Source organism: Prosthecobacter sp., from assembly GCF_020439865.1.
Classification (GTDB): domain Bacteria; phylum Verrucomicrobiota; class Verrucomicrobiia; order Verrucomicrobiales; family Verrucomicrobiaceae; genus Prosthecobacter.
This window is the reverse complement of the sequence record NZ_JAGRPF010000033.1, coordinates 1-57012: the sequence shown is the minus strand read 5'-3', so window position 1 is coordinate 57012 and position 57012 is coordinate 1. Positions and strand designations below refer to the sequence as shown.

The following is a 57012-nucleotide window of genomic DNA, read 5'->3' as shown; positions in this document are numbered from 1 at the left end:
CCGGTGTAGTTCAGTATGCCCCCGTTGAAGACAAGGCTTCCAGCGTTGTCACCGGTAATGCCAGCACCCAACCCGCTGGCGTCACCAAAGTTCGCCAGTGTGTTCACGGTCAACGTGCCCGCATTGATGGTCACCCCCCCGCTGTAAGTCTGCGCTCCTGCGAGGCGGAAGGTGCCGCTGCCATTTTTGACCAGGGCAATGTTGTCTTGGATGCTTCCGGTGAAGTAGCTGCTCGCGTTCGCATTGCCGACACGCAGTGAGGCAGCCACACCAGAGTTCTTCACAGTGCCGGCGCCATTGAGTTCATCTATCGCGGCAGTGCCGGAAGCAGCGGTCCCCAAGTTAACTCCGTTGAGGTCGAGTGTCGCTCCCTGACGCAGCCGGACATCCATGCTGTCCGCTCCAAGACGACCGGAACCGGACAACTGCACCGTCCCTTCATTGATGTGGACTTGGCCTGCGGCGGTTCCTGCGTTGGCAGCGCCGAGCACCAAGGTGCCAGCGCCGAGCTTTGTCCAGCCGCCTGTGGTGGTGTTCGTGATTGCTGTGTTGAGGATAAGGGTGTCGCCCGCAGCGTCGGTGCGGAAAACCAAATCGGCGGCACCACCCGACGTGATGCCGGTGCCCCCGCTGATTGTCACAGTGCTGCCACCGGTGACCAAAATGCCGCCCGAAACCGTCGCGGCGCCGTTCTGCAGCGTCAGAGTCTGGCTGGCGCCAAGCGTGAAGTTGCGATTGTCGACAAATTTGATGCCCGCGTTGATCGTCGCCGTGGCTTGTGCTGCGATGTCCGTGGTGTCGACCAAATAAGGCGTGGAGTTGCCGCCTGCGAGGCTGGCCCCAGCGCTTTCCGTGGTATATGTCGCCGCCGTCACCGCTGACCCGGAGGCAAAGTCCGCCCCGTTGAAAAACACATGCGCGTTAAGGATGCCATTGGTGTCAGTGGCTCCTGTGAGGGTCACCGTGCCTCCGGCATTCGTCACAAAGTTGATGCCCGTGCCCGCAGCAGGTGTGGTAAGCGAGGCAAATGTCAGGTCTGCGGTTCCCCCGGCTCCAGCGGTGACCTTGATCGTTCCTGCCCCGGCGGTGGCGGTTAGAGCTCCTAGGGTTTCCGCGCTGGCGTTGGCTCCATCCCCCAGGTACTCGAAAGTGCCGCCTGCGGCATTCGTGAAGGTATCCACATTGAAGGTCAGGGCACTGCCGTCATTGATCACATTCCGTGAAGCGCCCGAAAACGTGTCTTGCACTTTCAAGGTACCGTTGGAGACGGTGGTGGTGCCCGTGTAAGTGTTGGCAGCCGTAAGCAACCATGTGCCTGCGCCAATCTTCTGCAAATTGTGGGCGCTGGTGCTGTTGCCAAAAGCGGAAGCCAAGGTGTTGTCATCCGTGTTGGTGCCGCCCAAGAACAAGGTCTTCGCGCCATTCACCGTCGTGAGGATGTTTCCAGTGAGGGTGAGCGCCCCTGTGCCGTTAGCGTTGATGTAGGCACTGGCCGTGGTGCTGTTGATGAGGATGTTCCGGTCCAAAGTGGCTGTTCCACCCAGATAGGTCAGCGCACCCGAGGTGGTGGTGGCATTGCCGATGTTGATCTGTGAGGTGGTCGCCACCGCCCCGACATTCCCTAGCGCAAGTGTACCCGCGCTGATGTTGGTGGCTCCCGTGTATGTCGAGGCCGTGCCATTCAAAGTGAGTGTTCCGGTGCCACTCTTGGTGACGACATGGGAGTTGCCGCTGGCAATGATGTTCGGATTGATGACCATCTCGCCCGTGGCCGTAAAGGTCAGCGTTCTCGCACCTGCTGTGTTGGCCTCGCTCCAAATGCTCGTGCCATTCACGGTCATGGTGCCGTTGCCAGTGTAGTTCCAGGCTTCGTTGTTGGCTCCGTTGGCGTTGTTGGTCAGCGAAGCGATGGAGAGTCCGTAGCCATTGCGGCCTGTGAAGGTGAACGTGCGGTTGTTTTCCTGGCGCAGGTTGTTGAAGGCGACAGTCTGGTTGATGAGGGAGCTGCTGCTGCCAATGGCGCGGTCCACAAAGATCGTGCCATTGTTGCTGGAGTAGCTGATGTTGATCCCGCTGAACGAATTCGGCGTGTCCGTGCGGATTTCGTAGGTGCCGCCATTGAACGTGATCGGCGCAATGTTGTTGCTCGTGCTCCGACCGAGCTGACCACCATCGCTGATGCGGATGGTGCCGGAGTCCGCGCGTGTGGCGCCCAGGAAGGTGTTGTTGCTGTTGGTCAGGGTCAGAGTCGAGGCAATGCCAGACGTAGTCTTGACCAGGTGGATCTGGCCGCTGGTGCCGCCTGTGATCAATCCGTTGATCACCACGTTGCCATTGCCATAGATGATCTGGCCGATGTCTGCCGAGCCGAGCTGGAGGTTGCCGTTGATGATCGTCGTTCCCCCAGTGGCGACGAGACGCGTTTCCGTGATGCTTGAGGTCACGATGTTGCCGTTGATGATGTTGTTGCCGATGCTCTGGAACGAGGTGCCGAAGCCGTTGCTGCCGCGACCGGAGAGGCTCAGGTTTCTATTGAATGTGAGTCCCGTTCCGGCTGCCGTTCCGCCTTGGAGCTGCAGTGTCCCCCCCGCCCAACCCAGGCTGCTCACCCCGTAAACCCCCACGGTACTGGTGGAGGCCCCGAGCTGCCCCATGTTCGAAATGGAAAGCGTGCCGTTCTTCACGACGGTGGCGCCCGTGTAGGTGTTGCTGTTGTTGGTCAGCACAAGAACGCCTGATCCTTCTTTGCTCAAACCGGACGTGCCTGCGATAGCAGACTCAATCGTTGCCCTCGCTCCGGTACTTCCGATCGTTCCCCCCAGGCCGTTCACCTCAATGCGTCCCACGCCACCCAGGTTCAGCGTATCGCTGGTGATGACATAGTTACTCGTGTCAAAACGAAGTGTGCCGACATTGATGGCACTGCTCAAGGTGACAGTGCCTGCGGTTCCATTGAAAATAGCGGTATCAAAGAACGAGTTCGGCCAAGCCACATCGTTGATACCATCCCACCAGTTTGCCGTTGAGATATCCCATGTTCCCGTGCCACCGAGATTGGTGCCATTCGCGTTATTTCCGGCGGAGCTGGCGTCCATATCCCAATAAAACGTGGCGCCAGGGGCAGGCTGGGATACGGCTACGAAAAAACAAACCATCTTCATAAAGACCCCGATCCTATGGAGAGGGGACAAACACAAAGTGCGGTGAGGATTTTTCATGTGTGGACTGGTTGGCAGGTCGGTACCGAGCACACCTCTGACAGATGCATCCATCGCATCTCGATCAGATAATGTGCCGCGGCTAGCCTGCCAATATGCGGACCACACTAGGTAAGCCTCAAGTATAAAACGATCCTTATGTTGAAAACCAGCCGATTGGCTATCACGTGATACTCAAAGCTTTATTTTGAAATTAGTCTTTTCTTTATTCTAAGTTTCTGGGTTTGTCTTATGGTAGTTTAAACGCTGTGTTATATTAGGTTAATCACTGAATTACCCGATCAATTTTGCCAAAATAACTCCCTCGCACAAACCGAGCGGCTCATAATTTACCAAAACTCATGGGTTGCGTGTTCAATTGGGGCAAGTCGCTTCCTTGAGCCTCAACTGTTTGACTCTCAAGCCACAGCTGAATCGGCCAAATTCCCCGCCGTTGCCCGATTCAGCCTAAAATGAGCCTCACTTGAGAATTCAAATTCTCCCCTGCCACCGCTGTGGGGCTGAGATGCTGACGAAATCATGGTTGACCGGAGTTGTGGTCTTGTAAGCGTCCAGCTCACCGCTGGTAAAGAGCGCCGCAACCGCGCTATAGGTTCCCCCTTCCAGAGCTGCGGTAAGCGTGCTGACTTCAAGTAAACCTGATACGCTTCTTCGCGTCACGTAAAGAACCACACGGATCTCCGCACCCGTCGCCAGTTGGCACGAAAGCACCGCTCTACTCTTCGCTTCAGGCAAGATGCCCCCTCTCACAGCGTTTTCCCCGGCCGCATGAGACTCCCGACCTTCTTCGCCGCCGCCATTGTCATTGTTGCTGCGCAGCTAAACGCCGCCTCGATGCGTCCGAACATCCTCTTCATGATGGCGGACGATTTGAACAACTCCCTCGGCTGCTACGGCCATCCGCTCGTCAAGACGCCGAATCTCGACAAGCTCGCCGCCCGGGGTGTCCGCTTTCAAAACGCCGCCTGCCAGTATCCGCTCTGCGGTCCGAGCCGGAACTCGATGCTCACCGGCCTCTACCCGAACAGCACCGGCATCCTCTCGAACTCCCAGCTTTTCCGCCAGACGATCCCGAATCACGTCAGCCTGCCGCAGGCTTTCCGGCGCGACGGCTACTTCGCCGCCCGCATCGGCAAGCTCTACCACTACGGTGTGCCGAATTCGATCGGCACCAACGGCCATGACGATCCCGCTTCGTGGGAAATGGAACTCAATCCGGCAGGCTGCGACCGCCTTGTCGAGCATCCTGACATCTTCTCGCTCGTCCCCGGTTCTTTCGGCGGCACGCTGAGCTGGTATGCCTCCCCCCGGCCTGACGAGCAGCACACCGACGGCCTTCAGGCGCACGATGCCGAATGGGTGCTCGAACGCTGCGCAAAGGAAAAGGACCGCCCGTTCTTCCTCGCCCTCGGTTTCTTCCGTCCGCATACGCCGTATGTGTCGCCGGAGAAGTGGTTCAAAGGCTACCCCGAAGCCGAAATGCCTGTCGTTCAAGGAGTTGAGGAAGACATCAAAGACGTTCCCGCGCCGGCCCTCGCCTCGCACAAGAAGGAACACGAGAAGCTCACCGACGACCTCCGCCGCCAGGCCGTGCAGGCCTACTTTTCCAGCATCAGCTTCATGGACGCCCAGGCCGGCAAGGTGCTCGACGCCCTCGACCGCCTCGGCCTGACCGACAATACCATCGTCGTCTTCACCAGCGACCACGGCTACCACCTCGGCGAGCACGGCCTGTGGCAGAAGATGAGCATCTTCGAAGAGAGCGCCCGCGTGCCGCTCATCATCGCCGGTCCCGGCGCAGCGAAAGGCGCCGTTTCCACCGCGCCCGTCGGCCTGATCGACCTCTACCCGACGCTCGCAGAGCTTTGCAGCGTCAAAGCCCCCGCCAATCTCCAGGGCCAGAGCCTCGCGCCCATCCTCAAAGATCCCGCGACGGCGAAAGGCCGCGGCTGGGTGCTCAGCGAGGTCGTGCGTGGCGGCGGCGGGGGTGGCAAAGGAAAGGGTAAAGGAAAAAAAGCCGATGCCGCGCCCGCTCCGCGCATCTTCGGCTACTCCCTGCGCACCGAACGCTGGCGCTACACCGAGTGGGATGAGGGCAAGGCCGGCAAAGAGCTCTACGACCATCAAAACGATCCCAAGGAGATCACCAATCTCGCCGACAAACCCGAGCACGCCGACGCCCAGGCCAAACTCGCCGAACAACTCCACGCCGCCATCCAGCCCACCTTCCCGCCCGACGGCAAGATCCCCGAAATCCCCGCCGGCAACACGATGTACATGCCGCTGCTGGTGGATCCGTGAGGCAGCGTAGAGCAGAGGGCGAAATCAAATCCTACTCGTCCTCGATCCAATCGCTCCGTCAGCGAGACGGCTCACAACTCCAAAACCCGGCTGTCGCACCTTCTCCTCAAATCGATTTCATGAAACCGCTCCTCGCCCTCCTCCTCTTTTCGTCATTCGCCATTCCTCATTCGTCATTTTCGGCTCCGCCGAACATCATCCTCATCAACATCGACGACCTCGGCTACGCGGACATCGGTCCGTTCGGCTCGAAGAACGCCACGCCGCATCTCGACCGCATGGCGAAAGAGGGCATGAAGCTCACCAGCCACTACGCCGCGCCGGTGTGCAGTCCGTCGCGTTCGTCGATGATGACCGGTTGTTACCCCAAGCGCGTGCTGCCGATCCCTCACGTGCTCTTTCCTGCCTCGGCGGTCGGTTTGAACCCGGCTGAAATCACCGTGGCGGAAGTCCTCAAAGACGCCGGCTACGCCACGGGCATGATCGGCAAATGGCACCTCGGCGACCAGCCGGAGTTTCTGCCCACCGCGCAGGGTTTCGACAGCTACCTCGGCATTCCCTATTCCAACGACATGGGGCTCGCCTCCGAGGGCTCGAAGAGCAATCCCGGCCAGCCGGTGCCGCAGGGAAACGCCAAAGCCAAGGCCGGCAAAAACGCCAAGGCCGACGCCGACCCTGAAACCGGCCTCAAAGGCAACACGCAGCCGCCCCTGCCAATGCTCGACGGCGGCAACGTCGTCGAACGCGTCAAGGCCGACGGCCAGCACGCCTTCACCAAGCTCTACGCCGAGCGTGCGGTGAAGTTCATCCGCGAGCATCAGAAGCAGCCGTTCTTCCTCTACCTGCCGCACAACGCCGTCCACTTCCCGCTTTACCCGGGCAAGGAATACATGGGCAAGTCCGGCATGGGACTGCTCGGCGACTGGGTGCGCGAGGTGGACTGGGCCGTCGGTCAGGTCCTCGACACCGTGCGCGAGCTCAAGCTCGACTCGAACACGCTCGTCATCTTCACCAGCGACAACGGCGGCCCGATCAACCACGGCGCCAACAACGCCCCACTGCGTGGCAGCAAAGGCAGCACGCTCGAAGGCGGCATCCGCGTCTGCACTATCGCATGGTGGCCCGGCAAAGTGGCCGCCGGAACTCAGACCGACGCCATCACCTCGCACATGGACTGGCTGCCCACCTTCGCCACGATCGGCGGCGGCAAAACGCCCTCGGATCGCAAGATCGACGGCATCGACATCTCGCCCCTGCTCCTCGGCGACGCCGGTTCGTTCAAGGCGCGTGACACCTTCTACTACTACCGCGGCTTCAAGCTCGAAGCAGTGCGCTCCGGTCCGTGGAAACTCTCGCTGGGCAAAGGCGAGCTCTACAATCTCGACTCCGACATCGGCGAAGCCACGAACGTCGCCGCCGCGAACGCCGATCAGGTCGCCAAGCTGAAAGCGCTAGCCGAGGCGATGAAAGACGATCTCGGCCTCGACGGCCCCACCGCGCCTGGCGTCCGTCCGCTCGGCCGCGTGGAGCATCCGCTTCCGCTCATCGACGCCGATGGCAAAGTCCGTCCCGGCTTCGACGGTGTCGCCAAAATGCTGCCCTGAGTTCGAATTCCATCTCCCGCTTCTCACCATGAAAACCGCTCTCTTCCTCCTCCTCGCCACCGCCGCCATCGCCGCTGATGCGCCGGTGCTCAAAGACGACTTCTCCGCGCCCAAACTCGAAACGCGTCGCGCCTCGCGCGGCGACTGGAAATTCGCCGACAACATCGCCACCTGCACGCAGGACGACGAGCTCTACAAGAAGTTCAAGGATCACGGTCCCATCATCTTCTACGACCTCGCCTACACCGACGCCGCCATCCGCTTCGCCTTCAAACCCGATGCCAGCACGAAGAGCGTCGTCTTCACCAGCAATGGCGACGACGGCCACATCTTCCGCATCGTCTTCAGCAAAACCGGTGCTTCCATCCGCGCCTTCCCGCCCGAAGGCAAAGCCGATCACACCTCCATCGCCGCCGGCACCGAGCCCGATCTCAAACTCAAGCCCGGCGAATGGACCAACGTCAGCGTCGAACTGCGCGGCTCCAAGGCCACGCTGAAAGTCGGCGACTTCACCAAAACCTACGACCACGCCTCCTTCGCCCGCGCCAAGACCAACCTCAGCGTCGGCTTCGCCTTCGGCACCGTGAGTGTGAAGGACGTGGTGGTGGAGAAGTAAGGCAGGGACGCGCTGCGCCGCGTCCGACAAAAAGGGACACGACGCAGCGTGTCCCTAACATCAAAGCCCACCCAGCTTGCAGATGCGATCCCAGTGCTTCGCCTCCACCGGCGTGATCGAGAGGCGGTTCCCGCGGCGCAGAATGAGCAGGTCCGCCAGTTTCGGATCGGCGCGCAGCATGTCGAGTGTCACGAAGGTTTTGAAGTCGGCCTCCCACTTCACATCCACCATCAGCCAGCGCGGCTCCTCACGCTTGCTGCCCTTGTCGAAGTATTCGGAAGACGGATCAAACTGCGTCGGATCCGGATAAGCCTCCTTCACGATTTTCACCACGCCCGCGATGCCCGGCACCGCGCAGCTCGAGTGGTAAAACAACCCCAGATCGCCCACCGCCATCTGATCCCGCATCATGTTCCGCACCTGATAATTCCGCACCCCGTTCCACGGCTCCGTCTTTTTCGGACGCGCCTTCAGGTGCTCGAAGGAAAAGACATCAGGTTCGGATTTGAGGAGCCAGTGGTTCATGAGAGTGCTGCTTCAATCGTCTTCACACTGTGATCCGCCGGTTCCGCGCCGTGATCGGCCAGCGTTGGGTGAACTTGCCGGCTTCGATGACGCAGGCTTCGCCGTGCATGGAGACGGTCGGACAAACATGACGCGGAATACCGTGGAGGGCCTGACCGATGGAGAATTCGTGAGCACGCTCGGTTTCGAGAACAAGATGCTCCTCGCTCTGCATCACGGCGACAGCGTCCGGAAGTTCTTCGAAGCGCACACGCGGATGCGGGTTCTCCGGCGCAACGGACTTGTGGCCGAGGTCGACTGTGAGACGGTTGTGACCGGGTTTGCTGATGACACGCGCGAGCAGAACGGCAGCGGGTTGGAAGGGCAGATCGACGGGATACTTGTCGCCATAACCAAAGTCCCACAACACCGTGGTGCCGGGGCTGAGCGTGCGATCGGGATACCCGGCGTGAATGCCAAACGTCGGCGAACCACCGGCGACGAGTTCCTTCACGATGAGCCCCTCGCCCTGCAGGCGGCAGCGGAACTGATGCACGGGCTCGAACGCGGCATCGCAGCGTTCGCGACGCACGTCGAGGCTCTCGTCGTGAATGTGACCGTCGTAGGCGTGCAGGCCGCGGAACTGCAGCAGCGGCGTGTCGTGAATGACATGCGCCAAGATCGCCGCTTCATCACCGGGCACGATGCCGGTGCGGCTCATGCCGCAGTCGAGTTCGAGAAAGACGCCGAGCGTGACGTTGTGCTGCTGCGCGGCAGACGCGAGGAAGCGGATCGTCTCCTCGGCATCGGCAATGGTGGAGAAACTGGTCTGCGGAAACTTGACGGCGAGCTCGGCCAGACGCTGCGCATTGATGCCCACAGGCGGCATGGCGAGCAGCACATCCGAGGCACCGGCGGCGGCGCACATCTCGGATTCGGCGATGGTGGACGCCTTGAACTTCGTGATGCTGAGCGCGACCTGCCGTTCGATCAGCTCGGCGCACTTGTGCGTCTTCACATGCGGACGCAGGCGATTCGCGTCGCCGGCGATCTTGAGCATGAGCTGCAGGTTGTGCTCGATGCGGCTGCGATAAAACAACAGCGCGGGAGACGGGATCTCGGATTCGTTTTCGACGTGGAACCAGGCGGGATGCATGCCGCATCGTGGCGAGCACCTCGGGGCGGTCAAATGCGCCCGTGCAGATGATTTTGAGCCGCCGCTGAACGATCAGGTGTTCTTCGGGATCCAGTCGCCTTCACGGTAGTCGAGTTGCTCCTTGTCGCTGTCATGCTCAAACTGCACAGGCTTGAATCCGGAGCATCCGGCGAGCAATGAGGCCGAGGCAAGAAGGAGCAGGATCTTTTTCATGGGAGTTTTCGGGCTAGGGACGTTTCGAAGATGTCTTCATACGGTCCAGGGGCAAGCAGACAATCGACGCAGCGGTAATTTCGCGGTCCCCACCACGTAGGATGCTTGACCAATTCCGCATCACCCCTCAGCATCGCCGCCACCATGAACCGCTCCTCCCTCGCCTTCGTCTTTGCCGCCCTCACCACCACGGCCATCGCCGGGGAGAATTTCCTCGTCTATTTTGGAACGAACACCAACGCCAAGAACGGCAGCAAGGGCATTTACGTCGCGCGCTTCAACTCTTCTTCCGGCGAACTGACGCAGCCCGAACTCGCGGCCGAAGCCGGCAATCCGGGCTTCCTCGCGATCCATCCGTCGAAAAAGTATCTCTATGCGATTGGTGACATCACCGTGGCCGACGGCAAAAAAGGCGGCGGCATCAGTTCCTTCAGCATCGATCTCAAATCGGGCAAGCTTGCCCCGATCAATCAAGCAAGCGCTGTCGGCAACGGTCCGTGCCATGTGAATGTGGACAAAACCGGCAAACTGGCCGCCATCGCGAACTACGGCAGCGGCAGCGTAGCTTCGTATGCGATCAAGGACGACGGCTCTGTGTCTGAGGCAGCTAGTTTTTATCAGCACGAAGGTTCGAGCGTCGATCCACGTCGCCAGTCCGGGCCGCATGCGCATTCGGTGAACTTCAGTCCGGACAACCGCTTCGCATTCGCCTGCGATCTCGGTTTGGACAAGGTGCTCATCTACAAGATCGACCCCGCCACGGGCAAGATGACTCCGAATGATCCGCCCTTCGCCAAGACGCCTGCCGGTGGTGGCCCGCGCCACCTCGCGTTTCATCCGAGCGGCAAATATGTATTCGTAAACAACGAAATGGCCATGACCGAGACCGTCTTCGCGTATGACGCGGAAAAAGGTGCGCTCACCGAGATCGAAACCGTCTCGACGCTACCCGAGGCTGATCGCGACAAGAAGGGCTTCAGCACCGCCGAATCGCTCGCGCATCCGAATGGGCGTGTCGTTTATGTTTCCAATCGCACGCACGACACCATTGCCGTCTTCGCCTGCGATCCCGCCACCGGGAAGCTCACCCTCATTCAAAACGTCCCCGTCGAAGGCGAGATCCCGCGCAACATCTGCCTCGACCCGACCGGCAAGTGGCTCATCGCCGCCCATCAGAACAGCGGCACCGCGGCGCTCTTCAAAGTCGATCAAGACAGCGGCAAGCTCACCTTCACCGGCACCAAGGTGAACGTCCCCGGCAGCATCTGCGTGCGTTTCCTCGCGCTGGATTGAGAAGCATCACAGAGCGGCGACACCCTAGGGATTTTGGGTGGTCTGCACGACTTGGACGGGCGCATCTTGTCTGTCTGGATTCGTCATTGCACATCCCCCCTTTGCCCGTATTCTCGCGTCCCCCAAAAACCCAAGAATATGACCCAGCTCGATCAACTGAAGCAGCACACCGTGGTGGTCGCCGACACCGGCGATTTTGAAGCCATGAAGGCCTACAAGCCGCAGGACGCCACGACGAACCCCTCCCTAATCCTCCAGGCGGCTTCGAAGCCCGAGTACAAGGCCATTTTCGACCAGGCCGTGACGGACGGCAAATCTGGCGGCGTGGACGCAGTGATGGACAAACTGGTGGTCGCCTTCGGCCTCGAAATTCTCAAGATCGTTCCCGGCCGCGTTTCGACCGAAGTGGACGCCCGTCTTTCCTTCGACACGCAGGGCAACATCGAAAAGGCCCGCCACATCATCGCGATGTACGAAAAAGCCGGCATCAGCCGCGAGCGCATCCTGATCAAGATCGCCTCCACGTGGGAAGGCATCAAAGCCGCCGAAGTCCTCCAGAAGGAAGGCATCAACTGCAACCTGACGCTCCTCTTCAGCCTCGCCCAAGCCGTCGCCTGTGCCGAAGGTGGCATCAAGCTTATCTCGCCCTTCGTCGGTCGCATCATGGACTGGTTCAAGAAGAACACGGGCAAAGATTATGCCCCGACCGAAGATCCCGGCGTGCTCTCCGTGACGCAGATCTACAACTACTACAAGCACTTCGACTACAAGACCGAGGTCATGGGCGCCAGCTTCCGCAACAAGGGTGAAATCACCGAACTCTGCGGCTGCGACCTGCTCACCATCAGCCCCGGCCTGCTCGGCGAACTCGCCGCGAGCGAAGACGCCATCGCACCGAAGCTCAATGCCGCCAACGCGAAGTCCCTCAAAATCGAGCGCATCGGCAGCGACGAAAAAACCTTCCGCTGGCTCTTCAACGAAGACCCCATGGCCGTGGACAAGACCGCCGAAGGCATCCGCAACTTCGCCAAGGACATCGTGAAGCTCGAAACGATGGTGAAGACCGCGATCGGCTGAGTTTCTTAGCCGAAAGGGAGAAAATAGAAGAAAAGAGCTCAGTCGGGACACCTCTGATTTTTTCCTTCTTTTCTCTTTTTCGGCCATCCTCATCGACATGCTCACTAAACGGATCATCCCCTGTCTCGACGTGAAGGAAGGTCGTGTCGTCAAAGGCACGAAGTTCCTGCAGCTTCGCGACGCAGGTGATCCGGTGGAGTGCGCGCAGGTTTACAATGCGCAGGGAGCCGATGAACTCGTCTTCCTCGACATCACGGCGAGTCATGAGGAGCGCAAGACGATGGTCGATGTCGTCGCGCGTACTGCCGCGAGCTGCTTCATGCCATTGACCGTCGGTGGCGGCATCCGCACCGTGGCGGACATGCGTGAGATGCTACTCGCCGGCGCTGACAAGGTCGGCATCAACACCGCCGCCGTGAAAACGCCGGACGTCATCGACGAAGCCGCCAACGCCTTCGGCTGCCAGTGCCTCGTCGTCGCCATTGACGCGAAACGCAACGACCGCGGCTCCTGGACGGTGTACACGCACGGAGGCCGCAACGCCACCGAGCTCGACGCCGTCGAATGGGCTGCAGAAGTCTGCAAACGTGGTGCGGGAGAGATCCTCCTCACCAGCATGGACTCCGACGGCACTAAGGCCGGCTACGACATCGCTCTCACGCGTGCGGTCAGTGAAGCCGTCACCATTCCCGTCATCGCCAGCGGTGGCGCGGGAAACATCGATCACATGGTCGATGTCCTCCGCGATGGCAAAGCCGATGCGGTCCTCGCTGCGAGCATTTTCCACTTCGGCGAATACAAAGTCGCTGACGTGAAGAAGTACCTCGGCGATCACGGCGTGCCGGTGCGTCTTTGAGTCAGCATGAGCGATGCAACGCTCACTTGATCTCGGCCACCATCAATCGTGTCCACGGACCGTTGTTCACGTTGTAGTAAACACGTTTGCCGTCTGAGCTGAATGCGGGATGCGGGTGGTTTTTGCGCCAGGTCTTCGCGCCGTGTGCATTGTCGAACAAATCGACGACGACGAATTCGTCCTTCGTCGTCGAACCGATGCCGATGGCCCAGTAGCCCTCCCTGCCGAACGGGCGCTTCGTCACATTCGCATCCGTCACGAACACGCTGCCTTCGGGTGACAGATTCGGATGATCCGAGAAGCACGACGGCGCATATCGCGGCATCAGTTTGCCGGTCGCCATGTCCTGCAGGACGTTCGACTTCTCAAAGATGCCGCAGGAGTCCGGCGACCACGACGGATGGCCCCAGGACTCGATCAGGCGGATGAACTTCTTGTTCGCGAGATCATAGACGATCTTGCCGTCGCGCTTGCTGACCGACATGCCGCGATAGCTTGATCCGCCGCCCGGAATGCACGGCTTGAAGAACACCTTCGACTCATCCGGACTGACCACTGGAAAGAAAATCGTCAGATCACGCGAGCCGAGCTTCTTCTCGATCCAGTCGCCGTATTCGGCAACGGTTTGGGCTGCGGTCACCGGCGTGGTGATTTCACCCGTGGCTACGTCGATCAATTCGAGATCGCGATGCGGGCCGGGATTCCAGTGGCAGCCATACACCGGCACGCACTTTCCTTTCGACGAACCGAATCCCAGCTGACGATCCATCGCCAGCACGCGTTCCTTCTTCGTCTCGATGTCCACCGCCCGCACGCTCCAGTGGCCATCCTGCAGATTGTGATAAACGACGAACTTGCCGTTCCCGGCCCATTGCTGGCAGGCGGCGCGATGCGCGTCCTCGGCGACGATGTTCTCCGCCACGATCGTCTCCTTTCCCGTCGCTCGTTCCAGAATTCGCAAATCACCCTTCTCACCCTCCGGCGTGGTGGAGGTGTAGTAGAGAACGAACTTCCCATCGGGACTTTCCGGGCACGTGTTGAAGTAGGCATGAATGGAATGCCGGCTCTGATCCGGCGCGACCGCGTGCTTCTCCGCGTGCTTCCACGCTTCGACATCGGCATGCGCCACGGCCGCTATGGCGGCAAAAAGAATCATCCACTTCATCGTCCAACCATAACCGCAAACATCGGCGAATCTGTCAGGATTGTTCCCGTGGACGCCGTCAGTTTCATTCTCTGCTTGGAATCCAACGCGCATTCTGTGTAGGTTCAACGCATGACTCCTTCCAATCTCTCCCGCCGCCAGTTCGGCACCCTCGCCAGTGTGAGCGCCATCGCCGCGATGCTGCAAACGCAGATCGAAGCCGCTGAAAAAGCCGCGGGTGGCAAGGTGCGCCACTCGGTTTGCAAATGGTGCTACAAGGACATTCCGCTGGAGGACATGTGCCTCGCCGCGCAGGAGATCGGCCTCGAATCCATCGAACTGCTCGACCCGAAGGACTTCGCGACGATGAAGAAGCACGGCCTGCACTGCGCCATGGTCAGCTTTCCCACCATCGAAGGCCCCGGCGGCGTGAAGATCGGCCCGATTCCGAAGGGCTGGAACCGCGTCGAACACCACGACCTGCTCGTGCAGGCCTATGAGCCGCTGTTGAAAGAGTCCGCCGAGGCCGGATTCAAACAAGTCATCTGCTTCAGTGGCAACCGCGGCGGCATGAGCAACGAGCAGGGCCTCGAAAACTGCGCCAAAGGCCTTCAACGCATGCTGCCGCTCTGCGAAAAGCTCGGCGTCACGCTCGTGATGGAACTGCTCAACAGCAAGGTGAACCACCCCGACTACATGTGCGACCACAGCGCCTGGGGCGTGGCGCTGGTGAAGAAACTCGCCTCACCGCACTTCAAGCTGCTCTACGACATCTATCACATGCAGATCATGGAAGGCGACGTCATCGCCACCATCCGCCGCGACCACGAATCCTTCGCCCACTACCACACCGGCGGCGTCCCCGGCCGCGCCGAGATCGACGACACGCAGGAGCTCTTTTACCCCGCCATCATCAAGGCCATCCAAGAAACCGGCTACACCGGCTACCTTGGCCAGGAATTCATCCCCAAACGCTCCGACAAACTCGCCTCGCTCAAACAGGGCGTGCAGATCTGCACGGTTAGCTAAGCAGCGTTTAGCTTCTCCACTTCCTCCGCCGCTTTCTCCCACTCGGTCGTCAGCTTCGCGATTTTCGGTTCCACGGCTTCCAATTCGGTGCTGAGGTCGCGGAATTTCACGGCGTCGGCGTAGGTAGCTTCGTCCTGGAGGAGTTCGACGATCTCGTGTTTGCGTTTGTCGAGCGTGGTGAGTTCGGCCTCGACTTTGGCGAGCCGTTGTTCGGCGTCTTTTTTGGCTTTGCTGCGGGCGTTGCGGGCTTCGGCTTCGAGGCGCTTTTGTTCCTTCGACTTGGGCGGCTCGCGGACGGCGGGAGCGTTGTAGGCGACGGGTTGCGCGTTGTGAAGCGTGGCTGTGAGAGCTTCGCGGGCGCTGCCGGCCTTGGTTTTGTCGAGGTAGTATTGGTAATCGCCCGCGTAGGGCGTGATGACACCGGCGCTCACATGCAGGACGTGCTTTGCCATCTGACGGATGAAGTGAACGTCGTGGCTGATGAAGACGAGCGTGCCTTCGTATTGGTCGAGCGCGTTGATGAGCGCGTCGATGCTGCCCATGTCGAGGTGCGTCGTCGGCTCGTCCATGAGCAGGAAGTTCGGCGGATCGAGAAGCAGGCGCACGAGCACGAGTCGTGACTTTTCACCACCGCTGAGCACTCCGACGGGCTTGAAGACATCGTCGCCGTGAAACAGGAACGATCCGAGCAGCGTGCGGCAGAGGTTTTCACCGGGACGGCTGGGCAGATCCATCGCGGACTGCAAAACGGTGTGGCGCATGTTCAGCACATCGCCGCGATACTGGGCGAAGTAGCCGAGTTTGACGTTGTGACCGAGTTCGCGATTCCCCGCCTGCTGCGTGAGCGCACCGGCGAGAAGTTTGAGCAGCGTTGATTTGCCCGCTCCGTTCGGGCCGACGAGCACAGTGCGCTGGCCGCGCTCGATCTCGAGGTCGAGGCCGGTGTAAACGGGCGTCTGACCGTAGGCAAAGTCGACGCCTGTCATCCGGATGACGCGCTGGCCGCTGCGAGGCGGCTGCGGGAAACGGAACTTCACCGTTTTGGCGTCGGCGACGGGCGCTTCGATCTTCTCGATGCGGTCGATCATCTTCGCCTTGTCCTGCGCACGGGAGGCGAAGTTGGCCTTCGCTTTGAACTTGTCCACCCAGGCCTGCATCTTGGCGAGCTCGCGCTGCTGGTTGTCGTAGGCGCCCTGCATCTGCTCCATGCGCGCGGCTTTTTCGCGGAGGTAGTCGTCGTAGTTGCCGGTGTAGCGGTTGATCTTGCTGTGCGCGATTTCGAGGATGCTGTCGCACAGCGCATTTAGGAATTCGCGGTCATGCGAGATCATCAGGATCGCGCCCGGATAGCCCTGGAGGTAATTCTGGAACCAGATGAGCGATTCGAGGTCGAGATGGTTCGTCGGCTCGTCGAGCAGCAGCATTTCCGGCTCCTGCACCAACAGGCGGGCGAGGTGCGCACGCATCACCCAGCCGCCGCTGAGCGTGCGGGCGTTGCGTTCGAAGTCCGATTCACGAAAGGCGAGGCCGCTGAGAATGCGCTTGGCCTTCGGCTCCACCTCCCAGCGATGATGCTCGTCCACGTGGCCCGTCGCTAGTTCCAACACTGTTACGTCATCGATCGGCGCGCTCTCCTGCGGCAGAAAGCCGAAGGTGATGCCGCGCTCCATCATCACACGACCGTCGTCAGGCGTGGAATCCTGCAGCAGCAGCGAGAAAAGCGTCGATTTGCCCGCGCCGTTGGGGCCGATGAGGCCGATCTTCTCCCCGCGATTGATGTGAAACGACACCTGGCTGAACAAGGTTCGGCCGGCGTAGGTTTTGCTGACATTGGAAACGGAGAGCATGCGGAAAGGGGCGCGCATAGTGCCCTCGATTCGCGTCATGTCGAGCGTGCAGGCGATCCACCGTCGCCGGGAGATTGCGATAAAGCTGGCGGTGTCTGGCGTTTGGCTTCTCCGTATGCGCACTTCGAGGTTTCTCATCGCCCTGTTCGGCTCGCTTTCAGCGAGCGTTTCATTCTCAGCAGACCCTGCCAGCCTGTCGCTTGGCTGGCATCAGTTTCGCGGGCCGAACCGAGACGGCATCTCGACCGAGACGGGTTTGCTGAAGTCATGGCCCGCAGAGGGCCCCAAGCTTCTGTGGGAGATCAAAGGCGCGGGCGGCGGCATGGGATCGGTCACCGTGGGGAATGGGCGAGTATTTGTGGTGGGGAATCGCAAAGAAGGTGTGTCGCTTACGGCCTTTGACCTCTCCACGCAGAAGGAACTGTGGAGCACCGTGGTCAGCGATAAACGTGACCAGCCGAACGGCGCACCGACGTTCGATGGCGAACGGCTGTATTCGGTCAGCAAGGACGGTATCCTGGCCTGCTGTGACGCAGCGAGCGGCGAATTGCTCTGGAGAAAGAGTTACACCGCCGATCTCGGTGGCCTGATCATGAGCAGCTGGGGGTTCAGTGAATCACCGCTTGTCGATGGCGACCTCGTGATTGGTGTGCCGGGTGGCAATGACAGCATCGTGGCCGCGATGGACAAAAAAACCGGCGCAGTGAAATGGAAATCTTCCCTGCCCGCCGATGTGGGGACGCGTGGCAAGGACGGCGCGGGATACACCGGCGTGGTGATCTCGAACGGAGGAGGCGTGAAGCAGTACATCACACTCGTCGGCCGCGGCCTCGTCAGCGTGCGTGCCAGCGATGGCAAAACGCTGTGGACCTACAATTCCGTGGCCAATGGCACCGCCAACATCCCCACGCCGCTCGTTTGGGACGACTACGTGTTCACGTCATCCGGCTACGGCACCGGCGCAGCCCTGCTTCAGCTCAGGAAAGACGGCGATGGCGTCGTGGCGGAGGAGCAGTATTTCCTCAAGGCGGGAACTTTTCAAAATCACCACGGCGGCATGGTGCGCCTCGGCGACTACATCTATGCCGGCAGCGGTCACAACAACGGCATCCCCGTTTGCCTGGAATGGAAAACAGGCAAGATCGTGTGGGAACAAAGCGAACGTCCCGGTCGTGAGAGCGCGGCGGTGATCAGTGCGGAGAACGAGTTGTACTTCCGCTGGCAGGATGGCACGATGGGTCTCATCGAAGCCACTCCCACGGGGTACAAGTTGCAGGGAACCTTCAAGTTGCCCGCGGTCAAAGGCCCAAGCTGGCCTCATCCGAGCATTCACGAAAAGAAGCTTCTGATCCGTGCGCAGGACCAGATTTTCTGTTACGACCTCGCTGCTCGTTGATGCGACTTTGCTCCGCATCGCAAAAGTGCCGCTTGGCGCGGTGCGTTCTTTGTGAAAGCATGCTGTTCACCCTATGAAATCGACTTTTGTCTGTCTGTTCGCCGTTGCCGTCCTGCCGCTGTATGCCGCGGGGGAATTGTCGAAACCCATCGAGGCGCTGCGAAGTGTCCAAAAAGAAGGCGAGGGCAATGAGACCGCGGCCAAGGCGTGGCAGGAGATCGTGAAGGCGGATGCCTCGAACCTGCCGGAGGTGCTCAAAGGCATGAACGGCGCGAATCCGCTGGCTGAAAACTGGCTGCGGGCGGCGGTGGGGGTGATCGCCGACGAAGCGCTGAAGGCCAAAACGATGCCGGTCGAGGCGCTGGTGGCGTTTTTGAAGGACACGAAGAATAGCTCGGGACCTCGCGTGGTGGCATTTGATCTCATCCATCGTGCGGATGAGAAGCTGGCGGAGGAATTGACCCCGACTTTGCTGGAGGACCCGAGCTCGGACCTGCGGCGGCATCCGGTGGCCAAGCTGATTGCGGCCGGGGACGCAGCGCTCGACAAGAAGGACAAGGACGCGGCCATGGTGGCCTTTGGCAAAGGGCTGGTCGCGGCGCGCGATGAGGATCAGATCAAGACGCTGACGAAAAAGCTCCGCGATCTGGGCCAGAAGGTGGATCTGCCTAAGCACTTCGGTTTTCTCATGAGTTGGAAGCTGATCGCGCCGTTCAGCAACGCGGATCGCGGCGGTTTCGACAAAGTTTATCCGCCGGAGAAGGAGTTGCATTTTGACGCCATTTACGAAGGAAAGAGCAAGAAGGTGGAGTGGGTCGATTTCACGAGCGCGGATGAGTACGGCAAGATCGACTTCAACAAGCCCTTCGGCATGGAGAAGAGCGTCGTGGGCTATGCGGCGACGGATTTCTTCAGCGAAGAAGATCGCCAGGCAGAGATCCGTATCGGGTGCAAGAACGGCTGGAAGGTGTGGCTGAATGGCGAGCTGCTGTTTGCCCGCGACGAGTATCACCGCGGCGCGAAGCTCGATCAGTACAAGCTGCCGTGTCAGCTCAAGAAGGGAAAGAACACGATCCTTGTGAAGTGCTGCCAGAACGAGCAAACGGAGCAGTGGACCGTGGAGTGGGAGTTCCAGCTTCGCGTGTGCGATGCGACAGGAACGGCGATCCTTGCGGCGAAGTGATTTTAACGACCTGAATTGATTATGAAGACTCTCTCGATTGGCCTCTTTCTCGTGATCAGCGCTGGCATGGCGCAGGCAGACTGGCTGCAATTCCGCGGCCCCAATGCCACAGCGGTTTCCACTGACGCAAAAGCACCCGCGGACGATCTCAAAATCGCGTGGACGGCAGATCTGCCAGGTCGCGGGCTTTCGGCGCCGATCATCGTCGGTGACAAAGTCTTCGTGACCTGCTCCAGCGGACCAGGCCAGGAGACGCTGCACGTGTTTTGCTTCAACGCTTCGGATGGTTCGAAGCGCTGGGAGCGTGCGATGCGTGCGACGGGTCGCACGATGTCGCACAACAAGACCTGCGTGGCCGCCAACACGCCGTGCAGTGATGGTGACCGCGTCTTCGCGTTGTTTTCTTCCAACGACCTGTTCGCTTTCGATCTCGACGGCAATCTGCTGTGGCTCCGCGGCCTGACCTTTGATTATCCGAACGCAAGCAACAGCCTCGGCATGTCGCAGTCACCGGTGGTGATCGATGGAACCCTGGTGGTGCAGAGCGAGAACGACAGCGAGTCCTTCGCAGCCGGTCTCGACGTGGCCACGGGATGCAATAAGTGGAAGCTGGAACGCCCGAAGGCGGCGAACTGGTCCAGCGCGACGCTTTGGAAGGGCGCGGTGGCTTTGCAGTCAAGCAAGGGCATCCTCGGCGTGGAGCCTGCAACCGGGAAGACGATGTGGAACTACGAGGACGGAGCGAGCACAATCCCTTCGAGTGTGGTGACGGGTGACGCTCTGTATGCGGTATCCCACGGCATCACGGCACTCGCGCCCGAGAAGGGTTCCGTGACGCAGCTCTGGCGCAATGAGAAGCTGAACCCGGGCACGGCGAGTCCGCTGGTGCTGGGCGATTACATCTACGTCGTGAATGGCGCGGGCGTGCTGATCAAGGCGAGCCTCAAGAATGGGGATGAGCTTTGGAAGCTGCGCATGAAGGGGCCGTTCAGCGGATCGCCCGTGGCCGCCGGCAAACGCATCTACGTCGTGAACGAACGTGGTATTTTCCAGGCGATCGATCCTGAAGCTCCCGAAGGTAAAGTCGTTCAGGAGATCGAGCTCAAAGAGACAGTGCTCTCGACACCCGCGATTTCAGGCGGCGCCGTTTATGTGCGCAGCGACGCGAAACTGTGGAAGCTGCAATGATGGAGCCCGCCGACGATTTCGCGCCAGAGCCCGAAGAACTTGATGCCTCGACCGCCGTCGAGGTGGAGCAGGAGACTTCGCGCGCCCTGGGCAAGGAGACTCGTCAGGTGCTGCTGGCCGTGCTGGTGGTGGCCGCCTTCATGGCACTGGCGCACTTCACGCCGCTCAGGGCCTGGATCACAAACGTGCAGACCTGGAAAACGCTGGTGCATGATTTTGGCTGGGGCGCGCATGCGATCTTCATGGCGGCCTGCGCCGGCAGCGTGATGCTCGGTGTGCCTCGTCTTCCTCTGTGCGCCGCCGCAGGACTGGTTTTTGGCTTTGGCGAGGGCTTGGTGCTCTCGCTGGTGGCGTCCACGCTTGGGTCGTATGGCGCCTTCGTATTGTCACGTCACGGCTTCCGCCGTGCGGCGGAATCGCGGGCGGAGAAATGGCCGTGGCTAAAGAAACTGCTGAAGAAGCCCTCCGTCCTGCGGGTGTTCTGGGTGCGCCAGTTGATGGTGCCCGGTCTGGTATTGAACGTACTGCTGGGCATGACGCCTGTGAAGCACACCCGCTTCCTACTGGGCACCGCGCTGGGCTACCTGCCGCTCAATGTGGCGTTCAGCCTCGTGGGCAGCGGTCTGGGTAAAGGCAGCCTCGCGACCACCTTCACGCAGTTGCTGGCCGCGATGGCGGTGATCAACATCGCCGCCTGGCTGGTCTATCGCGTGATGAAAAAGCATCGGAACGGCTGAAGCCGCCTGGAAAGCCGCTCAATGGATCGCGTGCCACGTCAAGGAGTGGTGCTCCAGGTCTTCGGCGTCCGTCTGCAGTGACGATGCCACCACACCGGCCAGGCCAATCAGCACGGCCACCGGGAAAATGAGGATCAGCAACGGCAGCAGCATGATGAAGGCAAGCGGGGCGAGGACGGAGGACAGCGCGATGGTCTCCCAGCCAAAATGCCGGAGTTTCAGGCCGACGGGCGGGGCGCCTTGCTGGCCGCTTTTGACGAAGACGTGCTCCTGTCTCAGCCAGACAAGCAGCGGACGGATGGCTCTCCTGAAAGGCCTCAGAAACGTGGCCTGCATCCGGCGGAACTGCCAGACGCGGTGAAGATTGCGGGTGACGAAACGCGCTTCGGCGTTGTGGGCGGTGGCAACTTGCTGAAACGAGGCCACCTGTCCTCGTTGAGGTTCAGGGATCGTGTTCATAGCGGTGTTTGGTTGTTCGGTAGATTAAACGAACCCCGCCACAGCGTCCTGACAAAAAACTCCCCCTATTGCCCTCCCCGTCCATGAAGCGAGCATGCCTGGCACCCTGCGCAAAGTTCGCAGGTGACCGTATGAGGGCTCTCCAAGCACTTGGGGCAATGAACACAAAGCATGCAAAACGGACGCCTGGCGTTCGGAACGTCCGCAGGGGAACTGGGAAGTCTGGCGGATTCACATCCTGAGGCAACGCACGCTCTCGCGGGCAGTGCCTGGAAGGGGTCCAATACGTCGGTTTTCATGACACAAATGAAGGGTGAGACCCTGACGCTGGACCCAAATGGAAAAACGCGCTATTGGCAGACCTGCCAATACGGCCAACTTTTTTTCGGCCCCGTTGCATATCCGTCGCTCCTGCTCAAAATTGCCTCCATGCCAGTGAACTGCGGTCTGACGGATCAACCAGCCTGTCTGAAATGGAGTGGAGGTGTGCACCTGCTGGCAGGCCCTTGCTTCATCGGACGGCGCTCGGACAACGACATTCCGATCAACAATGTCCAGGCCTCCCGCCGCCACGCCGTGCTCATGAGGCTGAACAACGACTGGTGGATCAACGACCTGGGCAGCCGTAATGGAGTCAATGTCAACGGGCTGCGTCTCACCAGCGCCCGTCGCCTGCGGGACGGGGATGAGATCCGCATCGCCAACCAGCGCCTGACTTTCTACAATTCCGACCAGTCCCCTCCCCACCACAGTTCGATCGTGGGCAAAACCACGCAGTTCGCGGTGCACGCCCCGGATGATTCATCCCCCCAGGCTGTGGTTTGCGAACTTCTCATCGCCTCGGAAAAAGGGGAGATTCTTGAAGGTGACAAGGCAGCCCACTGGTTCTTTGGCAAGGCGCTGGAGCGTGCTCCCGGCGCCGTTTACTACATCCTTCCCCCATCGGTGCGCCAGTGGCTGGAACGGCTCGCTGACAGGACCGAAAAGAGTTTTCCCGCCCTGGAGATACAGCACGAAAACCGCCGCATCGTCATCTCCCTGGCCCGCTGCAAGGACGACCGCTATTTCCTGCTGGTGCGGGAGGAATCCGCCAAGGTCTCCATGGATCGCCTGAGGATGCTCGGGCTGACCGAACGGGAGGCCGAGGTAATGCACTGGATCTGCGAGGGCAAGAGCAATGCCGAGATCGCCCAGATCCTCGATGTCACGCTGCACACCGCGAACCGACACAACGAACACATTTTCAAAAAGCTCGGCGTGGACAACCGGCTGAAGGCCATCAAGACCGTTCAAGAACGCCTCGGCGCGTAAAACAAAAGCGGGGCCGGATTTGGCCCCGCTCAAACAAACACCCAGCCGCGCTTCACTTCACCACCGGACGCAGCACCATGTTGCGGTAGTCCACGTTGGTGTGGTCGCCTTGCAGGAAGATCGGACCGGGCTTGAACTCGTCGCTGGTCAGCGCACCGCCGGTGCAGCCGAGCACAGGCTGGTTGTCGATGATCGTCTTGCCGTTCAGGATCACGGTCAGGTGGCGGTCCACCAAGGTGATGTCGAGCGTCTGCCACTCGCCGATCGGCTTCTCGGCGTTCACGCTCGGCGTGATGCGGCTGTAAAGCGCGCCCATGTGATGCGAATCGAGCGGTTTGCCAAAGCTCTCCATGATCTGCACCTCGTATACGCCGCGCAGATAGATGCCGCTGTTGCTGCCTTCTTGGGTGCGCACTTCGGTCTTCAAGTTGAAGTCCTCGAACTCCGCGTCGGTGCGCAGATTGCCGAAATGCTTGCCCTTCTCTTTCGACACGCGGTTTTGCAGCACGCCGTCCACCACGCTCCAGCCGTTGTCGGTGGATTTGATCAAGCTCCAGCCGGTCAGATCCTTGCCGTTCAGAAGCTGGATCGGCTCGCCATACTTCACCTTCGAGAGATCCGGTGCCGGGGGCACATCGGGAATGCGCTTGCCGGTGAACTCGGCGGGCTCGCCCATGGCCTTGCCAGCGGGATTCTTCTTCGCGGTTGTCAGTTTCAAGGCGTCACCTTCGACTTTCGCCGTGATCGTTTCCGTCGTGACCTTGCCTTCCTTGTTCTTCTGCTCGCGAATCACGATCAAAGTGTCGCCATCGACCTTCGTGCTCGTCGTCGGCACCACGCTGCCGCCGCCCCACAGGACGCTGGAGCTCAGGGCGCCATCTTTCTCCTCAACGCCGAGCCAGCCTGCGCCGCCGCCTGGAATCGTCAGCGCCCAGCGGCCGATGAAGGGATTGTCAGCAGCATTCAAAACAGCGCCGAGGCTGAACACGGCGGCGACGGAGAGGGAGCGAATCGAGAGGAACATAAGCAGGCGGGTTGGAGGTAGATTGGGGCGGGGTGAAACGGGGTTATTTCTTCTGATCCTTCACACAATCCGGATCAGGCGCTGTCGGCGTGCCGGTTTGATCGACGGGATGATTGAAAAGATACTTCCACACGGCCTCGTGGATGAATTTGCCGTCCTTGTCCTTCACCGCGGAACCGCCCGGCGTCACGGAGCCGTGCGCACGTTTGTCGTCGCCCTTCACATCGGCATCCGTGATCAGCCGACGCGTGTTTTCATACGGCGGAGCGCTCTTGTCCACGTTCACGATCGGTCCGAAATCGTTCAGGCCCATCATCTCCCACGAGCGGCAGTAATGATCGCCTGTCCAGCCGCCATCGAGCACGTGGCTGAAGCCGAAGATGCGGTTCCCCGGCGTCGCCGAGGGCAGCGATTGCCAGCTCTCGTAGTTGTCACGCGGCCCGCAGAAGCACACCACGCGATCCACCTTCTGATGCTTCGCAAAGCGCGCCGAGGTCGTCGCGCCATGCGACGCACCGGACACGATCACCTTGTCCCAGTCCAGTCCTTTGCCGTCCTTGCTCAAAAACTGCTTCCACTTGCCTTCCGGATGCTCCTTCGCGAGCCATTTCACGAACTGAAACGCGCGCTCCATCATCCCGTCCGGCTGGGGAATGCTCACGAGGTCGCTGTGATCCTCGCCCGTCGCCGCTTCGAGGCGGATGTCGCCCAAAGTCCTGCCATCATCGCGTCGCGCCGCCGGAATGATGCCGAACCACTTGTTCGCGTAATGCACCTGGATCGCGTGCAGGCCGTAGCTGTTCAGCCGCTCGAACAACGCCGCGTTGTGGCCCATCAACCAGATCACCAGCTTGCCTTGCGCCTTCACGCGCAGGTCCACGCTCGCGTTCTGCATGTCCTGCGGCTTCCCCTTCTTGTCCGTGAATACAAAATCGATCTCCGGATGCTCCTTCGCCCGCGGATCAATCTCGCTCGCACGCTTCGAGATCGTTTCGACGGCATTGAGGCTGACCGACAAGGCCAGCAGGCAGGTGATGATGTTCTTCATAGGTTGGTTCAGGATTCAAATCTCCGCTCCGCCGAATACGAGCCGACACTGCGGATCGTCGCGCCGTCGGCGCGGGTTTGATCGAGCGCCTTCTGCACGCGCGGATCGGCCTCGGAGCCTTCAATCTCGATGTAGAAGCGATACTTGTTCGGCTGGCCTCGGATCGGGCGCGATTCGAGGCGCTTCATGTTGATCTCGTTCTCGCTCAACGGCGTCAGGAAGCGGCACAGGCTGCCCGGACGGTCCGGCAGCTCGACAATGAGCGCCGTGCGGTTGTGTTCGAGCGACGGCGTGTTCGCCGCATGACCGATGAGATAAAACTGCGTGATGTTCGGCACCTCGCCGGCGATGGGGAAATGCAGGATCTGCAACGCATGCCGCTCTGCGTTTTGGCGCGGACCAATCGCCGCCGCACCGGGTGTCATCGCGGCTTTTTCCGCCGCTTTGGCCGTGCTCGGTTCCACGACGCGCTTCACGTCGGGATAATGCGTCTTCAGCCATTCATCGCCGTGGTAAAACGGCATAGCGTGCGAGTGGATGGAAACGATTTTCTCCCCTTCCCGGCCCAGCAGCGCCAGTTTCACATCCAGCGTCAATTCCTCGACGATGTGCGTCGCGCACCGTGCATCCACGAGACGATCCACGGTGTCGATGATGAAGCCGCCGGACGAATTCTCGATCGGCACGATGCCCTGCGCGTCGGGATTCGCCGCGAGGAAGTCAAACACATCGCCCACATTGTCCCGCAGGCTGACCGCCACGCCGGGAAAGCGCATCTGCGTGATCAGATGCGAGAAACTCCCCTCAGGCCCGAGGCAGGCGATGGTGGTCGGCGGATTCATGGGCCGTGCATGCTCCGCTGCTGACGCCCACGGTCAAGAACACCGCGCTGGATTTCACGACGCCCTCGCGTTCCTTTCCGCATGCGCCGACGCTGGAAAGCCCTCTCCGTGACTCTGTTCGCTCTTGCGGCGGTCGGCTGGTGGGGTGTTCCGTGGCTGGTGCCGCTGCCGGAGGCGTTGTTGAAGCCCGCGACGCCCTCCACGCGCTACCTCGCCCGCGACGGCACGCCGCTGCGGCATCTGCTCGATGAAAACGGCAACCGCTCGGCTCCGCCGGTGACGTTTGCGGAGATTCCGCAGCCGCTGGTGCACGCACTGCTCGCCGCGGAGGACAAACGCTTCTTCTCGCACAGCGGCATCGACCTGCTCGCCATCGCTCGCGCTGCGCGTGACAACACACGCAGCGGACACGTCGTCTCCGGCGCCTCGACGATTCACCAGCAGCTCATCAAGAACACCACGCCGCGCACCGGCAAGCGCACGCTATGGATCAAGCTCGTTGAAGCACTGCAGGCGCGTCATCTCGCGATGTCATGGAGTCGCGAGGAAGTCTTCGCGGCTTATGCGAACCGCATCTCCTTTGGCAATCTCATGACCGGAGCCGCGACGGCCGCGTCCGGTTACTTTCACAAGCCGCTTGGCGATCTCACGCCTGCCGAATGCGCACTGCTGGCCGCGCTGCCGCAATCGCCGGCGCGTTTGAATCCGTTTCGCAATCTGGAGTCCGTTCTGCCTCGGCAGCGGCGCATTCTCGATCAAATGCACGTGTTTGGCTGGCTCAGTGACGAACAGCATCGCGTCGCGTTGGATCAACACATCGTGCTGCAACGTTTCAGCGGTGGATTTGAAGCTCCACATGCGGTGGAAATGCTTCGTGGAGATTCCAATGCCGCCACGATCCGCACGACGCTCGATGCGACGTTGCAACAGCAGGTCGAAACGATTATCGCGCAGCGACTCGATGCGCTCAAAGGCCGTCATGTGAGTCACGGCGCGGTCGTCGTGATCGACAACGCCACCGGCGCGGTGCTCGCGCTCGCAGGCTCGCGTGATTTCTTTGCCAGCGACGGCGGTCAGCTCAATGGCGCATGGGCGCCGCATTCACCGGGCTCGGCGATGAAGCCGTTCACGTATGAGATCGCCTTCGAGCGCGGTGCAACGCCCGCGAGCATCGTCGCCGATCTTCCGATCGAGTTCACCACCGCCAGCGGCACCTACCGGCCTGAAAACTACTCGCTGCGCAGCTACGGGCCAATGACGTATCGCTACGCGCTCGGCAACTCGCTCAACATCTCCGCCGTGCGCGTGCTCGATTCCATTGGCGGTGCGGAAACACTGCTGCCGCGCCTGCGCGATCTCGGAATGACCACTCTCACCGAGGACGCCGCGCACTACGGTCTCGGCCTCACCATTGGCAACGCCTCCGTGCGCCTCATCGAACTCGCGAACGCCTATGCCTGCCTCGCCCGCCTCGGTCGGTTCAAGCCGTGGAGTTTGCGCAGCAATGCTCCCGCAACGGAAGAACGTCGTCTGCTCGGCGAAAACGAATCCTGGCTCATCGCCGATATCCTCAGCGACAACCAGGCGCGCGAGATGTCCTTCGGCAGTTATTCGGTTCTGCGTCTGCCGTTCAAATGCGCGGTCAAAACCGGCACCAGCTCGACTTTTCGCGACAACTGGACGGTCGGTTACACACCCGAGTTCACCGTCGGCGTCTGGGTCGGCAATTTCGACAACACGCCGATGCAGGATGTCAGCGGCGTCACCGGCGCCGGGCCGATCTTCCGCGATGTGATGCTGCATCTGCATGAAAAGCATCCCGCCACGTGGTTTGAACGCCCCGCGGTCATCACGCACGCGCGCATCGACCCGCGCACCGGCACACGCCTCACGCCGCAGACACCGCCCGCGCGTGTGAGCCGCGAGGACTGGTTCATCGCCGATCACTTCCCGCCCGTCGCGCAAGCGAGCGACTACGACTCACGCGGCCGTGCCATCCTGCCACGCGAATACGCCGAATGGGTGCGAAGCAGCGCCAACTGGCTCGGCGATCTCGTCACCACCGCCGAAACCGACGCACGTCTGCAACTCCGCATCACCAATCCCATCCCCGGCACCGTCGTCATCCTCGATCCCGACATCCGCAACAACGGCAGCCGCCTGCTGCTGCAAGCCGCCGGCGCCACACAACCGCATTGGAGTTCCAAGACCCTCGAACTCCGCCCCGAGGAAAATCACACCTTCGCCATCCTCAAACCCGGACGACATGAGATTGAAGTGCGTGACGAAGCGAACGGCCTGAGCGCGAAGACGTTTGTGATCGTGCAGGAGGAGTAGCCTCCGGCAAGCCGCGCTCCCTTTCACTGCAGAAGACTTTTGTGAGCCTTACTTCAAAGCCGCTCTCGCTGCTTTGACTTTCTCCGTGAACTCCTTCGTGGCCTTCTTGTCTGTTTCCAGTTCACGACCAATCGAGGCAATCAGCGTATTCATTTCTGCGTCGAACACATTGAATGAAACCCAGGCGTTGGTTGGCTGCTTCGCGAGCACAGCCTGGACCGCGGGCGTGAATTTTGCGGTGAACGACTTGTCTTTCGCCTGCGCCTCCTTGATCACGACGCACTCGGCGGAGCCCCGCACCGCCTTGACTCCATTCGCCGCGGCGGCGGCGCAATGCGGGCAACTTTCATCGCGACCCGTGTAAACGATGCAGATGAGCTTCTTGGAAGCGATGACCTTGGCAACTTCGGACTCCAGCTTCTCAATGGGCTTCGAGCCGGCCACCTCATAGGCCGATACCATGCTGCAAATCGAAACGAACCCGAGCGCGGAAAGCAAAAGTGTCTTCATGGCAGCGAGGCTGGCAGTTGGGGTGGGAACGGTCAAGGCCAATCATCAAGCCTCGGAACTTGATCACTCCGCCAGCCGCTCGCGATACACCTGTCGCGCGTGCTCATACGCTGCGACGGCGTCGACATGCTCTTTGGGATCGATGAGTGCTTCTTTTTGCGACCAGCATTGATCGACGCTTTTGAGGCACCATTCGAGGCTGCGTTTTTCGCGGATGGGCTTGTCGTTCACGATGACGAAGATCGGATTTGTGTGCGAGCTGGCGCGGATGCGGAGGGCGAGCCAGCAGCTTTTTTCGACGGGCACGTCGAAGGTGAGATCGCGCATGGTGCCGTCGGCGGCGATGTTTTGGGTCTGCACGGAGACGCCGTTGACGAGGAGTTCGACGGGGACGTCGCGTGAGGTGCCGATGCGGGCGCGTTCGATGTCCCAGAAGGGCTTTTGACCGGCAGGAGCGTTTTTAATGTCGGGACGAGGTTGGTCGCCGAGAAGAGCGGCGGCTTTGACGGTGACTTTCACACTCGCGGGTTTCGCGAGTTTCAGTTCGCTGTCATGAGTGCCGAGTTCGAGATCGTTGGCCTTGAAGTCGATGAGGTGGCTCTTGCCATCGCTCACGTAAGCGCGGCCAGCGCGCACGCCTTCGCACCACGCGTCGTAGCTGAGCTTGTCGTCCAGCTTCACGTAGGCGCGGCCAAGGCCGACGCGCTCGCCGTAGATGCAGGGAAAGTCGGTCTCACCGCTGATTCGCGTGCGGAAGCCGGCGTTGAGCGTGTGATACCAGATGTTGAGCTCCCAGGTGTGCGGCGTGTCCACCATCGAAAGGAAATCGACGGCAGGCACCGGTTTGCCATCCGGACCTTCGACCATGTGCGTGACATCGACGATGTATTCGCAGGCGCCGATGCCGTTGAAGGGCGGGATGATGTAGTTCGGCAGTTCGTCGGTGGCGCTTTGCAGACCGAGTTTGTACTGCTTGTCACGTGCCGGATCATTCGGGGCGAGCGGTTGCAGGCCCCAGCCGCTGTGTGCGGGGCCGGTGAGTGCGCCCTGCTTCTTCGCCCACTTCAAGGTGTTGAGGCAAAGCGTGGGCCAGTGATCGGTTGAATCGCCGCCGGGATACATCTGCTCTTTGAGTTTTAGCAGGCAAAGGTGACCGCTTTTATGCGAGCCGAAGCCGCTGACTTCGACATCGTAACGCAGCAGGAAAGGATAGCGTGACTCCTTGTCCTCGTGGCCGGTGAAGAACTGCTTTTGATAATCGAAGCAGGGTCCCCAGGTGAGGTTCGCGCCGATCTTCAAATCCTCGCCCATGCAATGCCGCGCCATGTCGGGCGCATGCACGCCCTGCGACGGCACGGAGTAGTGTGCGCAACCGGCGGCGTGGATGTGGTGATCGCCGCTCCACCAGCCGAGCTTGCTCGGATCGATCCAGCGCTTCACCTGAAACGGCAGCGTGATGTTCGCGCCCGCAATCTTCACGTGACGCTGTTCGGGCACGGATTCGGGTCCGCGGCGGAACGTGATGTCGTATTCGCCGTCGGGCAGCTTCAGAATTTCGCCATCGCCGCGATACACCTGCGGATGGAAGAAAAAGTCGGGCGCGTGGCGCTTGATCTGCGAGGGATAGATGCGTCCGGCTTGGTCTTTGATGAGCAGTTCGGCGATGCAGGGTTTGCCGTTTTCATCCGTGATGGCGAGCTTCACCTCACGCGCAGGCTGGCAGTCGAAGAGCACGCTCACCTCATTGCGAAAGCCGAGGTCCTGCGTGCCCTGGCCGGTGTCGAAGCTGAACGTGGCCTCGCGCTTGCCCGCATCACGGCTGTAGAGCTGGATGATGCGATACTCGACGCCGAGTCCGCTGAGGCCCGGCTGCATCGGCGGTGATTCAAACATCTGCATGTCGAGCCAGCGGGACGACAGCGCCGGCTCGCCGGGATCACGCGGCTGCGCATGCGGCGCGACCGGCGGCGATCCGGGCACATAAACCACTTTCGACTGCGGGCTGCTCGCCGCGAGCTTCGCCGTGACTCCGGCTTCGTTGTCCACGCGCACGAGATACTGCCGCCAGCCGGATTCATCGAGAACGGCCTTCGCCGCGCCGCGCTCGACCTTCACGCGCTGCTCGGGGGTGATGTTCACCCGGAAAAGCGAGTGCGCATCCAGCACGGTCTGCGCCTTCGCGACGGCGGCGGCGTCGTTCGCGGCGATGGCGGCCTTTAGCGTGGCGAGTTCATCGTTGGTGAAAGGCGAGCCGAGGAAGGTGGTGCCGTCGATCAGCCGCTGCGTCGCGGCGAGGAAGGGCTGCGGCTCGACCTCGGCGGCCCATGTCAGATTCGCCATGCCAAGGCCGGTCAGGAGCAGGAGATGCGCTTTCATGCGCACTCAAACGCGCGCTGGCGACGACGGCTTGCCGATTCGCCTCAAACAACCACCAGCACGATCGCGCTCATCATGAGCAGCGCGCCGGCGAGACGCCAGCGCATGACCTTGGGGCCGAGATGCTGCTCGGCGTTCTTGAACCAGTGGCCGATGGCCCACACAAGCACGACGCTCAGCAAGCCACGCGAGGCATAGACGATGTTGGCGGAAGTCGCCTTGCCGAAGACGGCGAGGGTGCTGACGAAGGTGATGCTCTGGATGCCGAACAATGCGGAGCCTCCTGCGAGCCACGGCCAGGCCTGGGCGCGAATGGCGCTCAGCGGCGCTGAGAAACGGAAGATGAGGCCGAAGGACAGCAGGGCATTGATCCAGAAAATGCAGGGCAACAGGCGGCCGACACCCCACGTGGGGCCCCACTTCTGCACGAGCACGTCAAAGACGGCGAACGCCACCGCGCCGGTGCCACCAGCGATGAAGGTGACGAGCAGGTGCCGCGGCGGCTGGTCGGCGTCTTTGCGATTGAGGAAGGTGATGCCGATCACGCTGAGAAAGGCGGCGATCCACAGCTTCACGCTCACGGCCTCACCGATCAAAAGCGGCGTGAAAAACGCCACCAGGATGACTTTCAAACCGAAGACCGGCACGGCGACGGACACATCACCCTTTTCCAAGGCGAGGAACTGCGAAATCTGGCCGACGAACAGGCACATGGCGATGAGACCCGGCTGCCATATCAGCTCCTTTTCCACCGGCGGGCCGCCGAGCAGCCAGAGGAAGGAAAAAAGCCCCGCGACGATAAGATTGGCCACAAACGTGGTGCGATAGAGGCCCACTCCCAGATCGCTGGAACGCTTCAGCACCAAGGCTCCGAAGGCATAGAGCAGGGCGGCGATGAGCGGAAAAAGCGTGGTGGCGAAGGCGGGAGACACGCGCGCCAGTAACACGCGCCGCCCGGCGATCAAGGGCGGGAATCGGTTCCTTGCAGCCGTCACTTGCCACGGATGGCAGGCTCGCTAAGGCAATCGCCCCCAACCAGTTAACCATGATTGCTTCCTATCCAGACCAAGCCGTCGCCGTTCTTTTCAGCGGTGGTGACGCCCCCGGCATGAACGCCTTTCTCCGCGCCATCGTGCGCCTGGGCCTGAACCGCGAAAAGATCGCCGTGCTCGGCATCCGCGACGGCTACCGTGGCCTCGTACGTACCGCCCGTGCGGTCAATGGCGACACGGAGGCGATGGTGCGCCTGAAGCAGGACATCGCGACGCACACCGGACGCGCGGGCCTGATCTCCGAGCAGCTTCACATCATCCAGATGGACCACGCCAGCGTGAGCGGCATCATGGGCAAAGGCGGCACCATCCTCGGTTCCGCACGCTGCCTGGAGTTTCATGACAAAGAGGTGCGCGCCAAGGTGCTGCGCCTGCTCAAGGGCCTGAACGTCCGCGCCCTGGTGGTCGTGGGTGGTGACGGCTCGCTCACCGGTGCACGCCTGCTCGCCGAGGAGAGCGATTTGAAGATCATCGGCATTCCCGCCACGATCGACAACGACCTGCAATTCACCGACATGGCGCTGGGCGTCGATACGGCGGTGAACACGCTCGTGTGGGCCGTGGATCATTTCATCGACACCGCCCGCAGCCATCGCCGCGTGATGGTGCTCGAAACCATGGGCCGTGCCAGCGGTGACCTCGCGCGCATGGCAGGTCTGGCCTCCGGCGCGGAAATGATCATCACGCCGGAAAAAGGACCGCTCAAAGCCGCCGACATGGAACGTCTGGCCGCCAAGATCGAAGGCGCGATGACGCGCGGACGCGGTCACGCCATCGTGCTTGTCGCGGAAGGGGTGGAGTTTGATCCGCCGCAGAAGCGCAACCGCGCCTACGTGCTCATGGATGCCTTCCAGCAGTACTTCCAGCGCGCCGGCGCTCCATTCCAGGATCTCGAAGTTCGTCCGTCGGTACTCGGCCATCTCCAACGTGGTGGTCACACCACACCGCAGGACTGCATCCTCGCCGCACGATTTGCCGACTGTGCCTGGAAGGCGATCGGCGACACGAGCAGCGGCAGCGGCATCACCGCCCTGCGGAAGAACATCGTCGAGATCGTCCCCTACGGCACTCCAGACATGCCCGAACGCGCCGAGTTCTCCCATGAAATGGAGCAGCTACACGATGATCTGAGCTCGTGGTGATCGTCACGGACGCTTCACCCACCGGTCCATCCACTTCAGCGTCTTTTCCCACATCTCGGGCAGATAAACGTGGCCGACACCGGGATAGATGGTGTTCTCGAAGCGCGCCTTCGCGTCCTCGCCGTGCAAGGCGAACACTTTGCTGACGATCTCGCCGAGATGCTTCACGCCGTCGACGGGTGAACCGCCGTCTTGGTCGCCGGTCATGAACAGCATCGGACGCGGTGCGGCGAGAGCGATCACAGCCTCGGTGTCGAAGTGTTTGAGCATGCCGGGCACGAAGTAGTAAATGCCGTGCGCCTTGAGCATGCCGGCGCGGATGAGTTCCTCGTAGCGCGTCATGCAGGCGACACACACTGCGGCACGCGGGCGATCGTCGAGTGCCATGATCCACCAGCTTCGCGTCGAGCCCATGCTGATGCCGGTCACGCCGATGCGCTTCGCATCCACCTCAGGACGCGAGCACAGATAATCAAGCGCAGTCAGATCATCACGCAGGATCATGCCCCACAGCGTGCGTCCCGCCCAGAGATTGAACTTGGCCGCGGTCATCTCACCCGCGCTGCCCTTTTGCTGCGGACCATCTGGGCCATGGCCATTGCGCTCGCCAAAACACGTCGCGTCGATGCCGAGCACCACGTAACCCGCTTCCGCCAGCGCCGGACCCGCAGCCACCGGCGTCGCATTCGTCTGCAGCATCTCCTGTTTGCCAATGTCATACTGCCCTCCGTGCCAGTGGCAGTAGAGAATCGCCGGCGCCTTGGTCTGCGGCGTGGCTGACTTCGGCACAAACACATAGCCCTTCACGATCTCGCCCGCGCCGTTGTCGAACTGGATCGTCTCTTGCCTGTAGGCTCCCTTGTCCTCGGTGGCGATCACTTGAAACGCCGAAACCGGCGGTCGCGGCGGCAGATCACCGAGCAATTCGTTGAGCTTCGCGCGAATCTCCACGCGCTGTTTTTGCCAGGCATCGAGCGCTGAAGGGACCTGCATCGGCGGAGCGATCTTGGCATGAGCCAGCCAGGCTTCAGATGGGGCGGGTTCGGCGGCTTGCATGCGGAGCAGGAGAAGGAGGAGGCAGACGGCTGTCATGCGCATGGGGCGGTTGTATCAGGTCCGGAAAACGGGTGCAACAAGGATGCGGGGGCGCCGTTTTCAACGCCCCATGAAACACACCAGCCTCCTCACCCTCTGCCTCGCTCTGGCCGCATTCGGCGTCCGTGCCGAAGACAAGCCGCTCCTCGCCATCACCGGCAAGGCCATCTATGAAAACAATCTCAGCGACGGTGCCGGCGCTCCGTGGAAAGCCGCGAAGGGCAAGTGGGAGGCCGTGGACGGCGTGCTTCGCGGTTCCGAAATCGAATCCGACATGCACGGCGCCGTTACCCGCCTGCCGAACAAGCTGCAGGACTTCGTCATCGAATACGAGTTCAAGTTTGCCGGCGCACGCACTACCAGTCTTTCCATCAACGCCGTGAAGGACCACATGGCGCGCATCAACATCACGCCCAAGTCCGTCACCATCCAGCGTGACGACAACGACCATGAAGGCCCGGACAAGGCCGTCGTCTTCGCCCGCTTCCCAACCGAACTCGGCGACGGCTGGCACAAGGTACGCCTCGAGATGGTCGGCGACAAAATGCTCGGCAAGGTGGACGATCTCGTCGCCTGGGGAGCGGATGCTCTGTTCCTGACGCAGAAGGCCTCTCCCGGTTTCACGGTCGGCGGCCAGTCCGTCGATTTCCGCAACTTCGCGATCTACGAAGCCACGCTGAATCCTGAGTGGGAGAAAGCGATGAGCAAACTGCCCAAGCCCGGCGAGAAGGTGGCTCCTGCCGCTGCTCCTGGAAAAGGCGCGGCGAAGGGCAAAGCCAAGGCCAAGAAGAAGGCCGAATAAGGCAGCCCGATTGACTCCGCCATGCGTCCTCGTTAAAGAGGCGCATGGCATTTCCCATTCGTTCCCCTCGTGATCTCGTCGGCGGCATCGCCGTGTTCGGTCGCATCCTCGACAAGATTCGTCTCAACGCCAAGGAGGGCAAACTGCCCGACGGCTATCACCTCGGCTTCATCCCCGGCAGCCGCACGTTCGACGATCGTGTCTGCCGTTTCCTCGGCGTCGATTTCGATGCGCTGACCAAGCGCACGCTCGAAGGCGGCACGGATGAAGAAGTCCTCGAGTGGTGCTTTCAAACCGGACGCAAACCGGATGCCGAGCAGATCGAAATCTGGAACGGCTTCATGCACAAGCGCGGCTGGCGCGATGCCGCCTCGAAGGGTCTTCAAGAATCGAAAGTCGAAGCCGGCTTCGGGCACCGCGATGACATCGTCACCTTCTTTGATCTGATGGACCTCGAAGAAGGCCGCGCGTCGTAACCGCAGCGATCAAAAGCCGCGCGGCGCCATCGAGTAGAGGCCCATCGTCACGTCGTAGGCGTCAAGCATCGCCATGCGCTTCAGTTCATGCCCGGCGCCCCATGAGTCGGTGAAGAGAATCTGGTTCTTGGCCAGATTGTAACCGATGACCATGCGCATGTGTCCGCCGCGCGTTTGTCCCGCACCTGGAAGCGGCGGATCCTCTGGCTTCTCGCCGAGGATCAAGCCCCACAGCAGCGGCACTCCCTTGTCTACATACTCCCTGACGATGGAGACAAACTGCTTTTCGGACACCCGGCGTTTGCGGCCGGCCGTGTAATACTGCTCTGGGTTGATGAGCGGCTTGAAGGTAACCTTGAAAGCACTGTCGATCTTCGCGAGGCTCTTCTGCATCGTCACGACGTCCGCACCATTCTCAGCATCAACGCTGACGAGCTTGGCCATCTCGTGCTGATCACAAGGAATGCGCATGTATTCAAACAAACGCTGGCAGCTCGCGGCGACGCAGTAGCCCTTCTGCCCTTGGTCCACCATCGGTACACCGGCAATGTACACATCACCCTCGGTTGTTTTGGTCACGCGTTGCAGCAGCTCCATGCGCTGTACACCCGTAGCCATCTTTCCCATGCTCCAGTCGGCCTGGTCCGGCGCAGCGAGCTTCAGCCGCAGGAACTCCGGCTTCGTCACCTTGCCGGGCGTGTTGTACTCGTTGTATTCCAGCAAGGCGATGCCCGCCGGAGAACTCCACATCCATCCCGTGACCGGAAGCGCTGCGTTCGACGACATGATCTGGCGTTTCGGAGCCACTTTCGTCACCTGGCCGAGATTCTGGCCGACGGTTTTGAAGATACGGTCAAATTCCTGCACCTCGATGTCACCTGAATCGCCGCGGTTGTAAAAGGAGATGGTCGCACGCGCCGCCTTGCCGTTCACAAACTCCAAGATCGCTTCCTCGACGTTGATGGAACCGCCGAACATCGTCAGCTTTGTTTCCACGTTGCTGAACATGTGACGGGAGAATCGCGCACGGTCCTTCGTGCTGCTCATCCACTCGAACTGCGGGGGCTCTGGCTGTTTGTCCTGGTCCCCGAGTTTGAGCACATAGTTTTGCTCCAAGTCATCGGGTGACCAACTCCAGAGCGTCGAAAAGCTAAGCATGGAATCCAGGTTCGCCTTGAGCACCGGTGCATTCCTGCGCGCCTCTGCCTCTTTCTTGTCTGTAGTATATGCCTTTTGGATCTTCACATAGACGGGATTGGTTGACTGACGTCCGCCAGGCATATTCGTTTGCACACGGTAAGTCATCATCTTGAACCTCTCCAGAATCCACTGTGCACCTTGTGAAGGATATGCCTCCGGCTTCATTCCACCGGCCGCTTTGATCAGTTCGCCTCGCAAAAAATCTTCGTTTTGTGGGTCGGAATGAATGGAAAAACTCAATTCTCGCAGCCCCTCCGGACCAAAAATGAGAGAGACCGAACGCAGCGGGAGTTTGCCCGTGAACAACGAGAGGACGCACTTTGGATTCACCTGCTCTCCCAACGCGAAGTAATCTTGTCTCACCTGATCGTTGTGTTTGTACGAATAAATTGCTGACCGTTCACCCAAGGACATTGTGTCGAGGATCTTTCTGGCGTTGTCCTGAGTCAGGCTCATGGGATCGGACCAGTCGATCAACGCATCCATGTCTCCTTTGGCCGGCTGCCCCTGTGCTGTTGCAACGATGAGACTGACTACGAGGATGGAAAGCAGCTGCTTGTGTCGCATGCGCAGACAAATACCCGAAATACAGGAGCGATGTCAACCATCGCCCGAAACGGCATCTTCAGCAGAGAGCCAAAGAATTCTCAATTCCTCGCCGCCATGGTCGCGCTGGCAGGCTTGAGCAGCTTCTGCAACGGCTTGGGATAGACGCCGAGGACAAGAATGGCGACGGCAAGAAGTCCTGCGACAGCTCTGGTGGCGCTCGAAAGCTTGAGGGCCGGTGCGTCTGTGCCCTCGGTTGTGAACATCGCGAGGACGGTCTTGAAGTAGTAGTAGAAGCCGGTGGCGGCGGCGATGATGGCGCAGCTCAGTGCTCCCCAGTAACCGTGATCTGCCAGTCCGAGGAAGACGAAAAGTTTGCCGAGGAACCCGGCCGTGAGCGGCAGGCCGGCGAGCGAGGCAAAGGACACGGTCATGAGCAGCGCGAGCAACGGATTGCGTTTGGCGAGTCCGGCGAAGTCCTTGATGTCCTCTCCAAGACCGTTGGCGCGCATGAGGCCGAGACCGAGGAAACCAAGAACGGTCATGGGCAGATAGGTGGCGAGGTAGAAGGCGACGACACCACCGGAAGAAAGGTCAAAGCGCGGGCTCTCGCGGCAGGCCAGGGCGAGGAGCAGGTAGCCTGCATGTGAAATGCTCGAGTAGGCGAGCAGACGCTTCACGCTGGTCTGGAACATGGCTGGCAGACTGCCGAGCAGCGCGGTCAACGAACCAGCCACAAGAAGAAGGGACTGAATCTCTGTCCCGATGATGGAATTCTCGACGAGGAAGGCATCCAGTGCACGGGTGAGGACGACGAAGCCCGCTGCTTTCGATCCGACGGAAAGAAAGGCGGTGACCGGAGTGGGAGCGCCTTGATAGACATCCGGAACCCACATGTGAAAGGGAGCGGCGGCGACTTTGAAGCCGAGTCCGCAAAGCAGGATTGCCGCCCCAAACAAAGCTGCGGTTTTGTTGGTGGCAGGGTTTGCCAGCGCCTTGGCGATGCCGTCAAAGCTCATGGTTCCGGTGGCACCATAGATCCAGGCGATGCCGTAGACGAGCACGCCCGTGGAAAGCGCCCCGAGAATCAGATACTTCACCCCTGCTTCCAAACTGAAGGCGCTCTTCCGCGCGAAGGCGACGAGCACGTAGAAGGAGACGGTGACGAGTTCGAGGGAGACGAAAACGGTGACCAGATCACGGGCGGAGGCCATCCACATCATGCCCGCGCAGACGATGAGCGGCAGGCTGAACATTTCGGCCAGTTTGCCATCCACGGTGAAACGCGTGAGATAAGGTGCGCATTCCAGCGTGAGCCAGAGCACGAGGATTGTGATAACCAGCGCGAAGCCCTTGTAGAAGAGCGCGAGCGTGTCGAGCTGATGCCAGGGCTGCATGAAGCCTGGCAGACTGGCGGTGTCATGCTTGGCGAAAACAAACAGGACGAGCGCAAGCGCCGTTCCGGCGATGGCCATCAGGCCAAGCGTGCGGCGGCAGATGTCAGGCTTGAAGGCCTCGACCAACAAGAGGACGAGTCCGAGGAAAGCGAGGCCGGCTTCGATGGTGAAAACGCTCATGGCAGGACTACAGCGCGGATTTCATGAGGTTGAGGAGCAGCCAGGGGCAGCAGCCGGTGACAAGCAGCGTTGTGGCGAGCATGATGAAGGGCACGCGCTGTGAAAAAGCGGGATCTATCATGAACAATCCGGTGGTAGGACTGCCGTGGAAGATGTTGCGATAGGCACGCAGCATGTACACCGCGGACATCACCACGCCCCAAAGCGCCAGGATGACGGTCCACTGGAGATTGCTCATGACGCCTGCCTTGAAATCGGTGAAACTGCCGACGAAAATCATCACCTCACCCGCGAAGTTCGTGAGACCGGGCAGTCCGATGGAGGCAAAGGCCCCAAAGGCAAACAGCACGGTGAACGCCGGCGCATGAGTGGCAAGACCGCCGAGTTTGTTGTACTCGAGCGTGCCAAGCTGATTGCGCATGCGACCACAGAGGCCGAACAGCAAGGCAATGGAGATGCCGTGTGCGAACATCAGCACCACGGCTCCTTTGAGCGCAATATCACTGCCGGCGGCAATGCCGAGAAAGATGTAGCCCATGTGCATGACGCTGGAATTGGCCAGCGTGTCATCGAGCCGGTGAGCATGGATGGTCACAAGACCCATGACGAGAATGTTGCCCAGCAGCATGAGCAGAAGCGCGTTTTGCACCCACTCCACGTGCGGGCCTTGCGGCAGCAACGGCAATGCGATGCGAATCAGGCCGTAGAGTCCGAATTTCTTCAACACGCCTGAATGGAGCATCGCCACAGGAGTCGGCGCAGTCGCATAGGCGGGCGCTGCCCAGCTGTGGAATGGGAACAAGCTGACGAGCGAGCCGAAGCCCAGCAGCAGCACAAAGAAGATCTGCGCCTGCTTGGCATCCGCCAGCGGGGTGAGTTTCGCCTGATTGCGCAGCGCCTCCAGATCAAAGGTCAGCTTCGAGCCGCCGCTGAATTCCAGCACAACCCACGCCAGGCCCGCGAGCAGCACGAGACTTCCCGCGCCGAGATAAATGGTGGCCTTCCACGCAACGGCTTTGCGCTGCGCAGGTTCGGCACGACCATGAAGCGCGATCATGAGGAAAGTCGGGATCAGCGCGAGTTCGTGGAAGGCGTAGATGAAGAAGACGTCGGTGGTGAGGAACGCGCCGAGCGCGCCACCGCCGATCAGCAACGATGAAACATAAAAGATCGCAGGCCGGTCCTGGATCTGCCAGATGGCGGCGAGCATCACCAGCGTGGTGAGCAGGGCGAGAATGAGCGAGACGCCGTCGGCCCCTACCGCAAAACTCAGCGACGGATTGTCGAGAATCGGCCGTGAATAGGTGAAGGCGAGTCCGGTCGCCGCTTTGCCGGCGTATTGCACCGTCGTCACAAGCACGATGAGCAGATTGAGCAGCGTGGCCCCGAGGGAAGTGGCGTGGGCAGGCGCGCCGAGCCAGATCGCCAAAGCGGCGAGCAGCGGAAGTGCGATGATGATTTCGAGGACGCTCATTCTGTTTCTCTCAATTGCCCATGCGGGGCAGCACAAAAACCACAAGATAGATCACGGCGATGACCCCGCCGCCGAGCAGGAAGGTGTAACCCTGCAGATGACCGCCCTGCAGCATGCGGGTGGCGGCTCCAAGACGGGCGACGATCGCAGACGGCAGACGTGCGATGATGCCATCGACGAAAACACGCTCCAGAGCGGTGACGATCCATGCGACGCGATCCTGGCAGACGCGGACGATGACGGCGTAGATTTCGTCGAAGTAGAACTTGTTGGCGAAGAGCTTGATGCTGACCGGGTCTTTGTCCTTGCCGCGGTAGAGGAAGATCGCACCACCGGCGCCAGCAATGAGGGCAATCAGGGAGGCAATCAACACTGTGTGCCCCTCACCCGGCGCGTTGATGTGAGACGGCTTGAGTGCCTGGAGAGAATTGGCAAAGCCGTCCCATGCGGAGAAGATCGAGAAAATCGCCAGAATAGTGAGCGGGAGGATCATGACCATCGGCGCTTCCTGCGCATGATGTGCAGAGTCCGTGCGAGGTTTGCCCATGAAGGCCACGATGAGCAGACGCGTCATGTAGAACGCAGTAAGCGCTGCCGTGACAGCACCGCCGATGAAAAGCACACGCCAGCCGCTGTTGAAGGCCGCGTCGAGCACGGCTTCCTTGCTGTAGAAACCGCTCGTCAACCACGGGAAACCCATAAGCGCCGCCGTACCAATGGCAAAGGTGTAGAAGGTGACTGGCATATGCTTGCGCAGGCCGCCCATCTTCCAAATGTCCTGCTCGTGGTGGCATGCATAGATCACGGCACCTGAACCAAGGAAGAGCATCGCCTTGAAGAACGCGTGGGTGTACAGATGGAACATGGCCGGATGGCCCGGATCAGGCGCCTCGGGGCCGTGCCCGTGCTTGGCCGCCATGGCCACCGCCCCTACGGCCATGACCATGTAGCCCAGTTGCGAGAGTGTCGAATAGGCGAGCACCCGTTTAATGTCATTCTGCTGCGTGGCCATCAGGGCGGCCATCAAGGCGGTAATACAACCGATCCCGGCGATGATTTCCGCCGCGAGCGGTGAGGCGGCGACGAGGAAGCTCACACGCACCAGCATGTAAACACCTGCGGCAACCATCGTGGCAGCGTGAATGAGCGCAGACACCGGCGTGGGGCCTTCCATGGCGTCCGGAAGCCAGACATGCAGCGGAAACTGGGCGGATTTGCCCACGGCGCCCAAGAAAATGCAAAGCGCGGCCACCGTGGTGAACCCTGCACTGTAACCAGGTGCTTCCGGACGCAGCGGACCGGACTCAAAGGCCGTCTTCAGATCCAGCAGATTTACATTTCCAGCGTTGGCGCCCAACAGCAGGAGAATGCCGATCATGAAGCCGAAGTCGCCGATGCGGTTGGTGAGGAAGGCCTTTTTGCAAGCTTCCGCAGCGCTCGCCTTTTGATACCAGTGTCCGATCAGCAGGTAGGAGCTGAGACCAACCAGCTCCCAGAAAATGAACATCATGATCAAGTTTCCGGCGAGCACGATGCCGGTCATGGAAAACATGAAGAGCGAGAGGGCGCCGAAGAAGCGGGGTTTTGCCTCATCATCCTTCATGTAGCCGAGCGAGAAAATGTGCACCAGCATGCCGATGAAGCTGACGATGAACATCATGCCCCGGCTCTGCTTGTCGATCAGGACGTCAATGCCCGCGTGGAAATGAGCCACGTCAATGAAGGGCAGAAGCAGTTTGTTGTCGTCATCCGTCGCCAGGAAAACGAGGCTGGCAAGGAAGGCGATGATGGAGGAGCCAACGGAGATGAGGACGGCGGCGCCTTTAAGCTGGCGATGGCCCAGCAGGATGACGAGAGCCGAAAAGAATGGCAGCAGAAGGATGATGCTGGCGGGCATGTCGGCGCGTTATCCTTGAAGTTTGGTGACGGACTCGACATCCACACTCTGTTTTGAGCGGAAGAGTGCCACGATGATGGCGAGCCCTACGGCCACCTCAGCGGCGGCCACGGTGATGGTGAAGAAAACGAGCGACTGCGCGGTGTAGTCCGGCAGGCCGTGGACGAGATGAAAACGGGAAAAGCCGACCAGCGCGAGGTTCGCGGCGCTGAGCATCATCTCCAGACACATGTAAACGATGATGATGTTACGACGGGCGATGACACCGGCAAGGCCCAGCGCAAACAGCATGCCGCTGACGACGAGATAGTGACCAAGCGTGATCATGGCGCGCTCCTTTCACGTTTGCTGAGAACCACAACGCCGATCGTGCCGACAAGCAGCAGCAGACCGACAACCTGAAGGTGGAAACCGTATTGATCGAATAGCGTGAATCCGATCAGCTTGGCATCAGGCAGCGTGCCGGCCTTGAGATCGTTGGTGATGGTCGGCAGTGCCGCCTTGCCGATCTTCCCCGCAGCTTCCGTCAGTGCGAGCGGTGTGTTCTCGGGACTTTTGCCAGCCAGCCCTGTTCCGCTGACAACCGCGAAGATCTGAAGCGTGAGCAGAACTGCGAGGAGCACTCCCGAGACGATGGCAGGCAGATTCAGCTTTTTGCCTTCCTCCGCCTTGATGTCGAGCAGCATGATGATGAAAAGAAACAGCACCATCACCGCGCCGGCATAGACGAGGATCTGAATCGTGGCGATGAAGTAGGCGTCGAGGCTCAGGAACAAGGCGGCAAGCCCCACAAAGCTGGCAGCGAGGGAGAGCGCGCAGGTCACTGGATTGCGTCCGGTCACCACCATGAAGCCGAAGCCCAGAGTGATGAGTGCGAGAAGATAGAACAGCAGCGAGGGCATTACTTGAGCTCGTTCCACTTGTTCACCAGTCCCACACGCTGGCCGCCGATCTCATAGAGGCGTTTTTTATTGTGCACCATCTCCTGGCGTGAGAGGCCGGTGATGGCGTAATCCTTGCGCAGGAAAATGGCCTGCTCAGGGCAGACCTCCTCGCACATGCCGCAGTAGATGCAGCGAATCATGTCAATGTCGAACTCCTTGGGCCGCTTCTCGACCTTGGCCCACGGATCGTCGCTCGGAATCTCGCCAGGAATGATCTTGATGGCTTTCGGCGGGCAGATGAACTCGCAGAGCTGGCAGCTCACGCAGCGCTCACGGTTCTGCTCGTCTGTCACGAGCGTCGGTGCACCACGATAGTAGTCAGGCAAATGTTCGTCCCACTTTTGCTCCGGGTACTCCATCGTCACCTTCGGCTTGCGCCCGGCGATCTGAAGGAAGGTCTTGATGCCATGACCGATCGTGATTTTCAGCCCCTTCAACAGCGTGGAGAAGAACCAGCGTTCATGCCAGGCGAGTTTGGGACGTTGTACAATGATAGTGGCCATGTAAAAGCAGGGAGCCGCAGGGGAGTCGGATTTGATTATCCGAGCGTCCCGCAGTGCGGCAACCGCTATTTGTGAAAAATTTCACAAGGACGGCCTCAAAGGTCCAGGTCCCGTTGTGCAACGGCCTCCGAACGCCTTTTCGGGCGACGGCGGCCGTAAAACCACAGAGGCAGGCTACTTCGAACCCTTGTCGTCCTTTTTCTTCGGCGTGGACTTCGACTTCGCTTTGGTCGCTGGAGCCTTTTTCTTGGCCGGCTCTTCCTTGGCTTCCTTTTTCTCGGGCTGGGGGAATCCGGCTTTCGCATGGGCCACCATTTCCGCAAATGTAGCTTCACCGACACCTTCGACATTCACCACATTGGTCACATCTGCAAAGGGGCGGGCTTTTTTGATCGCTGCAGCACGCGTTTCTCCGACATTGGGGATCGACTTAAGTGCTGCCTCGTCCCCTTCATTCAGCAGGTCCAAGAGCTTGGTCTTTTGGGATGGCGTCAGCGTTTTGGCGATCGCCTCAACCTTGGCAGAAGGTTTGGCGGCTTCCGCAGCAGGAGCCTTAGGCTTGGCCGAGCTCTTCTTTTTCGGTGCCGTTTCGGCGGCGGATAGCGATAGGCTCAGAATGAGGATGGAGAGGAATGCGGTGAATGTTTTCATGGTTGTGGGTGTAAAACAACTCCGCAAGGTTATTAAAAAATGAATGGGGAAGGCTAGCAGAAATTGCGCGTCCGCTCATTTTTTGGAGCTGCCGGACACTGCCTAATACCTAAAAACTCGACAAATAAGAGGCCTGTCATCAGAATCGTCTCATGAAAACACTTTGGCTTCTGGTCACCAGCGCTGCACTCGGCTCTACCCTCGTTCACGCGCAAGGCGCCCCCGCACCAGCGACGCGCACGTGGACAAGCAGCGATGGGCGCAAGATCGAGGCGGCATTCGTCGCCTTGGAAGGCGCCGGAGTGAAGATCCGCATGGCCAATGGCAGCACCTTCACGGTTCCGCTGGACCGGCTTTCGCCGGAGGATCAGGCATTCGCAAAAACCCAGGCTTCGACGCCCCCAGGCACTGCGGCAGAACAACCGGCCGTGCCGGCCGCCAGCACCACTTGGCCACGCACGGTGTCACTGGAGGACAAACCGGAGGTAACCGTGGTCAAAGAGGACGCAGACAAGAGGGAATTTGTCTACCGCTCGCCCCACTACGAATTTCAGTGCGACTCCAAGCTCGGCGCCAACGTGGTGCGTGAGTTTGGGCGCATGTTTGAAGCCACCTATTTAATCAACAACCTACTGCCTCTCGACTTCAAACCCAAACCAGAGCCGCTCCGCGAATTCTTCCTGGCCCGGTTGTTCACCGAAAAATCGACTTACATGGATGAGGGCGGAGTGGAAGGCTCTGCGGGCATCTACTCTCGTGGAAAGAAGGCCCTGATGGTGCCTCTCGCCAGCCTGGGCGTGAAGATGGTGGGCAGCCGCGTGTCTTTGGAAATCGGCAACGATCAGGACAATGCCACGCTCATTCATGAAATCACTCATCAGATGATGAACCATTGGCTGAACAAGCTGCCCACCTGGTACATCGAGGGCAGCGCCGAATACATCGAAATGCTCGAATACAAGCGCAGTGGTGGCTTCAGCCTCATTGGTCTGAACCGGCGCTTGCGGGACTATGCTGCGAGAATGAACTATGGCGGCGGAGGCAAGGCCTTCACCATGATCGATCTGGAGGAACTCATGACGATCGATGGCCAGCGCTGGTCGGCCGCCTTGGGCAAAGGCGGTGCCGCCACTGAGAACTACGGCTCCGCCGCCCTGCTGACCTACTACTTCTATCACTTGGATGACAAAGGGGATGCCGCCCATGTCATCGCCTACCTCCGGCAGGTTGAAAATGCCAAGACCGACGACGAGAAAAAGGGGGCCGTTAAGGCCCACCTCCTGCGCGAACGCACCTATGCCCAGCTCGCTGACGAGGTGAAAAAGGCCCTGCGCAAGGAAGGCATCGACATAAGCTACTTTCCTCCTGGAAAGAACGGCCCCGCACCGACCTCCAACTGAACCTCAGCCGAAACGCGGGCTTGGTTTCTGCAAATTCTCATCTGTAAGGTGAAAGGACTTGGATTTCTTATGGCGTTTCTAATTCGTCTCGATTAGAATAGTTCCACAATAAGGGAAATGACCAATTCCGATCGCATCCGCATCTTGATCGTCGAAAACGAGGGCCTCGTCGGCTGTGACATGGCAACATCTCTCGGCACGCTTGGCCATGTGGTCGTGGGAATTTGTGCCTCCGGGGAGGAAGCACTGGAACGATTTGATGAGCTCCGCCCGGATCTTGTGTTGATGGATGTCCATCTCGCGGGGCAGCTTGACGGGATCGACACCGCCCGGGAGCTCCAGCGCCGCAGCCCGGTGGCCATCGTCTATGTCACCGCCTGTGCTGACCTCGACACCGTCGCCCGTGCACGCCAGACCCATCCTCACGGCTACTTGTTGAAGCCCTTCAACCACGACGAACTCCGCCTCGCCGTCGAAGTAGCCTCCCAGCGCCACTTTGAGGAAAAGGAGCGCCAACGTCGTGAGCATAGCTATTTCGAGGCCTTCCAAAGTCTTGCCGACGGAGTCATCGCCGCCGACCTGTCTGGTGGCGTGGTGTTCATGAATCCATCCGCAGCTCGCGCCACCGGCTGGAATGCCCAGGAAGCCGTCGGCCGCTCCTTAAATGAGGTGTTCCGCGTCTATCAGAGCACGGGCGAGCCCGCCGAAATACTCTCCGTAGAGGCCGCTGCCTCTCAAACTGCCGAACGCACGGTCTATCTGACCACCCTATCCGGCGAACGCGTTCCGATTCAGGACCGCACCGCTCCCCTGCGTGATGAGCAAGGCCACCTGACGGGATTGATCATTCTCTTCCGCGCTGCTGCCGTCGCAGTGACGCCAACCGAAGAAGCACCCGCTGCCAGCCGCAGCACCGCGCCTCTCGTCGATGTCGTCGAAAGCATCTCCGATCCTCTTTTCGCGCTCGACGCCCGCTGGCGGGTGACCTACGCCAATGCCAGTGCCCTGCGTCTGTTCGACCGCAACCTGCAGAACATGCTCGGCCTTTCGCTGTGGGACATCATGCCAGCCGCCACCCGCGAGCAGCACCATGAGGCCTTTGCTCATGCCATGCTGCATCGTGAAACGGTAAACCGGGAGCTCTACCTCGACGAAAAGCAAATCTGGCTCGAACTGCGCGGCTACCCGTTCGGCGAAGGGCTTCTGCTGCTGGTGCAGGATGTCACCGCTCGCCGTGAAGAAGCCGAGCGCCGCAACCGCATCGACCGCCTCGAGTCCCTCGGCCTCCTCGCACGTGGCTTCGCCCACGACTTTAACAACCTTCTCACTGTCCTGCTCGGCAACATCTCGCTGGCCGAGATGCGCCTGCGCAACGCCATCACGCTGCCTGAACTGCACACGGCCAAACAGGCGACGCTTCAGGCACAAAACCTCGTCCAGCAGCTTCTTACCTTCGCCCGCGGCGGTGCCCCGATCAAAACGCACCTTCGCCTCGGGGATCTCATCGAGACGTTCTTCGCCCATCACGCCCGGGCCAATCGCATCGAGTATCGCATCGATGTGCAGCCAGGTCTGCCACACATCGCCATCGACGGAGCTCAGGTTCGTCGGCTGCTCAGCAATCTCATCCGCAATGCCGAACAGGCTCAGCCAAACGGCGGCGAGATCATTGTTCGCTGTTTCGCACCGGACCACGCTGAAATGTTCCCCGGTGAAATGGTCACGGACACAAACTTCCAGCCTTCGGGCCTCGCCATTGAAGTCGAGGACAAAGGCGAAGGCATCTCCGCCGACCACCTGCCGCACATTTTTGAGCCCTACTTCAGCACGCGCAAGGCTGACAACGCTACCGGTCTCGGACTGACCGTCTGCGAATCCATCGCCAAGGCGCATGGCGGCTCCCTGACTGTGAGTTCGGAGCCGGGCAAAGGCACCACGGTCCGCTTCTATCTTCCGCTCGATTCCGACGCCGACGAAGCCGATGCCTTCGGCCTCAGCAAGGTGTTCGACGCACCACCGGAACTCGCCGCCGCGAATCCACGCATTCTCGTTCTCGAAGACGACCCGCTCGTGCGCTCGCTGATCGTGCGCAATCTCACCAGCAATGGATTCGACGTCACCGAAAGTGCGGAAGGCAGCGAAACCGTGCGTCTGTATCAGGAAAGCATGAGCCAAGGGCACGTATTCGACCTCGTCATCCTTGATCTCAGCATCCCGAATGGCATGGGCGGCGTGCGCGCCATGGAAAAGCTTCGTGCCATCGACCCTGAAGTCTTTGCCATCGTCTCCAGCGGTTACTCGGATGATCCCGTCATGGCCAACCCGGCCTCCTACGGTTTTGCCGCCGTGCTGCCAAAGCCCTACGAACCGGCGGACATGCTCCGCCTTGTGCGCAATATCCTCGCCACCCGCGGGATCCGCCGCGCCTCCTGATTTCCCGCCCGCATGCGCGAACAGGACCTCCTCGACAAGCTGCGCAAGATCGAGCGTCTCTACGCAGGCGCCGCCACTCCTGGTGAGAAAGAAGCCGCTGCGGATGCGATGGCGCGCATCAAGCGCCGTCTTGGCGAAACGGCGAAGGTCGATCGCCCGATCGAATACAAATTCACGCTCGCCGACGGCTGGTCAAAGAAGCTCTTCACCGCCCTGCTGCGTCGTTATTCGCTCAAGCCCTACCGCTACGCACGCCAACGCCGCAACACGGTGATGGTCCGCGTGCCGCGCAGCTTTGTGGATGACACACTCTGGCCGGAATTCCTCGAGCTGAGCGAGGTCCTGCAAACCTATCTCGATGAAGTGACCGAACGTGTCATCGCACGTGCGATCCACGAGGACGATGGCGAAGAAGAGGAAATCATCGCCGGCGATTTCCTCGGCTAGCTATTCGCCGTCCTTCCAGAGAATCCGCGCCGCATACACGCTGTTGTCAGCACCGAGCGCATTGTCGGGTTTGATCACGATGTCCGGACCGTTCTTCTGCATCCACTCGGCCACGGTCACCCAGACTTCATCCTCGTTGACTTCGCAGACGCCGAAGTTCCCCAGGCGCGCGCCACGTTCCGGCACGAGCACACGTTCCGTTTCGCGTTTCACCGTCAGTGTCGCCTTGTCCACCTCGGCCATGAAGAGCGGCGCGCGGTGGCGAAACACGTGGTCGTTGTTCGCGCCTCGGCGTGTGTAAACGAGATACAAATCATCGTGATGCGCCACCCAGTGCTGCTGCGTGTTGTAGTTGCCCAGATCACTGCCATCACCCCAGCACCACTTCTTCGGCTCGCTGAAGTGCAGACCGTCATCGCTCACGCAGACGTAGCCTGCCGTGTCATTGCGCTGCGTGAGGTAAAACTTGCCCGCGCAACGAATCAGCGACGGCTCATACACGCCGCGGCCTGATTCGAGGCTCAAATCATTGCCTTGCTCGACATAGCGCAACGTGCTGCCGTCGAAGCTGCAACGCAGCACCGTGACACGGTAATATTTGTCGCCCTTCGCCTTGAAGTAGATCGGCAGCAGGATGTCGCCGTTCTCCAAATCGACACGCTGCACGCTTCCCGCGCCTGCGTTGTAAAACTTCACGCCATCCGGCATCGGCATTGGAGTCCAGGGCGACCACGTCGAAGTCTTCGGATCAAACACCGCGAAGCACGTCTCGCGTGGCCGTTCATGAATCACCTTGTTGTCGCTGTATCTCACCGTGTGTCCGATGCCAAGCAGTTTGCCCGACTTCGCATGCCACTTCGGCGTGAAATCGCACGCGGCGACGATCACGCCTCCCGCTTCTTCGCGTCGGCCCAGTGTGTTGGCATGTTCGACCGGCTGCGTCCACGTCTTGCCGAGGTCGGACGTGCTCACGTGATTGAGCGCATAAAACACATCGCTGCCGGTGAGCAGCAGCTTCTGCATCGTCAGCACGACCTGCGGCGGACTGCCAGGAATCGCACCCGCACGCGGATGCACCCAACACATCTTGCCATCATAACCCTTCGTGATCGTTTCGAGCCGGATCTCGTACGGCTCAGCCGCATGAAGCGAGGTGAGAATTCCAAAGGAGAGGAGCAAAGCGCAGCGCATGCCACTTCAACGCGCTGAAACCACGCTTTGCTGCGACCTTCCGCCATCCCACAGCAGCTTCATCGCGATCACACCAAGCCACGGCGCCAGACCCGCGACCACGAGACCGACATCGTATGACTTCGTCTTGTCCGCCAGGATGCCAAAGAAGCTGTGCATCGGCGATGTCACCGCCCACACCCACATGCTCAGCAATCCCGTGAGCCGGCCCACGTGTTGGTCGGAAAGCTCCTGCACGAAGCTGTAGTAACATGGAAACAACGCCAGCGCCCCGGCACCGATCACAAGGATCACGCCAAGCAGCAGCCAGCCTTTGCCAAGCCACGGAATTGTCAGGCTCAACGACGTGAGCACGCATGCGCCCGCATAGACGATGCGTCGCGCTCCATGCGGCGTGACACTGCGCTTGCGGATCAGCCACATCGACACCAGCCCCGCCGCCACGCAGCCGACATCGGTGAAGATGTAATAGAGCGAGTTGAAGTTAAGCGCCGCCGCCTCTTCGTAGCCGCGTCCTGTTTGCAGGAACTTCATCAACCACACGCGGTAGATGTGCCACACCGTCTGCGCGCCGAAAATCAAGAGCGCCACCGCCCAGAATCGTCGTCCGGTCAGAATGGTGCACAGCTTCAATGGAGGAACTCCCGAAGTTTCCGGCGCAGGAGCGTCCAGGTTCACGTTTCGCATCATCACCAACCAAACAAACACCCACACAAGCCCCACCGCGCCCACGGCGACAAACGAAAGCCGCCACGTGCCAAGCTCATCCGTCATCAGCAGTTTCATCACCTGCGGCGTGATCACCGCGCCGATGGACGCACCGCTTTGCAGGATGCTGTTTCCCATCGTGCGGTCTTTTTCATTCAGCACGGCGAACGTTGTCTTCAACGCGCATGGCCAGTGTCCTGCCTCAAAGAATCCCAGCAGCGTGCGACAGACGAGCAGTTCCGTGTAGCCATGCGTCCAGCCCGACACCATGCCCATCACCGACCATCCGGCCAGCACCACCGGATACAGCCAGTAAACTCGCAGCCGATCCGCCAGGAATCCGAACACAAGCGATCCTGCCGCAAAGGCCCAACCAAACGCCAGCTCCAGATTCCCATACTGCTGCTCCGACAGCCCAAACTCCTTCGTCACCCGCACCGACGCGTTCGCCAGCGTCACACGATCCATGTAATTGATCGTCGTCGCCAGCAGCAGCAGGCCGCACAGATACCATTTCCAGAGGGAGGAGCGTTCGGATTCTGCCTGCATGATTTTGTATTCCGTCGTTTAACCTTCCCAGCTCTTTCCATCCCACGCGATCACGCGTTCCAGCATCTTCACGACTTCGTCGGTGAAGCAGGAAAACAAAACTTCGCCCTTCTCCGCCGTGGCGGATCGTGGATCGCCGACATGACCGGGTTCGCTGCGGTCCGGCATGATCCAGCCGCGTGACGCGGGCTCGAAGGGATTACCAAAAGGCACATCGCCCGTCTTGGTGAGATCACCCACGAGTTCCGGCCGCAGGCGCAACACCATGCTGGTCTCCCATTCGCAGGCATGGCCCATGACGCGCTGCTTGATCGAAGGGTCGCGTGTCCATGGTTCGGCGCCCAGATTCCAGTAAGTCGCGAATAGCAGCAGCAGATCGCTGCGGTCGCGATACTTCTGCCGTGTTTCAAACACCGCCTGCTTGCCGGGGATGTCGTTGCCGCCGTGGCCGTTGAGGAAGACGAGGCGCTTGAAGCCGTGGGCGATGAAGTTGTCCATCAGCCCATTGAGCAAATCGAGGTAGAGCCGCGGTTCCGCCGAGAGCGTTCCCGGGAAATCCATGTGATGATGCGAATTGCCCAGCCACGTCAGCGGCGCGAAGAGCACACGCTCGCCGAGCGCCGCCTCGGTGCGACGGACGAGTTCGTTCGTCAGCATGCTGTCGGTGAAGACCGGCATGTGCCGTCCGTGCTGCTCCAGCGCGGCGACGGGAAAGACGACGGGCGTGTCACGACTCAGCGCCGCGACTTCGGTCCACTTGAGATCGGCGAGTTGCATGACAGTTAGCGGATTTCCTCGACCTTGATCGTGTGCGTGACAGGAACGACCTGCTTGCGCACGTTGGCGTCCATCTTCGCGTGTTCACCGGCAAGCTTTTGCCTCAACTTCGCCAGCGCGGCGGCCACTTTGGGTTCTTCTGCGGCCTCGGCAGCGACGACGCGCATGTGTGTGACCAAACTCTTGATCAGGGTCGTCTCGAAACTCTCCTTCAATCCGATCGCATTCATCAAATTAGTGAAGGCGCCATCAAACGGCGTCTTGGTGAACTCGGCGGCGAGATTGATGCCTGCGTCGAGCTGTTCGCGCGTGAACTCCTGGGTCTGACCTCCCCAGGTGACTTTTGCCTTCGCAAAGTCGAGGTTCTTAACCTGCAGCGTCAGACGGTTCAGATCCTGATTGAAGCTGGTGAACGGCAGGATGCTGCGATTGCTGCCCGCGCTTTTCGGATCCGCATCGAAGCAGAACGGCCACTTCGTGCTCTCGAGCGTCAGACTCGCGCCTTGCCGCGCCTTGATGACATGCCCGCTGCTCGCCGCACACTCGCCCTTCATGTCCACCGTGATCGTGCCGATCTCGCCATCGAAACCCAGCGCCTTCAAAAACGCCTGCGCCATGAGAAGCTGGCCCGCAGGCGCCGGATGGAAGCCGTCGCCACCGAAGGGACCGTACTCCTTGCCGAGCGCCGCCTTCGACTTCGTCAGCGCGCTCATCATCGTGTCATGCACGTTCGCAAAGGGCTGCTTGTTCTCCTCGGCGAGCTTTTTGGCGATGTCACGCAGGCGCGCGAGGTTTTCGTTGTAAACCGCACCCGGAACGGTCGGACGCTTGAAATAGTCCGGATCGACTCCGCCTGGCGAGCCGATGGCCATCACCTTCACGCCCACCTTTTGCAGCCCGGCGATCACCGCGCGCATGTTCTTTTCATACTCCGCACCAATCGCAGGCTCATAAGGCTTGTAGCTGCCGTCGTTCATGCCGTAGCAGGTCGTGGCGACGTTCGGATTGAATACCGCGAGGTCGTTTTCCAAACGCGCTGCGAATCCGCCCGCGCGTTCACCGCTCCAGCCGAACTGGAACACCTTGATGTCGCTGCGGCCCGTGCAGGCGAGCAGGTAGGTCTCGATATATTTGGAGTAAATCTTCTGCTCCGTGATGCTGTCACCAATCACGGCGACACGGGCGTTCGGCGGGAGCAGGGATTCAGCACGCAGGCTGACGGCGGCGAAGAGGACGGAGAGAAGCGGAAGGATGCGCATGGCGAGTCAGATACCGCCAAATTGGAGGCTTTCTGGCAAGCATTTGTTTTTCCACGCAACGCGATGATCGAAACAGCGTTTGGAGCCGGATGCACCGACTCCTGTTGCTTTTGGTCCTCTTATCCGGCCTCCTGCGCGCCGAAACCGTCGTCTCCATCCAAGGCGAGGATTTTCATCTCAATGGCAAGCCGACCTACTCAGGCCGCGAATGGCAGGGACATCGGATCGAGGGACTGCTCATGAATTCGCGCATGGTGCAGGGCATCTTTGATGACCAAAATGAGGCCACGGTGAAACACTGGGCCTACCCCGACGCAGCCACCTGGGACGCGGAGCGCAACACCCGCGAGTTTATCGCCGCGATGCCGGAATGGAAGGCGCACGGCCTGCTGGCATTCACACTGAATCTGCAAGGCGGCTCGCCCTACGGCTACTCCAGGGACCAGCCCTGGCAAAACACTGCCATCAGCGCCGATGGCACGCTGCGGCCCGATTACCTCGCCCGCGCCGAGAAGATCATCTCAAGCGCCGATGAACTCGGCATGGTCGTCATCCTCGGCTGCTTTTATTTCGGCCAGGATCAGCGAGTGAAGGATGAGCAGGCCGTGATCGCCGCCGTGGATGCGGTCACGAGCTGGATCAGCGCCCACAAGTGGCGTCATGTGCTCGTGGAGGTGAACAACGAGGCCAACGTCAAATACGACCACGCCATCCTGAAGCCGGCCCGCGTGCATGAGCTCATCCAGCGTGTCAAAGCCGCCGGATTGCTCGCGGGCACGTCGTTCGGCGGTGGCACCGTCCCGACGCCGAATGTCATCGAACACTCCGACTTCCTGCTCATCCACGGCAACGGCGTGAAGACTGCGGAAGCGATGCGTACCTTCATCGCCAAGGTCAAAAAGGCGCGAGGCGAACGCAAGCTGCCCATCGTCGTGAACGAAGACGATCACTTCGATTTCGACCAGGCCGACAACAACTTCACCGCCGCCGTGAAGGAGCATGTGTCGTGGGGCTACTTCGACTTTCGCATGAAGGGCGAGGGCTTCGACGACGGCTACCAAAGCGTCCCCGTGAACTGGGGCATCTCCAGCGCGAGGAAGAAAGGATTCTTCGAGCTGCTCAAAGCGATCACGGAGGAATGACCCAATCTCATCTGTCTTCTCGCTCGGCCAACTGACGATGCGCGTCACGGAGATGTTTCTCCAGAAAGTCCGGCGGCGTTGTCCATGGGACACGAGTGAAGCGCCGCTCAAACGGTGACAGGTTTTTCCGATCAAGAATCAGGGTGTCCTGTCCATCACATTCAATGGTGAATACCTGCTCGGTCGTGGGATTCTTATACGGGTGGATGGCAAACTCGCCGTCCTCAGTCAGACGATACGAGTACCAGAGCTTGAACCAGCTTTCTGACGGATTGTCATCCAAAGGCATGCGTCCCAAGGACAGCATCTTTCCATCGGGAGCCAGATGCATGTACTCCTTGGTTCCGGGCACATTAGGCGACGAAGTCTCCCAAAAACCATGGATGTCAGTCGCGTTCATCGGATGGCAGTCACCTTAGCATCGATTCCGCCTGTGCGAGCACATCGGCGAAGGGGATGCGCTCCAGCAGTCCAAAACTTGGATGTCTACCGAGACGAGCACGCGAGGTGGCGGGGCTGGTGAGGCCGCAGAGGAAACGGGCGAGCTGACGCGAGGAACGAAGCGCGGCGTGGCGCTCGCCGAGCAGTTCGCGAATGGCGGCGACATGCTCGACGGTGATCGGCGGTGCGTCAGATTGGGGAATCTCGCGCGGTGAATCGTCGGCGCTGCCTTTTTCGCGTTCTTTGCAGCTCGTGCAGGTGCCGCAGTCGGTTTCCATCGCTTCGCCGAAGTAGTTGAGAAGCCATTTGGTGAGGCAGCCGCGATGCTGGGCGAGTTCGAGCACCTGGCGGAGGCGCTCGACGTCGCGTGTTTCGCGGTCGGCGAAGAGCTGCTGCATCTTTTTCGTGATCTCCTTGGGATCACGACGATGCGCGTCTTCGGCGAGGCGGTATTTCTGGCGGCTGCCGCTGGGCTTGAGTTCGATGTCGCCGCTTTCCTGAAGCCAGGTGAGCGCTTTGAGCACGCGGTCACGCGGTTCGTTGAGTTCAGCGGCGGCTTCGTCGGGATTGAGCGTGGTCCACTTCGTGCCGCGTTTGCCGCATTGAAACAAGCGGCGCAAAAACGCCTGCCGCTCGGGTTTGTGGCCGGAGAGAATGCGCTGCTCGGGCTGGAGGAAGCGAAACTGGTAGCTGGCGTAGAACGATCCGAGCGGACGCAGGATGCCGTCGAGTTCGAGGTTGGTGATGACAGTCTCGATGACCAGTGGGCGGATGTCCGTGGCGTGTGAGAGGTCGTACATCGACACATCGAACTCGGGTCCGGCGAGCAGCAGGTGATCGAGAAGCTGGCGGATGGCCTGCGTCGTCGGTGTGTCGCCAAACGTGAAATTTTCCAGCACGATGCAGTCGTCGGCGCAGGCGAGCATTTCGCAGACGGAGGTTTTGCCATCGCGCCCGGCGCGGCCGGTTTCCTGCGAGTAGTTTTCGAGCGTCTTCGGCAGGTTGTAGTGATACACGGCGCGGATGTCGGCTTTGTCGATGCCCATGCCGAACGCGATGGTCGCGACGATGACATCCGTCTGTCCGTTCATGAACGCATCCTGCGCCGCGTGGCGATGCTCATCCGGCAAACCGGCGTGGTAGGCGAGCGCGTTCACGCCGCTCTTCTGCAAATGAGTCGCGACGTGCTCGGCGGTGTTTTGCAGCGTCACATAGACGATGCTGGGCACCTTGCGCTTGAGCAGCACCTTCGTGAGCACAGGCAGGCGCTGCTGCGCGGTGCAGGGCGTGATGCGGAAGTGCAGATTCGGGCGCAGGAAGGTGGTCTGCACATGATCGGCTTCGGCGATGCCGAACGCGTTGCGAATGTCCGCCGCGACGGACGGCGTGGCGGTCGCAGTGAGCGCGAGCACGGGCTTGATGCCGAGTTCCTTCGCGACAAGCGCGAGACGCAGGTATTCGGGCCGGAAGTTGTGCCCCCACTCGGAGATGCAATGCGCTTCATCGACGGCCATCATGGCGATCTTCAATTTCTTGAGCCGCTCGACGAAGTTTTCATTCATGAGCCGCTCCGGGGCGATGTAGAGCAGCTTCAGCGTGCCGTCGCGCATGTCGTCGAAGACCTGCATGGCCTCCTGCGCGGACAACGACGAGTCCAGCCGCGCCGCCGCGATGCCGCGTGCCTTGAGCGCCTGCACCTGGTCCTTCATCAACGCGATCAGCGGCGAGATGACCAGCGACACACCGTCCATGAGCAGCGCGGGCAGTTGATAGCAGAGCGACTTGCCCGCGCTCGTCGGAAACAACGCCAGCGCGCTGCGTCCGGCCAGCAGCGCCTCCATCACCTGCTCCTGTCCGGCACGAAAGGCCTTGTGGCCGAAGTGCTTTTTCAGGGTGGCGTGGAGATCGTGGGGCATCCGGCACTCTTGGCACATTCAGGCTTCCGCCTGCAATGCAAACCTCGCCGCATTCGTTCTCTCACGACCATGAAGACCTGCCTCGCCGCCCTCCTCTGCCTTTCCACCGCTGCTTTCGCCG

At 60.5% G+C, this 57012-nt stretch carries 48 protein-coding genes (1 of these 48 only partly in view); 20 read left to right on the top strand and 28 right to left on the bottom strand.

The genetic code is table 11. The annotated features are described in order from the left end of the window. Nucleotides 1–3095 carry the start of an autotransporter-associated beta strand repeat-containing protein gene (locus KDL09_RS03180; RefSeq protein WP_294381230.1) on the bottom strand. It extends 16498 nt beyond the left edge of the window, so 3095 of the gene's 19593 nt are visible here — the first part of the coding sequence; its start codon is at nt 3093–3095; its stop codon lies beyond the left edge, outside the window. Nucleotides 3096–3986: 891 nt separating this feature from the next. On the opposite strand from KDL09_RS03180, the gene KDL09_RS03175 reads away from it, so the two are divergent. From KDL09_RS03175 to KDL09_RS03165, 3 genes are all read left to right on the top strand, one after another. Further along, nucleotides 3987–5519, top strand: a complete 1533-nt coding sequence (locus KDL09_RS03175; protein ID WP_294381228.1) for a sulfatase — start codon at nt 3987–3989, stop codon at nt 5517–5519. A gap of 119 nt (nt 5520–5638) precedes the next feature. Beyond that, nucleotides 5639–7123, top strand: a complete 1485-nt coding sequence (locus KDL09_RS03170; RefSeq protein WP_294381226.1) for a sulfatase — start codon at nt 5639–5641, stop codon at nt 7121–7123. 28 nt (nt 7124–7151) lie between these two features. Beyond that, nucleotides 7152–7739, top strand: coding sequence for a hypothetical protein (locus tag KDL09_RS03165; protein WP_294381224.1), 588 nt, complete (start codon nt 7152–7154; stop codon nt 7737–7739). Between the two features lie 60 nt (nt 7740–7799). On the opposite strand, the gene KDL09_RS03160 is transcribed toward KDL09_RS03165, so the two are convergent. From KDL09_RS03160 to KDL09_RS03150, 3 genes are all read right to left on the bottom strand, one after another. Beyond that, nucleotides 7800–8264, bottom strand: coding sequence for an EVE domain-containing protein (locus KDL09_RS03160; RefSeq protein WP_294381222.1), 465 nt, complete (start codon nt 8262–8264; stop codon nt 7800–7802). Between the two features lie 22 nt (nt 8265–8286). Then, a complete protein-coding gene (locus tag KDL09_RS03155; protein ID WP_294381220.1) occupies nt 8287–9399 on the bottom strand; it encodes a D-TA family PLP-dependent enzyme in 1113 nt (370 codons plus the stop codon). A 72-nt stretch (nt 9400–9471) separates the two neighbouring features. Next, complete coding sequence (locus KDL09_RS03150; RefSeq protein ID WP_294381219.1) at nt 9472–9612, bottom strand: hypothetical protein; 141 nt, start codon at nt 9610–9612, stop codon at nt 9472–9474. Between the two features lie 144 nt (nt 9613–9756). Here KDL09_RS03150 and KDL09_RS03145 point away from each other — a divergent pair, with 144 nt between their 5' ends. The 3 genes from KDL09_RS03145 to hisF all read left to right on the top strand — a co-directional run bounded on the left by KDL09_RS03145 (nt 9757) and on the right by hisF (nt 12838). Then, nucleotides 9757–10905 (top strand): lactonase family protein, encoded by a 1149-nt coding sequence (locus KDL09_RS03145; protein ID WP_294381216.1) that lies wholly within the window; start codon nt 9757–9759, stop codon nt 10903–10905. A gap of 138 nt (nt 10906–11043) precedes the next feature. Continuing rightward, nucleotides 11044–11982: a transaldolase gene (tal, locus tag KDL09_RS03140; protein ID WP_294381214.1), complete on the top strand. Its 939-nt coding sequence runs from the start codon at nt 11044–11046 to the stop codon at nt 11980–11982. Between the two features lie 97 nt (nt 11983–12079). After that, entirely contained in the window at nt 12080–12838 is a 759-nt protein-coding gene (hisF, locus tag KDL09_RS03135; protein ID WP_294381211.1) for an imidazole glycerol phosphate synthase subunit HisF, read from the top strand. A 22-nt stretch (nt 12839–12860) separates the two neighbouring features. On the opposite strand, the gene KDL09_RS03130 is transcribed toward hisF, so the two are convergent. Next, on the bottom strand, nt 12861–14003 hold the full coding sequence (locus KDL09_RS03130; RefSeq protein WP_294381209.1) for a hypothetical protein: 1143 nt from the start codon (nt 14001–14003) through the stop codon (nt 12861–12863). Nucleotides 14004–14114: 111 nt separating this feature from the next. Here KDL09_RS03130 and KDL09_RS03125 point away from each other — a divergent pair, with 111 nt between their 5' ends. Further along, complete coding sequence (locus KDL09_RS03125) at nt 14115–15011, top strand: TIM barrel protein (RefSeq protein ID WP_294381207.1); 897 nt, start codon at nt 14115–14117, stop codon at nt 15009–15011. Here the strand turns inward: KDL09_RS03125 and abc-f are convergent. After that, nucleotides 15008–16858 carry a ribosomal protection-like ABC-F family protein gene (abc-f, locus tag KDL09_RS03120; protein ID WP_294381205.1) on the bottom strand — a complete coding sequence of 617 codons (1851 nt, stop codon included), beginning with the start codon at nt 16856–16858 and terminating at the stop codon, nt 15008–15010. The two genes, KDL09_RS03125 and abc-f, sit on opposite strands and share 4 nt — an antisense overlap. Before the next feature lie 115 nt (nt 16859–16973). On the opposite strand from abc-f, the gene KDL09_RS03115 reads away from it, so the two are divergent. The 4 genes from KDL09_RS03115 (at nt 16974) to KDL09_RS03100 (ending at nt 21362) form a co-directional block, all read left to right on the top strand. Further along, nucleotides 16974–18254: a PQQ-binding-like beta-propeller repeat protein gene (locus KDL09_RS03115; protein ID WP_294381204.1), complete on the top strand. Its 1281-nt coding sequence runs from the start codon at nt 16974–16976 to the stop codon at nt 18252–18254. A gap of 73 nt (nt 18255–18327) precedes the next feature. Beyond that, nucleotides 18328–19437 (top strand): hypothetical protein, encoded by a 1110-nt coding sequence (locus tag KDL09_RS03110; RefSeq protein WP_294381202.1) that lies wholly within the window; start codon nt 18328–18330, stop codon nt 19435–19437. 21 nt (nt 19438–19458) lie between these two features. Continuing rightward, on the top strand, nt 19459–20625 hold the full coding sequence (locus KDL09_RS03105; RefSeq protein ID WP_294381200.1) for a PQQ-binding-like beta-propeller repeat protein: 1167 nt from the start codon (nt 19459–19461) through the stop codon (nt 20623–20625). Further along, on the top strand, nt 20622–21362 hold the full coding sequence (locus KDL09_RS03100) for a VTT domain-containing protein (protein WP_294381198.1): 741 nt from the start codon (nt 20622–20624) through the stop codon (nt 21360–21362). Before KDL09_RS03105 ends, KDL09_RS03100 begins: the two co-directional genes overlap by 4 nt. Before the next feature lie 18 nt (nt 21363–21380). Here KDL09_RS03100 and KDL09_RS03095 read toward each other — a convergent pair whose 3' ends face one another. Then, nucleotides 21381–21821, bottom strand: coding sequence for a hypothetical protein (locus KDL09_RS03095; RefSeq protein ID WP_294381196.1), 441 nt, complete (start codon nt 21819–21821; stop codon nt 21381–21383). A 429-nt stretch (nt 21822–22250) separates the two neighbouring features. Between KDL09_RS03095 and KDL09_RS03090 the strand changes: the two genes are divergently transcribed. Next, on the top strand, nt 22251–23132 hold the full coding sequence (locus KDL09_RS03090; protein WP_294381194.1) for an FHA domain-containing protein: 882 nt from the start codon (nt 22251–22253) through the stop codon (nt 23130–23132). Nucleotides 23133–23184: 52 nt separating this feature from the next. Here the strand turns inward: KDL09_RS03090 and KDL09_RS03085 are convergent, their stop codons facing one another. From KDL09_RS03085 to KDL09_RS03075, 3 genes are read right to left on the bottom strand one after another with little or no spacing between them, the layout of a single operon-like run. Beyond that, entirely contained in the window at nt 23185–24156 is a 972-nt protein-coding gene (locus KDL09_RS03085; RefSeq protein WP_294381193.1) for a DUF1080 domain-containing protein, read from the bottom strand. 43 nt (nt 24157–24199) lie between these two features. Beyond that, on the bottom strand, nt 24200–25204 hold the full coding sequence (locus KDL09_RS03080; RefSeq protein ID WP_294381191.1) for a hypothetical protein: 1005 nt from the start codon (nt 25202–25204) through the stop codon (nt 24200–24202). Between the two features lie 8 nt (nt 25205–25212). Next, nucleotides 25213–26046: a prephenate dehydratase domain-containing protein gene (locus tag KDL09_RS03075; RefSeq protein WP_294381189.1), complete on the bottom strand. Its 834-nt coding sequence runs from the start codon at nt 26044–26046 to the stop codon at nt 25213–25215. A gap of 81 nt (nt 26047–26127) precedes the next feature. On the opposite strand from KDL09_RS03075, the gene pbpC reads away from it, so the two are divergent. Then, a complete protein-coding gene (gene pbpC / locus KDL09_RS03070) occupies nt 26128–28383 on the top strand; it encodes a penicillin-binding protein 1C (RefSeq protein ID WP_294381187.1) in 2256 nt (751 codons plus the stop codon). A gap of 48 nt (nt 28384–28431) precedes the next feature. On the opposite strand, the gene KDL09_RS03065 is transcribed toward pbpC, so the two are convergent. The 3 genes from KDL09_RS03065 to KDL09_RS03055 form a co-directional block, all read right to left on the bottom strand. Further along, nucleotides 28432–28893: a hypothetical protein gene (locus tag KDL09_RS03065; protein WP_294381185.1), complete on the bottom strand. Its 462-nt coding sequence runs from the start codon at nt 28891–28893 to the stop codon at nt 28432–28434. Between the two features lie 63 nt (nt 28894–28956). Next, on the bottom strand, nt 28957–31269 hold the full coding sequence (locus tag KDL09_RS03060; protein WP_294381182.1) for a CehA/McbA family metallohydrolase: 2313 nt from the start codon (nt 31267–31269) through the stop codon (nt 28957–28959). Between the two features lie 44 nt (nt 31270–31313). Then, nucleotides 31314–32201 carry a DMT family transporter gene (locus tag KDL09_RS03055; RefSeq protein ID WP_294381181.1) on the bottom strand — a complete coding sequence of 296 codons (888 nt, stop codon included), beginning with the start codon at nt 32199–32201 and terminating at the stop codon, nt 31314–31316. 113 nt (nt 32202–32314) lie between these two features. Between KDL09_RS03055 and KDL09_RS03050 the strand changes: the two genes are divergently transcribed. Continuing rightward, nucleotides 32315–33463: a 6-phosphofructokinase gene (locus KDL09_RS03050; protein WP_294381179.1), complete on the top strand. Its 1149-nt coding sequence runs from the start codon at nt 32315–32317 to the stop codon at nt 33461–33463. A gap of 3 nt (nt 33464–33466) precedes the next feature. Here KDL09_RS03050 and KDL09_RS03045 read toward each other — a convergent pair whose 3' ends face one another. Further along, the gene (locus KDL09_RS03045; RefSeq protein WP_294381177.1) at nt 33467–34561 is read right to left on the bottom strand and encodes an alpha/beta hydrolase family protein; all 1095 of its coding nucleotides are present in this window, start codon (nt 34559–34561) and stop codon (nt 33467–33469) included. A 67-nt stretch (nt 34562–34628) separates the two neighbouring features. Between KDL09_RS03045 and KDL09_RS03040 the strand changes: the two genes are divergently transcribed. Continuing rightward, entirely contained in the window at nt 34629–35360 is a 732-nt protein-coding gene (locus KDL09_RS03040; RefSeq protein ID WP_294381173.1) for a hypothetical protein, read from the top strand. Between the two features lie 44 nt (nt 35361–35404). Further along, nucleotides 35405–35836, top strand: coding sequence for a DUF5069 domain-containing protein (locus KDL09_RS03035; RefSeq protein WP_294381171.1), 432 nt, complete (start codon nt 35405–35407; stop codon nt 35834–35836). A gap of 9 nt (nt 35837–35845) precedes the next feature. Here KDL09_RS03035 and KDL09_RS03030 read toward each other — a convergent pair whose 3' ends face one another. From KDL09_RS03030 to KDL09_RS02995, 8 genes are all read right to left on the bottom strand, one after another. After that, on the bottom strand, nt 35846–37603 hold the full coding sequence (locus tag KDL09_RS03030; RefSeq protein WP_294381169.1) for a C39 family peptidase: 1758 nt from the start codon (nt 37601–37603) through the stop codon (nt 35846–35848). Nucleotides 37604–37683: 80 nt separating this feature from the next. Beyond that, complete coding sequence (locus tag KDL09_RS03025; RefSeq protein ID WP_294381167.1) at nt 37684–39159, bottom strand: NADH-quinone oxidoreductase subunit N; 1476 nt, start codon at nt 39157–39159, stop codon at nt 37684–37686. 7 nt (nt 39160–39166) lie between these two features. Next, complete coding sequence (locus tag KDL09_RS03020) at nt 39167–40633, bottom strand: NADH-quinone oxidoreductase subunit M (RefSeq protein WP_294381165.1); 1467 nt, start codon at nt 40631–40633, stop codon at nt 39167–39169. Nucleotides 40634–40643: 10 nt separating this feature from the next. Then, nucleotides 40644–42530: an NADH-quinone oxidoreductase subunit L gene (nuoL, locus tag KDL09_RS03015; RefSeq protein ID WP_294381162.1), complete on the bottom strand. Its 1887-nt coding sequence runs from the start codon at nt 42528–42530 to the stop codon at nt 40644–40646. Nucleotides 42531–42539: 9 nt separating this feature from the next. Continuing rightward, nucleotides 42540–42857: an NADH-quinone oxidoreductase subunit NuoK gene (gene nuoK, locus KDL09_RS03010; RefSeq protein ID WP_294381160.1), complete on the bottom strand. Its 318-nt coding sequence runs from the start codon at nt 42855–42857 to the stop codon at nt 42540–42542. Beyond that, nucleotides 42854–43432 carry an NADH-quinone oxidoreductase subunit J gene (locus tag KDL09_RS03005; protein ID WP_294381158.1) on the bottom strand — a complete coding sequence of 193 codons (579 nt, stop codon included), beginning with the start codon at nt 43430–43432 and terminating at the stop codon, nt 42854–42856. The genes nuoK and KDL09_RS03005 overlap by 4 nt, the downstream gene beginning before the upstream one ends. After that, nucleotides 43432–43977, bottom strand: a complete 546-nt coding sequence (locus tag KDL09_RS03000; protein ID WP_294381155.1) for a 4Fe-4S binding protein — start codon at nt 43975–43977, stop codon at nt 43432–43434. The genes KDL09_RS03005 and KDL09_RS03000 overlap by 1 nt, the downstream gene beginning before the upstream one ends. A gap of 174 nt (nt 43978–44151) precedes the next feature. Further along, nucleotides 44152–44628, bottom strand: coding sequence for a hypothetical protein (locus tag KDL09_RS02995; protein WP_294381154.1), 477 nt, complete (start codon nt 44626–44628; stop codon nt 44152–44154). 152 nt (nt 44629–44780) lie between these two features. Between KDL09_RS02995 and KDL09_RS02990 the strand changes: the two genes are divergently transcribed. The 3 genes from KDL09_RS02990 to KDL09_RS02980 all read left to right on the top strand — a co-directional run bounded on the left by KDL09_RS02990 (nt 44781) and on the right by KDL09_RS02980 (nt 48908). Continuing rightward, nucleotides 44781–46028 carry an SHD1 domain-containing protein gene (locus KDL09_RS02990; protein ID WP_294381152.1) on the top strand — a complete coding sequence of 416 codons (1248 nt, stop codon included), beginning with the start codon at nt 44781–44783 and terminating at the stop codon, nt 46026–46028. 117 nt (nt 46029–46145) lie between these two features. Further along, nucleotides 46146–48461, top strand: coding sequence for a response regulator (locus KDL09_RS02985; RefSeq protein WP_294381149.1), 2316 nt, complete (start codon nt 46146–46148; stop codon nt 48459–48461). A gap of 12 nt (nt 48462–48473) precedes the next feature. After that, nucleotides 48474–48908, top strand: a complete 435-nt coding sequence (locus KDL09_RS02980) for a hypothetical protein (protein WP_294381147.1) — start codon at nt 48474–48476, stop codon at nt 48906–48908. On the opposite strand, the gene KDL09_RS02975 is transcribed toward KDL09_RS02980, so the two are convergent. Genes KDL09_RS02975 through KDL09_RS02960 form a run of 4 tightly spaced genes read right to left on the bottom strand, consistent with a single transcriptional unit; the run spans nt 48909 to nt 53392 of the window. Next, nucleotides 48909–50099, bottom strand: a complete 1191-nt coding sequence (locus KDL09_RS02975) for a sialidase family protein (RefSeq protein ID WP_294381145.1) — start codon at nt 50097–50099, stop codon at nt 48909–48911. Between the two features lie 6 nt (nt 50100–50105). Next, the gene (locus KDL09_RS02970) at nt 50106–51356 is read right to left on the bottom strand and encodes an MFS transporter (RefSeq protein ID WP_294381143.1); all 1251 of its coding nucleotides are present in this window, start codon (nt 51354–51356) and stop codon (nt 50106–50108) included. An 18-nt stretch (nt 51357–51374) separates the two neighbouring features. Beyond that, nucleotides 51375–52133, bottom strand: coding sequence for a creatininase family protein (locus tag KDL09_RS02965; RefSeq protein ID WP_294381141.1), 759 nt, complete (start codon nt 52131–52133; stop codon nt 51375–51377). 5 nt (nt 52134–52138) lie between these two features. Next, nucleotides 52139–53392, bottom strand: coding sequence for an SGNH/GDSL hydrolase family protein (locus tag KDL09_RS02960; RefSeq protein WP_294381139.1), 1254 nt, complete (start codon nt 53390–53392; stop codon nt 52139–52141). 89 nt (nt 53393–53481) lie between these two features. On the opposite strand from KDL09_RS02960, the gene KDL09_RS02955 reads away from it, so the two are divergent. Continuing rightward, nucleotides 53482–54534 (top strand): hypothetical protein, encoded by a 1053-nt coding sequence (locus tag KDL09_RS02955; RefSeq protein ID WP_294381137.1) that lies wholly within the window; start codon nt 53482–53484, stop codon nt 54532–54534. Nucleotides 54535–54541: 7 nt separating this feature from the next. On the opposite strand, the gene KDL09_RS02950 is transcribed toward KDL09_RS02955, so the two are convergent. Together KDL09_RS02950 and KDL09_RS02945 are read right to left on the bottom strand one after the other, a co-directional pair. Continuing rightward, nucleotides 54542–54934, bottom strand: coding sequence for a hypothetical protein (locus KDL09_RS02950; protein ID WP_294381136.1), 393 nt, complete (start codon nt 54932–54934; stop codon nt 54542–54544). Between the two features lie 10 nt (nt 54935–54944). Beyond that, nucleotides 54945–56891 (bottom strand): ATP-dependent DNA helicase RecQ, encoded by a 1947-nt coding sequence (locus KDL09_RS02945; protein WP_294381134.1) that lies wholly within the window; start codon nt 56889–56891, stop codon nt 54945–54947. Between the last annotated feature and the right edge of the window lie 121 nt (nt 56892–57012).

Excerpts from the sequence above, each read along its gene's own strand:
- KDL09_RS03110 (WP_294381202.1), top strand. The coding sequence starts at position 18,328 with ATGAAATCGACTTTTGTCTGTCTGTTCGCCGTTGCCGTCCTGCCGCTG.
- KDL09_RS03005 (WP_294381158.1), bottom strand. The coding sequence starts at position 43,432 with ATGCCCTCGCTGCTGTTCTATCTTCTCGCACTCATCACTCTGGGCTTC.
- KDL09_RS02980 (WP_294381147.1), top strand. The coding sequence starts at position 48,474 with ATGCGCGAACAGGACCTCCTCGACAAGCTGCGCAAGATCGAGCGTCTC.
- KDL09_RS03100 (WP_294381198.1), top strand. The coding sequence starts at position 20,622 with ATGATGGAGCCCGCCGACGATTTCGCGCCAGAGCCCGAAGAACTTGAT.
- KDL09_RS03150 (WP_294381219.1), bottom strand. The coding sequence starts at position 9,612 with ATGAAAAAGATCCTGCTCCTTCTTGCCTCGGCCTCATTGCTCGCCGGA.
- KDL09_RS02985 (WP_294381149.1), top strand. The coding sequence starts at position 46,146 with ATGACCAATTCCGATCGCATCCGCATCTTGATCGTCGAAAACGAGGGC.
- KDL09_RS03095 (WP_294381196.1), bottom strand. The coding sequence starts at position 21,821 with ATGAACACGATCCCTGAACCTCAACGAGGACAGGTGGCCTCGTTTCAG.
- KDL09_RS03090 (WP_294381194.1), top strand. The coding sequence starts at position 22,251 with ATGCCAGTGAACTGCGGTCTGACGGATCAACCAGCCTGTCTGAAATGG.
- KDL09_RS03060 (WP_294381182.1), bottom strand. The coding sequence starts at position 31,269 with ATGAAAGCGCATCTCCTGCTCCTGACCGGCCTTGGCATGGCGAATCTG.
- KDL09_RS03170 (WP_294381226.1), top strand. The coding sequence starts at position 5,639 with ATGAAACCGCTCCTCGCCCTCCTCCTCTTTTCGTCATTCGCCATTCCT.
- KDL09_RS03065 (WP_294381185.1), bottom strand. The coding sequence starts at position 28,893 with ATGAAGACACTTTTGCTTTCCGCGCTCGGGTTCGTTTCGATTTGCAGC.
- KDL09_RS03040 (WP_294381173.1), top strand. The coding sequence starts at position 34,629 with ATGAAACACACCAGCCTCCTCACCCTCTGCCTCGCTCTGGCCGCATTC.
- abc-f (WP_294381205.1), bottom strand. The coding sequence starts at position 16,858 with ATGCTCTCCGTTTCCAATGTCAGCAAAACCTACGCCGGCCGAACCTTG.
- KDL09_RS03165 (WP_294381224.1), top strand. The coding sequence starts at position 7,152 with ATGAAAACCGCTCTCTTCCTCCTCCTCGCCACCGCCGCCATCGCCGCT.
- KDL09_RS03025 (WP_294381167.1), bottom strand. The coding sequence starts at position 39,159 with ATGAGCGTTTTCACCATCGAAGCCGGCCTCGCTTTCCTCGGACTCGTC.
- KDL09_RS03130 (WP_294381209.1), bottom strand. The coding sequence starts at position 14,003 with ATGAAGTGGATGATTCTTTTTGCCGCCATAGCGGCCGTGGCGCATGCC.
- KDL09_RS03035 (WP_294381171.1), top strand. The coding sequence starts at position 35,405 with ATGGCATTTCCCATTCGTTCCCCTCGTGATCTCGTCGGCGGCATCGCC.
- KDL09_RS03075 (WP_294381189.1), bottom strand. The coding sequence starts at position 26,046 with ATGAATCCGCCGACCACCATCGCCTGCCTCGGGCCTGAGGGGAGTTTC.
- pbpC (WP_294381187.1), top strand. The coding sequence starts at position 26,128 with ATGCGCCGACGCTGGAAAGCCCTCTCCGTGACTCTGTTCGCTCTTGCG.
- KDL09_RS03085 (WP_294381193.1), bottom strand. The coding sequence starts at position 24,156 with ATGTTCCTCTCGATTCGCTCCCTCTCCGTCGCCGCCGTGTTCAGCCTC.
- tal (WP_294381214.1), top strand. The coding sequence starts at position 11,044 with ATGACCCAGCTCGATCAACTGAAGCAGCACACCGTGGTGGTCGCCGAC.
- KDL09_RS03080 (WP_294381191.1), bottom strand. The coding sequence starts at position 25,204 with ATGAAGAACATCATCACCTGCCTGCTGGCCTTGTCGGTCAGCCTCAAT.
- KDL09_RS03045 (WP_294381177.1), bottom strand. The coding sequence starts at position 34,561 with ATGCGCATGACAGCCGTCTGCCTCCTCCTTCTCCTGCTCCGCATGCAA.
- KDL09_RS02950 (WP_294381136.1), bottom strand. The coding sequence starts at position 54,934 with ATGAACGCGACTGACATCCATGGTTTTTGGGAGACTTCGTCGCCTAAT.
- KDL09_RS03175 (WP_294381228.1), top strand. The coding sequence starts at position 3,987 with ATGAGACTCCCGACCTTCTTCGCCGCCGCCATTGTCATTGTTGCTGCG.
- hisF (WP_294381211.1), top strand. The coding sequence starts at position 12,080 with ATGCTCACTAAACGGATCATCCCCTGTCTCGACGTGAAGGAAGGTCGT.
- KDL09_RS02975 (WP_294381145.1), bottom strand. The coding sequence starts at position 50,099 with ATGCGCTGCGCTTTGCTCCTCTCCTTTGGAATTCTCACCTCGCTTCAT.
- KDL09_RS03030 (WP_294381169.1), bottom strand. The coding sequence starts at position 37,603 with ATGCGACACAAGCAGCTGCTTTCCATCCTCGTAGTCAGTCTCATCGTT.
- KDL09_RS03125 (WP_294381207.1), top strand. The coding sequence starts at position 14,115 with ATGACTCCTTCCAATCTCTCCCGCCGCCAGTTCGGCACCCTCGCCAGT.
- KDL09_RS02955 (WP_294381137.1), top strand. The coding sequence starts at position 53,482 with ATGCACCGACTCCTGTTGCTTTTGGTCCTCTTATCCGGCCTCCTGCGC.
- KDL09_RS03115 (WP_294381204.1), top strand. The coding sequence starts at position 16,974 with ATGCGCACTTCGAGGTTTCTCATCGCCCTGTTCGGCTCGCTTTCAGCG.
- KDL09_RS02945 (WP_294381134.1), bottom strand. The coding sequence starts at position 56,891 with ATGCCCCACGATCTCCACGCCACCCTGAAAAAGCACTTCGGCCACAAG.
- KDL09_RS03105 (WP_294381200.1), top strand. The coding sequence starts at position 19,459 with ATGAAGACTCTCTCGATTGGCCTCTTTCTCGTGATCAGCGCTGGCATG.
- KDL09_RS03145 (WP_294381216.1), top strand. The coding sequence starts at position 9,757 with ATGAACCGCTCCTCCCTCGCCTTCGTCTTTGCCGCCCTCACCACCACG.
- KDL09_RS03050 (WP_294381179.1), top strand. The coding sequence starts at position 32,315 with ATGATTGCTTCCTATCCAGACCAAGCCGTCGCCGTTCTTTTCAGCGGT.
- KDL09_RS03000 (WP_294381155.1), bottom strand. The coding sequence starts at position 43,977 with ATGGCCACTATCATTGTACAACGTCCCAAACTCGCCTGGCATGAACGC.
- KDL09_RS03020 (WP_294381165.1), bottom strand. The coding sequence starts at position 40,633 with ATGAGCGTCCTCGAAATCATCATCGCACTTCCGCTGCTCGCCGCTTTG.
- KDL09_RS02960 (WP_294381139.1), bottom strand. The coding sequence starts at position 53,392 with ATGCGCATCCTTCCGCTTCTCTCCGTCCTCTTCGCCGCCGTCAGCCTG.
- nuoK (WP_294381160.1), bottom strand. The coding sequence starts at position 42,857 with ATGATCACGCTTGGTCACTATCTCGTCGTCAGCGGCATGCTGTTTGCG.
- KDL09_RS02965 (WP_294381141.1), bottom strand. The coding sequence starts at position 52,133 with ATGCAACTCGCCGATCTCAAGTGGACCGAAGTCGCGGCGCTGAGTCGT.
- KDL09_RS03155 (WP_294381220.1), bottom strand. The coding sequence starts at position 9,399 with ATGCATCCCGCCTGGTTCCACGTCGAAAACGAATCCGAGATCCCGTCT.
- nuoL (WP_294381162.1), bottom strand. The coding sequence starts at position 42,530 with ATGCCCGCCAGCATCATCCTTCTGCTGCCATTCTTTTCGGCTCTCGTC.
- KDL09_RS02995 (WP_294381154.1), bottom strand. The coding sequence starts at position 44,628 with ATGAAAACATTCACCGCATTCCTCTCCATCCTCATTCTGAGCCTATCG.
- KDL09_RS03160 (WP_294381222.1), bottom strand. The coding sequence starts at position 8,264 with ATGAACCACTGGCTCCTCAAATCCGAACCTGATGTCTTTTCCTTCGAG.
- KDL09_RS02970 (WP_294381143.1), bottom strand. The coding sequence starts at position 51,356 with ATGCAGGCAGAATCCGAACGCTCCTCCCTCTGGAAATGGTATCTGTGC.
- KDL09_RS02990 (WP_294381152.1), top strand. The coding sequence starts at position 44,781 with ATGAAAACACTTTGGCTTCTGGTCACCAGCGCTGCACTCGGCTCTACC.